At 40.8% G+C, this 57671-nt stretch carries 56 protein-coding genes and 3 tRNA genes (1 of these 59 running past the window's edge); 45 read left to right on the forward strand and 14 right to left on the reverse strand.

Translation table 11 applies throughout. From position 1 onward, the window contains the following. Together argH and T344_RS0101620 are read right to left on the reverse strand one after the other, a co-directional pair. Positions 1-1029: the 5' portion of an argininosuccinate lyase gene (gene argH / locus T344_RS0101615; RefSeq protein ID WP_027627273.1), read on the reverse strand. 351 nt of this gene lie to the left of the window's left edge; only the first 1029 of its 1380 coding nucleotides appear in the window; it begins with the start codon at positions 1027-1029; the stop codon falls past the left edge of the window. Positions 1030-1145: 116 nt separating this feature from the next. Beyond that, a complete protein-coding gene (locus tag T344_RS0101620; RefSeq protein ID WP_027627274.1) occupies positions 1146-2366 on the reverse strand; it encodes an argininosuccinate synthase in 1221 nt (406 codons plus the stop codon). Between the two features lie 253 nt (positions 2367-2619). On the opposite strand from T344_RS0101620, the gene ruvC reads away from it, so the two are divergent. From ruvC to T344_RS0101730, 20 genes are all read left to right on the forward strand, one after another. After that, on the forward strand, positions 2620-3120 hold the full coding sequence (gene ruvC / locus T344_RS0101625; protein ID WP_004629657.1) for a crossover junction endodeoxyribonuclease RuvC: 501 nt from the start codon (positions 2620-2622) through the stop codon (positions 3118-3120). A 26-nt stretch (positions 3121-3146) separates the two neighbouring features. Beyond that, positions 3147-3752, forward strand: a complete 606-nt coding sequence (ruvA, locus tag T344_RS0101630) for a Holliday junction branch migration protein RuvA (RefSeq protein ID WP_027627275.1) — start codon at positions 3147-3149, stop codon at positions 3750-3752. 285 nt (positions 3753-4037) lie between these two features. Then, a complete protein-coding gene (gene ruvB / locus T344_RS0101635; RefSeq protein WP_034860488.1) occupies positions 4038-5036 on the forward strand; it encodes a Holliday junction branch migration DNA helicase RuvB in 999 nt (332 codons plus the stop codon). Positions 5037-5149: 113 nt separating this feature from the next. Next, a complete protein-coding gene (locus T344_RS0101640; protein WP_027627277.1) occupies positions 5150-5662 on the forward strand; it encodes an epoxyqueuosine reductase QueH in 513 nt (170 codons plus the stop codon). 141 nt (positions 5663-5803) lie between these two features. Beyond that, the gene (locus T344_RS0101645; protein ID WP_027627278.1) at positions 5804-7621 is read left to right on the forward strand and encodes an N-acetylmuramoyl-L-alanine amidase; all 1818 of its coding nucleotides are present in this window, start codon (positions 5804-5806) and stop codon (positions 7619-7621) included. Between the two features lie 141 nt (positions 7622-7762). Then, complete coding sequence (locus tag T344_RS0101650; protein ID WP_027627279.1) at positions 7763-8941, forward strand: GerMN domain-containing protein; 1179 nt, start codon at positions 7763-7765, stop codon at positions 8939-8941. Positions 8942-9062: 121 nt separating this feature from the next. Then, on the forward strand, positions 9063-9785 hold the full coding sequence (rph, locus tag T344_RS0101655; protein WP_027627280.1) for a ribonuclease PH: 723 nt from the start codon (positions 9063-9065) through the stop codon (positions 9783-9785). A gap of 85 nt (positions 9786-9870) precedes the next feature. Continuing rightward, positions 9871-10464, forward strand: a complete 594-nt coding sequence (locus T344_RS0101660; RefSeq protein ID WP_027627281.1) for an XTP/dITP diphosphatase — start codon at positions 9871-9873, stop codon at positions 10462-10464. 127 nt (positions 10465-10591) lie between these two features. Then, positions 10592-11071, forward strand: a complete 480-nt coding sequence (locus tag T344_RS0101665) for a YfcE family phosphodiesterase (RefSeq protein WP_027627282.1) — start codon at positions 10592-10594, stop codon at positions 11069-11071. Positions 11072-11278: 207 nt separating this feature from the next. Continuing rightward, positions 11279-11352, forward strand: a tRNA-Gly gene (locus T344_RS0101675). 15 nt (positions 11353-11367) lie between these two features. Continuing rightward, positions 11368-11444 (forward strand) — tRNA-Arg (locus T344_RS0101680). 513 nt (positions 11445-11957) lie between these two features. Beyond that, entirely contained in the window at positions 11958-12185 is a 228-nt protein-coding gene (locus tag T344_RS0101690; protein ID WP_027627283.1) for a hypothetical protein, read from the forward strand. Between the two features lie 117 nt (positions 12186-12302). Continuing rightward, positions 12303-12671, forward strand: a complete 369-nt coding sequence (locus T344_RS0101695) for an ArsR/SmtB family transcription factor (RefSeq protein ID WP_027627284.1) — start codon at positions 12303-12305, stop codon at positions 12669-12671. Between the two features lie 13 nt (positions 12672-12684). After that, positions 12685-13461: an EFR1 family ferrodoxin gene (locus T344_RS0101700; RefSeq protein ID WP_027627285.1), complete on the forward strand. Its 777-nt coding sequence runs from the start codon at positions 12685-12687 to the stop codon at positions 13459-13461. Continuing rightward, complete coding sequence (locus T344_RS27355) at positions 13458-13928, forward strand: NAD-dependent epimerase/dehydratase family protein (protein ID WP_242842008.1); 471 nt, start codon at positions 13458-13460, stop codon at positions 13926-13928. Before T344_RS0101700 ends, T344_RS27355 begins: the two co-directional genes overlap by 4 nt. A gap of 299 nt (positions 13929-14227) precedes the next feature. Continuing rightward, entirely contained in the window at positions 14228-14926 is a 699-nt protein-coding gene (locus tag T344_RS0101710; protein ID WP_027627286.1) for a class I SAM-dependent methyltransferase, read from the forward strand. 278 nt (positions 14927-15204) lie between these two features. Continuing rightward, positions 15205-15390: a hypothetical protein gene (locus tag T344_RS0101715; RefSeq protein WP_027627287.1), complete on the forward strand. Its 186-nt coding sequence runs from the start codon at positions 15205-15207 to the stop codon at positions 15388-15390. A 14-nt stretch (positions 15391-15404) separates the two neighbouring features. Next, complete coding sequence (locus tag T344_RS0101720) at positions 15405-15659, forward strand: spore coat protein (protein ID WP_027627288.1); 255 nt, start codon at positions 15405-15407, stop codon at positions 15657-15659. A gap of 1074 nt (positions 15660-16733) precedes the next feature. Continuing rightward, positions 16734-17315: a glycoside hydrolase family 11 protein gene (locus T344_RS0101725; RefSeq protein WP_027627289.1), complete on the forward strand. Its 582-nt coding sequence runs from the start codon at positions 16734-16736 to the stop codon at positions 17313-17315. 128 nt (positions 17316-17443) lie between these two features. After that, entirely contained in the window at positions 17444-18361 is a 918-nt protein-coding gene (locus tag T344_RS0101730; RefSeq protein WP_027627290.1) for a formylglycine-generating enzyme family protein, read from the forward strand. A gap of 81 nt (positions 18362-18442) precedes the next feature. Here the strand turns inward: T344_RS0101730 and T344_RS30915 are convergent, their stop codons facing one another. The 5 genes from T344_RS30915 to T344_RS0101760 form a co-directional block, all read right to left on the reverse strand. Continuing rightward, positions 18443-18583 carry a hypothetical protein gene (locus tag T344_RS30915; protein WP_154669407.1) on the reverse strand — a complete coding sequence of 47 codons (141 nt, stop codon included), beginning with the start codon at positions 18581-18583 and terminating at the stop codon, positions 18443-18445. A gap of 638 nt (positions 18584-19221) precedes the next feature. Then, positions 19222-19662, reverse strand: coding sequence for a hypothetical protein (locus tag T344_RS0101745; protein WP_027627291.1), 441 nt, complete (start codon positions 19660-19662; stop codon positions 19222-19224). 45 nt (positions 19663-19707) lie between these two features. Continuing rightward, positions 19708-20151, reverse strand: coding sequence for a cell wall hydrolase (locus T344_RS0101750; RefSeq protein ID WP_027627292.1), 444 nt, complete (start codon positions 20149-20151; stop codon positions 19708-19710). A gap of 238 nt (positions 20152-20389) precedes the next feature. Further along, complete coding sequence (locus T344_RS0101755) at positions 20390-21151, reverse strand: 5'-methylthioadenosine/adenosylhomocysteine nucleosidase (RefSeq protein WP_027627293.1); 762 nt, start codon at positions 21149-21151, stop codon at positions 20390-20392. 96 nt (positions 21152-21247) lie between these two features. Further along, on the reverse strand, positions 21248-22036 hold the full coding sequence (locus tag T344_RS0101760) for an ATP-binding protein (RefSeq protein WP_027627294.1): 789 nt from the start codon (positions 22034-22036) through the stop codon (positions 21248-21250). Positions 22037-22227: 191 nt separating this feature from the next. Here T344_RS0101760 and T344_RS0101765 point away from each other — a divergent pair, with 191 nt between their 5' ends. From T344_RS0101765 to T344_RS0101775, 3 genes are all read left to right on the forward strand, one after another. Continuing rightward, positions 22228-22929 carry a Crp/Fnr family transcriptional regulator gene (locus tag T344_RS0101765; protein ID WP_027627295.1) on the forward strand — a complete coding sequence of 234 codons (702 nt, stop codon included), beginning with the start codon at positions 22228-22230 and terminating at the stop codon, positions 22927-22929. A gap of 132 nt (positions 22930-23061) precedes the next feature. Further along, entirely contained in the window at positions 23062-23931 is an 870-nt protein-coding gene (locus T344_RS0101770; protein WP_027627296.1) for an SPFH domain-containing protein, read from the forward strand. A gap of 18 nt (positions 23932-23949) precedes the next feature. Further along, on the forward strand, positions 23950-24147 hold the full coding sequence (locus T344_RS0101775) for a type II toxin-antitoxin system antitoxin (protein WP_004630124.1): 198 nt from the start codon (positions 23950-23952) through the stop codon (positions 24145-24147). A 122-nt stretch (positions 24148-24269) separates the two neighbouring features. On the opposite strand, the gene T344_RS0101780 is transcribed toward T344_RS0101775, so the two are convergent. After that, a complete protein-coding gene (locus T344_RS0101780; protein WP_027627297.1) occupies positions 24270-25526 on the reverse strand; it encodes a methyl-accepting chemotaxis protein in 1257 nt (418 codons plus the stop codon). Positions 25527-25905: 379 nt separating this feature from the next. Between T344_RS0101780 and T344_RS0101785 the strand changes: the two genes are divergently transcribed. From T344_RS0101785 to T344_RS0101830, 9 genes are all read left to right on the forward strand, one after another. Continuing rightward, on the forward strand, positions 25906-27285 hold the full coding sequence (locus T344_RS0101785; RefSeq protein WP_027627298.1) for a beta/alpha barrel domain-containing protein: 1380 nt from the start codon (positions 25906-25908) through the stop codon (positions 27283-27285). A 255-nt stretch (positions 27286-27540) separates the two neighbouring features. Then, positions 27541-29469, forward strand: a complete 1929-nt coding sequence (locus tag T344_RS0101790; protein WP_027627299.1) for an aconitate hydratase — start codon at positions 27541-27543, stop codon at positions 29467-29469. Between the two features lie 71 nt (positions 29470-29540). Continuing rightward, positions 29541-30212 (forward strand): GntR family transcriptional regulator, encoded by a 672-nt coding sequence (locus tag T344_RS0101795; RefSeq protein ID WP_027627300.1) that lies wholly within the window; start codon positions 29541-29543, stop codon positions 30210-30212. Between the two features lie 188 nt (positions 30213-30400). Then, positions 30401-30637: a helix-turn-helix transcriptional regulator gene (locus T344_RS0101800; RefSeq protein ID WP_004630230.1), complete on the forward strand. Its 237-nt coding sequence runs from the start codon at positions 30401-30403 to the stop codon at positions 30635-30637. Further along, the gene (def, locus tag T344_RS0101805; protein WP_027627301.1) at positions 30637-31092 is read left to right on the forward strand and encodes a peptide deformylase; all 456 of its coding nucleotides are present in this window, start codon (positions 30637-30639) and stop codon (positions 31090-31092) included. Before T344_RS0101800 ends, def begins: the two co-directional genes overlap by 1 nt. A gap of 438 nt (positions 31093-31530) precedes the next feature. Beyond that, on the forward strand, positions 31531-32277 hold the full coding sequence (locus T344_RS0101815) for a MerR family transcriptional regulator (RefSeq protein ID WP_027627302.1): 747 nt from the start codon (positions 31531-31533) through the stop codon (positions 32275-32277). Between the two features lie 76 nt (positions 32278-32353). Beyond that, entirely contained in the window at positions 32354-32680 is a 327-nt protein-coding gene (locus T344_RS27360) for a DUF3795 domain-containing protein (protein WP_051571531.1), read from the forward strand. A 548-nt stretch (positions 32681-33228) separates the two neighbouring features. Then, positions 33229-34167 carry a dockerin type I domain-containing protein gene (locus tag T344_RS0101825; RefSeq protein WP_242842009.1) on the forward strand — a complete coding sequence of 313 codons (939 nt, stop codon included), beginning with the start codon at positions 33229-33231 and terminating at the stop codon, positions 34165-34167. 662 nt (positions 34168-34829) lie between these two features. Next, the gene (locus T344_RS0101830; RefSeq protein WP_027627304.1) at positions 34830-35297 is read left to right on the forward strand and encodes a pyridoxamine 5'-phosphate oxidase family protein; all 468 of its coding nucleotides are present in this window, start codon (positions 34830-34832) and stop codon (positions 35295-35297) included. 283 nt (positions 35298-35580) lie between these two features. On the opposite strand, the gene T344_RS0101840 is transcribed toward T344_RS0101830, so the two are convergent. After that, positions 35581-35656 (reverse strand) — tRNA-Glu (locus T344_RS0101840). Positions 35657-35911: 255 nt separating this feature from the next. Between T344_RS0101840 and T344_RS0101845 the strand changes: the two genes are divergently transcribed. The 12 genes from T344_RS0101845 to T344_RS0101905 all read left to right on the forward strand — a co-directional run bounded on the left by T344_RS0101845 (position 35912) and on the right by T344_RS0101905 (position 47572). Next, positions 35912-36436 (forward strand): sigma-70 family RNA polymerase sigma factor, encoded by a 525-nt coding sequence (locus T344_RS0101845; protein ID WP_027627305.1) that lies wholly within the window; start codon positions 35912-35914, stop codon positions 36434-36436. Next, positions 36429-37802, forward strand: coding sequence for a DUF4179 domain-containing protein (locus T344_RS0101850; protein ID WP_027627306.1), 1374 nt, complete (start codon positions 36429-36431; stop codon positions 37800-37802). The genes T344_RS0101845 and T344_RS0101850 overlap by 8 nt, the downstream gene beginning before the upstream one ends. A 150-nt stretch (positions 37803-37952) precedes the next feature. Continuing rightward, a complete protein-coding gene (locus T344_RS0101855) occupies positions 37953-39371 on the forward strand; it encodes an RsmF rRNA methyltransferase first C-terminal domain-containing protein (RefSeq protein WP_027627307.1) in 1419 nt (472 codons plus the stop codon). Positions 39372-39414: 43 nt separating this feature from the next. Next, positions 39415-40149 (forward strand): pseudouridine synthase, encoded by a 735-nt coding sequence (locus tag T344_RS0101860; protein WP_027627308.1) that lies wholly within the window; start codon positions 39415-39417, stop codon positions 40147-40149. A gap of 13 nt (positions 40150-40162) precedes the next feature. Next, positions 40163-41332: a class I SAM-dependent methyltransferase gene (locus T344_RS0101865; protein ID WP_027627309.1), complete on the forward strand. Its 1170-nt coding sequence runs from the start codon at positions 40163-40165 to the stop codon at positions 41330-41332. Between the two features lie 119 nt (positions 41333-41451). Beyond that, complete coding sequence (locus T344_RS0101870; RefSeq protein ID WP_027627310.1) at positions 41452-41778, forward strand: carbohydrate-binding protein; 327 nt, start codon at positions 41452-41454, stop codon at positions 41776-41778. A 72-nt stretch (positions 41779-41850) separates the two neighbouring features. Beyond that, positions 41851-43146 carry a polysaccharide deacetylase family protein gene (locus T344_RS29545; protein ID WP_051571532.1) on the forward strand — a complete coding sequence of 432 codons (1296 nt, stop codon included), beginning with the start codon at positions 41851-41853 and terminating at the stop codon, positions 43144-43146. A 148-nt stretch (positions 43147-43294) separates the two neighbouring features. Further along, a complete protein-coding gene (locus tag T344_RS0101885) occupies positions 43295-44542 on the forward strand; it encodes an adenosylhomocysteinase (protein ID WP_027627311.1) in 1248 nt (415 codons plus the stop codon). Positions 44543-44553: 11 nt separating this feature from the next. Continuing rightward, a complete protein-coding gene (locus T344_RS0101890; RefSeq protein ID WP_084331053.1) occupies positions 44554-45861 on the forward strand; it encodes an amidohydrolase in 1308 nt (435 codons plus the stop codon). A 164-nt stretch (positions 45862-46025) separates the two neighbouring features. Continuing rightward, the gene (locus T344_RS0101895; RefSeq protein WP_027627313.1) at positions 46026-46343 is read left to right on the forward strand and encodes a hypothetical protein; all 318 of its coding nucleotides are present in this window, start codon (positions 46026-46028) and stop codon (positions 46341-46343) included. A gap of 141 nt (positions 46344-46484) precedes the next feature. Next, on the forward strand, positions 46485-46934 hold the full coding sequence (locus T344_RS27370) for a hypothetical protein (RefSeq protein ID WP_004629702.1): 450 nt from the start codon (positions 46485-46487) through the stop codon (positions 46932-46934). A 65-nt stretch (positions 46935-46999) separates the two neighbouring features. After that, entirely contained in the window at positions 47000-47572 is a 573-nt protein-coding gene (locus T344_RS0101905) for a 5-formyltetrahydrofolate cyclo-ligase (RefSeq protein ID WP_084331055.1), read from the forward strand. Positions 47573-47683: 111 nt separating this feature from the next. Here the strand turns inward: T344_RS0101905 and T344_RS0101910 are convergent, their stop codons facing one another. From T344_RS0101910 to T344_RS0101940, 5 genes are all read right to left on the reverse strand, one after another. Next, a complete protein-coding gene (locus tag T344_RS0101910) occupies positions 47684-50026 on the reverse strand; it encodes a glycoside hydrolase family 9 protein (protein ID WP_027627315.1) in 2343 nt (780 codons plus the stop codon). Positions 50027-50066: 40 nt separating this feature from the next. Then, entirely contained in the window at positions 50067-51797 is a 1731-nt protein-coding gene (locus T344_RS0101915) for a glycosyl hydrolase (RefSeq protein ID WP_027627316.1), read from the reverse strand. Positions 51798-52210: 413 nt separating this feature from the next. Further along, the gene (locus T344_RS0101925) at positions 52211-53326 is read right to left on the reverse strand and encodes a GerAB/ArcD/ProY family transporter (RefSeq protein ID WP_027627317.1); all 1116 of its coding nucleotides are present in this window, start codon (positions 53324-53326) and stop codon (positions 52211-52213) included. A gap of 253 nt (positions 53327-53579) precedes the next feature. Next, on the reverse strand, positions 53580-54740 hold the full coding sequence (locus tag T344_RS0101935; RefSeq protein WP_027627319.1) for a Ger(x)C family spore germination protein: 1161 nt from the start codon (positions 54738-54740) through the stop codon (positions 53580-53582). Further along, positions 54737-56239, reverse strand: coding sequence for a spore germination protein (locus T344_RS0101940; protein ID WP_242842010.1), 1503 nt, complete (start codon positions 56237-56239; stop codon positions 54737-54739). Before T344_RS0101940 ends, T344_RS0101935 begins: the two co-directional genes overlap by 4 nt. A 360-nt stretch (positions 56240-56599) precedes the next feature. On the opposite strand from T344_RS0101940, the gene T344_RS0101945 reads away from it, so the two are divergent. Continuing rightward, complete coding sequence (locus tag T344_RS0101945; RefSeq protein ID WP_027627321.1) at positions 56600-57505, forward strand: hypothetical protein; 906 nt, start codon at positions 56600-56602, stop codon at positions 57503-57505. The last annotated feature ends 166 nt before the right edge of the window (positions 57506-57671 follow it).

Genomic DNA, 57671 nt, shown 5'->3' on the forward strand with positions numbered 1-57671 from the left:
GTTGGAGAAAACAGGGAGGCACATTTTTACCGTATCAACTGCGTCAAAGATTGCTTCCTTATCTTCCTGCATATCCTTGTTGTAAGCCAGCGGCAGAGACTTCATGACCGTAAGCAAGGTCATAAGGCTGCCATAAACCCGTCCGGTCTTTCCACGGGCCAGCTCTGCCACATCGGGATTCTTTTTCTGCGGCATGATACTGCTGCCGGTACTGTAAGCGTCGTCAAGCTCGATAAAGCCAAATTCGTGGGAGGACCACAGAATGATTTCCTCGGAGAGTCTGCTTACGTGCATCATAAGGATGGAAAGGCAGGAGGCAAGCTCTATGGCAAAATCCCTGTCGCTTACCCCGTCAAGACTGTTCGGGGTTATGTCGTTAAAGCCCAGCTCCTCGGCTACCATGTATCTGTCCAGCGGATATGTGGTGCCGGCCAATGCACCTGAACCCAAAGGGAGTATGTTCATCCTGGAGCAGCAGTCGCCCAAACGCATAAAATCGCGCTTGAACATTTCAAAGTATGCCATCATATGATGTGCGAAGGTTATGGGCTGGGCTCTCTGCAAGTGTGTATAGCCGGGTAATATGGTAGCTGTATTTGCTTCCGATATATTTAAAATAGTGTTCTCAAGAGAAAGAAGCATTTCACTTATGACTTTGATCTCATCCCTTAAATACATCCTGATATCAAGTGCAACCTGATCGTTTCGGCTCCTTCCGGTATGCAGCTTCTTTCCCGTGTCGCCGATTCTGGAGATGAGGATTTTCTCAACATTCATATGAATATCTTCAGCATCTACTTCGAATTCTATCTTTCCGGCTTCAATGTCGTCGAGAATATCCTTCAGGGTATTTTGTATAAGGGTGCTTTCCTCCACGGAAATGATGCCGCATTTGCCGAGCATGTTGGAATGGGCTATGCTTCCCAGTATGTCCTGCCTGTACATTCTGCAGTCAAATCTTATGGAGGAATTGAAATCATCCACCAGTTTATCAGTTCCTTTTTCAAATCTTCCGCCCCAAAGTTTCATAAAAACACCTCAATTTATAATTAATATATATGATCGATCAATGTATTATCTGATAAGGGGACAGTCCGCTCCGGATTGTCCCCTTAAATGAGAAAGTATTATTAATTGCCGGGCAATTATTTATTTTCCTTGTTTTGAAGCATTTGAGCCCTGACCTTGATAGGAAGGCCAAACAAATTGATAAAGCCTTCGGCATCCTTCTGGTTGTAAACTTCGTCCTTGCTGAAAGTAGCTATTGCTTCATTGTACAGGGAATACTCCGATTTGGCACCTGCAGGCATGCAGTTTCCTTTATAGAGCTTCATTCTTACAGTACCGGTCACAGTTTCCTGTGTCTTGTCTACGAAAGCCGACAGGGATTCGCGGAGAGGAGTGTACCACTGTCCGAAGTAAACCAGCTCGGCAAATCTTTGAGCAACTATATCCTTATAATGCAGGGTATCCCTGTCAAGACAGAGCAGTTCCAATTCCCTGTGGGCAGCATAGAGAACGGTTCCGCCGGGAGTTTCATACACTCCTCTGGATTTCATTCCAACAAGCCTGTTCTCCACCATGTCCATTATTCCTACGCCGTTGGCACCGGCGACCTTGTTAAGAACATCCATCAATTGTACGGGGCTGTATTCCACACCGTTAACTTTTTTAGGAATGCCCTTTTCAAAGTAAATTTCAACATATGTGGGAGCATCGGGAGCTTTTTCAGGAGAAACCATAAGCTTGAGCAGCTTGTCATACTGCGGTTCATTCCAGGGATCCTCAAGATCGGAGCCTTCATGGCTCAGGTGCCACAGGTTCCTGTCCATGCTGTAGTTATCCTTTTTGGTAACAGGAATGGGAATATTTCTTGCTTCGGCATAGTCTATTGCGTCTTCTCTCGATTTGATATCCCAGATTCTCCAGGGGGCTATTATTTTAAGGTGGGGAGCCAGGGCTTTGACAGTCAGTTCAAATCGCACCTGGTCGTTGCCCTTGCCGGTAGCACCGTGACAGATGGCGGTACAGCCTTCCTTTAAGGCTATTTCAACCATTCTTTTGGCAATGATGGGCCTTGCAAAGGAAGTACCGAGCAGATATTTTCCCTCATAAACGGCGTTTGCCTTTAATGTCGGGTAAATAAAGTCAGTTATGAATTCTTCCTGTAAATTCTCTATGTAAAGCTTGGAGGCTCCGGTTTTTATAGCTTTTTCATGTAACGGCTCCAGCTCTTCTCCCTGTCCCACATCTCCTGCCATTGCTATAACTTCATATCCATAGTTTTCTTTCAGCCACGGAATTATTATTGAAGTATCAAGTCCACCGGAGTATGCCAGTAAAACTTTTTCCTTTTGAGTACTCATTAACCCCATCCTTTCCGCTGCCATGCAGCAATACAAAATAAAATAAAAAGCGTACAAAACTCTAATATGGAAATAAAAAAAACAAGCTTTGAAAATTATGCTAAAATATATTATGAATGCCCCCTGCTGAGATAGTATTTCTCCGCCGGGGGTAGCAGCTCGATAGATGTATTATATAACATTATGCATAAATATGCAATATGTTATATAATTATGCATAATAAAATTTGATATTGAGGACGTGGAGGGTAACATGATTATTATGGGCATTGACCCCGGGTTTGCAATTACAGGCTTTGGTGTTGTAAAATATGAAGGGAACAAATTTTCGGTTTTGGATTACGGTGCTGTTACTACCGAGGCCTCAATGAAGCTGTCCCAGAGACTTCTGGTGCTTAACAACAGGCTTGAGGAACTGATTGAAAAGTACAGTCCGGATGCAATTTCGATAGAAGAATTATTTTTTAATAAAAATATAAAGACAGCGCTTACAGTGGGACATGGCAGGGGTGTGGCAGTGCTGGCAGCCGCAAAGTCAGGAGTGGATATATTTGAATATACTCCGCTGCAGGTCAAGCAGTCGGTGGTTGGCTACGGAAGGGCTGAAAAGGCTCAGATACAGCAGATGGTAAAGGCCATATTGAATTTGCCGGCTATTCCCAAACCCGACGATGTGGCTGACGCACTGGCAGTGGCCATATGTCACGGCAACTCGCACAGAATGGGTGCGATACTTGGGAACAAGGCCTACTAAAAGAAACGTACATAACGGAGGTTAAAATGTTTGCATACATAAAAGGAACTCTTGAAGCAAAAAGCAATGACAGCATCATAGTGGAAGCCGGCGGCATCGGCTACAGGATTTTTACAGCTCTTTCGACAATAAATGGTGTCGGACAGCTTGGCTCCCAGGTTAAAATATACACACATTATTATGTCAGGGAGGATATTGCCGCCCTGTATGGCTTTCATACAATGGAGGAACTGGGGTTGTTCGACATGCTCATATCTGTTTCGGGAGTTGGCCCCAAGGCAGCAATATCCATGATTTCAACGCTTTCGCCATCAAGGTTTGCTCTGGCGGTTGTTTCGCAGGATACCAAAACTCTGTCCAAAGCCCCGGGCATCGGTCCTAAAATGGCTCAGCGTATTATTCTTGAGCTGAAGGACAAGATATCCAAGGAGCAGCTCACTGCGGGCAGCATGTCCGAGGACATTCCAGCTTTTGAGAACGGCAGTCCGACGCCGGCAGCCGAAGCAGTCAGTGGCCTTATGGTTTTGGGCTACAGCTCCTTTGAGGCTTCGGGGGCCGTCAGCAAGGCATATCAGGAAGGAATGGGCGTAGAGGAATTGATAATGAAGGCTTTAAAGTCATTGTCCAAATAGTCTGAAGGTAAATAGAGAGAAGTTATTTCATTACAATTTGCGGCCGCTATGTCGGCTCATGGAGGTTAGCTTGAAAGACTTCACTTGCGTTCGTCTTCCAAACTAACCTGTGAATTTATGGCCGTGCGAAATATTCAAAGTATTTTAGCAATACCAAAGTATTTATCAAATACTTTGAAAGCGCACATGGCCAATTAACCTCCTTTATTCGCCACATTGCGATAAGGGATATAGTTTTTCATCACTTTTTGTGCCTTGAGCACAGCGAAAGGAATGATAGTTAATATGTCCGAGGAAAGATTAATTGACAGGGAATCGCGGGTTGATGATTTTGATGAAGTCAGTTTACGCCCCAAAAAACTGGATGAATATATAGGCCAGTCCAAGGCCAAAAATAATCTGAACGTGTTTATTGAAGCAGCAAAACAAAGAAAGGAAGCACTGGACCACGTTTTGCTGTATGGCCCTCCAGGTCTGGGGAAAACCACCCTAGCCGGCATTATCTCGGCCGAGATGGGGGTCAATCTCAGAATTACTTCGGGTCCGGCCATTGAGAAAGCAGGTGACCTTGCAGCCATACTGACGAATCTCGGCACCCATGATGTTCTGTTTATTGATGAAATCCACCGTCTGAACAGGAGTGTGGAAGAGATATTGTATCCTGCAATGGAGGACTACGCTTTGGATATAATTATAGGAAAAGGACCAAGTGCCCGTTCCATTAGACTTGATCTTCCCAAGTTCACTCTCATCGGTGCAACCACCAGGGCAGGGCTGCTGACTGCTCCCCTGCGCGACAGGTTTGGTGTAATCAATAAACTTGAAATGTATACGGCTGACGAATTAAAGCAGATAGTAAAGCGGTCGGCCGGAATTCTGAACATAGAGCTGAAGGAGGACGGCGCTTATGAAATTGCCAGAAGGTCCCGCGGCACGCCGAGAATTGCAAACAGGCTTCTGAAAAGGGTCCGTGACTTTGCACAGGTCATGGGCGGAGGCGTTATAGATCTGAAGGTGGCAAAACATGCCCTGGATGCCCTTGAGGTGGATGAGATAGGACTTGACGGGGTGGACAGGAACATGCTGCTGAGCATTATAAACAAATTCAGCGGCGGGCCTGTAGGACTGGATACATTGGCAGCTTCCATCGGTGAAGACCCCGGTACTATTGAGGATGTCTACGAGCCTTATTTAATACAGCTGGGTTTTATAAACAAGACTCCAAGGGGAAGAATGGCCACAAAGAATGCTTACAGTCATTTCGGACTGGAATTTGAGGATTAGCAGCTGTGACACTTAAATGCATAATTCATATATTGCCGGCGGTTAAATTCCCCTGGGACAACAGCGCTGTAGTTATTTGAAATAAAGAGGAGAAATATTTTATGGAGAAGGATATGAAATTACTTTTACACATATGCTGCGGACCTTGTTCAACCTATCCTGTACAGGAGCTGTTAAAAGAGGGCTTTGAAATTCAGGGCCTTTTTTACAATCCAAACATACATCCCATTGAGGAACATAAGAGAAGAAAAGAAAACGTTGAAAAAATGAGCTCCATTACCAATATTCCTGTTGTATATAATGATGACTTCAGACAGTCTGAATGGGAAAACCTTGAGGACAAAGGTGCGGCCAGATGCACCGGGTGCTACAGCCTGAGAATGGAAGAGGCTGCCCGCTATGCCTCGGAGAATGGTTTTGAGGCCTTTACAACAACTCTTCTTGTCAGTCCCTATCAAAAGCATGAGCTGATAAAAGAGCTTGGAGAGTTTTATGCCGAAAAATACCGAGTTGCTTTTGCATACCGCGATTTCAGACCTGGTTTCAGGCAGGGGCAGCAAATGGCAAAAGAAATGGGGCTGTACAGGCAAAAATATTGCGGATGCATATTGTCGGTAAATGGCTAAGACTGGCAGTTTTTTTACAATTTAATTACAATTCTTTTAAAACTCCAGAAATATGTATATCACTCTGTCAACTAATAGTATAATTGATGTAGCAACAGAATTTTTAATAAAATTTGACAGAAAAGTTTGACGGGGTGACAAATGATAAAAAGAGCGGGAATGAAGAAATTTATTACGGGTATTATTTTATTCTGCATAATACTCATATCGCAAAATGTGGTTTTTGCGGCACAGCAATTAACACTGAACTATGACAACAAGTCAGTCAAGTATTCAGGAGTCTCATACAAGATAACCATCAATGACAAGGAAATAAAAACTGATTTTCCCGGAATAGTGTTCAACAAGGTGACAATGTTTCCATTAAGGTCTGTATTCGAAAGCCTGGGAGGAACTGTAATCTGGAACAGTAAAACTCAAATAATGGATATTACATATAAAGGTGAAAAATATCAGTTCGAGAATAACAGTTCAAATGCAAAAATCAACGGCAAGATCATAAAAATGACTTCACCTGCAAAGAAGATAAACGACAGGCTTATCGTTCCTGTTGATTTTCTGAAAAATGTCAGAGGTCTTGTAGCTTCAACAGATACTAAAGCCAATGTAATAAAGATTTCAACCAATTACACCGGTTCTGTAAAGGAAATAATCAGTGCCGATTCCGGGGAGAAGACCATTGTTACATTAAGAATGGACAATCATAAGGGGTATAAATATTACCGTCTTACAAATCCGGACCGTATAGCTGTTGAATTTAACAATATAAAATCAGATCAGAAAACAATAGAGACTGCTTCAGCTCACATCAGTGGCATAAGCGTTGAGGCTATCTCAGATAATTCAACCAGGGTAATAATAAACCTTAATGAAATGGCTAATTTCTCGGTGGCCGATTTGCAGGATGGCTGCAAAATAACAATAGAAAAACCGATTAATACAAATCTTTCCTATGAGAACAGTTATGACAGGGTATATTTTTCACTGAAGAATATAAGGCTGGCAGATATTAAAGAGGAAAACAACAGGAGTTATATTGCAGAGAGGTACAAGCACGAATATGATGCTGAGAACTTTAAATACACCATTACAATCGATGCTGCCTCCTCCCTGAGTTTAAAGGATGAAGTCTACAATATCGATGACTCGCTGGTAAGTACCGTTGAAATATATAGGGATAAGGAAACCCAGGACACAAAGATAACCATTAATGCCAAACAGGAGTTTGTTTACCTCACGTCCTATAATGACAAGCGCATGCAAAGTGAAATTAATTTGCTGACTCCTGCAAAAGAGGGGGAAGCCCTGGTAGTAATTGATGCCGGACACGGTGGCGAGGACCCGGGGGCCAATAATGGGAAGATACTGGAGAAGGACCTTAATCTGGCAATTGCTCTGAAACTGGAAGCACTTTTAAAGAAAAACAATGTCAAAACATTTATGTTAAGGCAGGATGACACTTTTGTAGGATTATACGACAGGCCTTACATAGCAAATGCCTTGAATGCAACTTTATTTGTAAGCATACATAACAACGCCATAGACAGTGCAAAGACCAGCGGTACCGAAACTCTGTACTATCCTGAAGCAAAAGGAGATACGGCTTTTACAGGTGAAAAATTTGCAAAGATGGTACAGGACGCTTTGATTGAAAAGCTCAAGTCTGTAAACAGAAAGACTGTGCAGAGGCCCGGACTTGTTGTGCTGAAGTATACCAAAATGCCGGCTATACTGGCCGAAATAGGTTTTTTAACCAATGCTGCCGAGGTGAAAAATCTCACCAATCCAGAGTATCAGCAAAAAGCGGCTGAGGCGTTAAACGATAGTATACTTAAAGCTCTGGATATAATAGCAAGTGAAAAAAAAACCGAAGATAAATTGGAAAATGAAAGCAATAATGAGCCCGATCCCGATGCAGAAGCAGCTCAAGACATTGCTGACGAACAAGCTGCAGAGTAGTATTGACAACATAAATCAAAACCGTTATTGAACGGCTGAAAGGTGCAGCAATAAAGAGTTTTCGGGAAATAATAAAAAATCATAATATAGTCTATAATTATTTTATGGAAATTTTTTCTAAAATAAGGAGGACTATTTTTTATGAAAAGAATTTTGAGTATGGTTTTAATCGTTATGCTTATAACAACCGGCTGCTCCTTTATAGGGCAGAAAGATAAAGGTGATGATGAGCCAATTATACCTGTGGCAATCGATTCGGCCGGCAACCAGGATATACAGGCCAATGCAGCGGCAGCTTCCGTTCCCGGAAACAGCAGTAATGAGGAGACGGCAGCTAATCCTACGGCATCCAGTTCGGCCTCAAGTGAAAATTCCGGGGATTTATTGGGCAGCGGTGTTTTGATTGATAATGGCACGGGTAAAGGTGTAGCATCCAATTCAGGCGATAAAAACAGCATACTGTTGACCTTGTACTACCGGGACAAGGATGGCCTGCTGATACCTGTCACAAGAAATGTCCTGAAACAGGAAGGTCTTGCAAAGGCTGCCGTCAGCGGATTGGTCAATGAACCGGTAACCAGGGAGCAGCTGGATTATTACGGACTTTATCCCGTACTTCCCCAGGGGACAAAAATAAAGGGCATGACTATAAAGAACGGAAGCGCAGTTATAGATTTTTCAAAGGAATTTATGGATTTTGCCACCAAAGAGGATGAAAAGCTTGGCATTACTTCGGTGGTGTATACTCTTACCTGCTTTAAGACAATTTCCGATGTGAGTATAAGGGTTGACGGCAGAACAATAAATACACTGAACAACGGTACTGATATATCGGGAATTAAAAACAGGGACAACACTTTTATAAATTCCGGGGAAACAGAGGTACAAGCCGGTTATGTCAAGTGTGACCTGTATTATATGACAACGGGCAATGAGAAGTACAATTATATGGTGCCTGTTTCAACACTGGTCCAAAAAACGGATGACAGCCAGATGCCGGCTGTAATATTTGCAGAACTCACCAAAAAACCCGATGGAGAAAAATACTATACGACTTTACCGGAAGGGACCAAGCTGCTTTCATGCAATATGCAGGATAATTTGGCTGTTCTTGATTTCTCCTCCCAGCTCACCAATTATGGAGGAAATGAAAAAGAGAACGGACTGCTGAATCAGATTTACTATACCCTGAATCAGCTCAGGGGCATTGCTAAGGCAAAAATACTTGTAGACGGAAAAGAAACCACCCTGCCCGAAGGATCGGAGATAGCATTTGCAAAAACTCTTCCCGCCACCTTTAACGCTGTGATGGATAATTGATACATGTTTTAGTTACAATATACAAAACAGATAACTTTTTTACTGTTTATTTATCTAAATAGGCCGATGATTTTTGAAGAATTTTAAGATATTATTTATACAGCATTTTAATGGAGGAATTATGTTGAGGCAGGACGGAAGAATACATTCAGAGCTAAGACCGGTAAAAATTACAAAAAATTATATAAAACATGCAGAAGGTTCGGTACTTATTGAAGTAGGAGATACAAAAGTTATATGTACCGCATCGGTTGAAGAGAGGACACCTCCTTTTAAAAAGGATTCGGGAGAAGGATGGGTTACCGCCGAATATTCAATGCTTCCAAGAGCAACCGGCGTACGGAATCCCAGGGATATTTCAAAGCTGAAGCTTAATGGAAGAGCTCAGGAGATTCAAAGACTGATTGGCCGTTCATTAAGAACCATAGTAGATTTGAAACTTTTAGGTGAAAGGACCATAACCATAGACTGTGATGTCATTCAAGCCGACGGAGGTACCAGAACTGCTTCCATTACAGGAGGATATGTGGCCTTGGTGGATGCGTGCCGGAAGCTGAAGGAAAACGGTTTGATTTCAAAAATGCCTGTAACCGGCTATGTAGCTGCTACCAGCGTAGGCGTGGTAAATGAACAGGAACTGCTTGATTTGTGCTATGTGGAAGATAGTGCGGCAGAGGTTGATATGAATGTCATCATGTCAGACAAAGGTGAATTTATTGAAATTCAGGCAACAGGAGAAAAAAGCAGTTTCAGCAAAAAACAGCTGGATATTCTGCTCATAATTGCACAAAAAGGAATAGAGCAGTTGATACAGATTCAGAAGGAAGTACTTGGGCAGAATTGAATGTCCATGGCTGCTGTTGGTATAGAAGAATGAAAGAGATATAGAAAAAAGAAATGAGTAGTCGGATACTTCAGGGGAGTAAATGATGGAGAAATTGGTTGTAGCAACAAAAAATAAAGGTAAGATTGCAGAAATTAAAAAAGTATTGCAGACAATGCCTTTTGAAGTATTATCCATGGGTGATATCGGTATAACGGTAGATGTCGTAGAGGATGGAAAGACCTTTGAAGAGAATTCTCTTAAGAAGGCTGTGGAAATATGCAGCATATGTAAAACAATTGTAATAGCTGATGACTCAGGGATCGAGGTTGACTATCTGGACGGCGCCCCAGGAATTTATTCCGCAAGGTTTGGCGGTCCGGAAGCTACCGATGGGGACAGAAATGAAAAGCTGTTGCATATGCTCAAGGAGGTACCATTTGAGAAAAGGACCGCCAGGTTTGTATGTGCAATAGCTGTGGCCTTTCCCGACGGAAGGTCTTTTGTGGTAAAAGATAACTGTGAGGGCTTTGTGGATTTCAAGTGCAAGGGTGACAATGGTTTTGGATATGATCCGCTTTTTTATGTCCGGGAATATGATAAAACGATGGCTGAGCTAAGTATGGATATTAAGAATAAAATAAGCCACCGCGCCAAGGCTCTGGAAAAGATGGCAGATAAGATCAAGGATTATTTGTAGAATATTCGCAGTTAAATTATATTTTGTTATTTATATATTTATATTTATTTAAAGTTGATTAAGAGTTGATTAAGAATTTATTTGAAGATATTTTAATGTTATTTTGACTCTATGGGGGAAGGACATAATGAAAGTGCTTGTAATGAGTGATACTCACGGTTACATATTCAATGCAAAGGAGGCTCTGGCCAGACATCCCGAGGTTGAGATGGTCTTGCATCTAGGAGATTATTGCAGAGATGCATCACAATTGAGCCAATTGTATCCCGATAAAAAATTTGAGTATGTATACGGCAACTGTGATATCGGAGTAGGAACCATCAGTGCCGATAAGACAATTGAAATTGACGGTGTTACCATATTTATGACCCACGGGCATAAATACAGCGTAAAGTGGGATTATAACCGTATATTATCAAAGGCGAAAGCTGAGAATGCTTCGGTTATCCTGTTCGGTCATACACATGTGGCTGTTATTGACAATGTTGATAACAAGCTTGTAATAAATCCGGGAAGCATGAGTGAATCCAGGAGCAGCAAATCCGAATCCTATGTGATTATGGAGGTTGCCGGGGGAAAGGTTAATGCGGATATTTATTACGTTTAAGGTTATCCAAAGGTCTGAGGAAGGCTTGAACATGCCCAAAAATGCGTTGAAAAAGGCGATTCTGGAGCCGTTTAATAATGGGTTGAGAAATACTTAAATTTAGTAAAAAATATAGTTTTATGTGTTGACAAACTAAAAAGTACCCTGTATAATATCAAGAGTCGGCTGGCGATAAACACTCTCAAATGCTGATGTACCAGGGTTAATGCGGGTGTAGTTCAATGGTAGAACATCAGCCTTCCAAGCTGATTGCGTGGGTCCGATTCCCATCACCCGCTCCAATCAAAATTTAATATGTGCCCATAGCTCAGCTGGATAGAGCAACGGCCTTCTAAGCCGTAGGTCTTGGGTTCGAATCCCCATGGGCACGCCAATTAGGAAAGCATCTACATTTATGTAGATGCTTTTTGTATATAGTTGATTGGGGATTCGAACCTGGAAGGGCGCGAGCGTGAAGCAAAACGACCTGAACGGTCGTTTTGTAGTGAGCGTAGGAGCCCGGCATCGTAAGCGAAGCGACTTACGGGTGGGACCAGTCTCCCCATAGGCCCCTCTGGCCTTCCGGCGGGGATTTAAATAATAGATGGATTCGAACCTGAGAGAATATGGAGTGTTAATTTTATGCTCAAACCCTTTATTTATAATTGATATAATATTTTCTTTTTACTTAATTTCTATGAAAAGCAAAATTAAATACATGGGATAGCATCAGTAGAGGCATAATGTGTGACAAAAAGATAAATATTATTGGTATAGAAATATTCATTACTACCATCAATGAATTCATAATCTGCCTGATAAAAGAATTTTAGCGGCTTAAAAATGAGTTAATGCTATCGACCAGATGAAGCTCTATCGGAAACTATTTAGGAGGGAGATGCATAATATGGAACGTTATAAGGGTAGTGACGGCGAATCTGGCATCATTGCGTATGAATCTGGGAATGATTATATAAGAGTTCAGTTTTCCACCGGGACAATATATCGCTATACCTATAAAAGTGCTGGTTCCTATAATATAGAACGTATGAAAGTTCTTGCACGAAGCGGCGGAGGGCTTAATACATATATAAATACAAATATCAGGAAAATGTATGAAAGAAAAGAACGATGATTATTCTAATGTTTTCTTTCGTCTCGATTTTCTTTCCCAATGTTGTACTGCGGTGGACAATGTTCTATACTAAAAATGGTTCAAATATTTGGACCATTTAACCGAGAGGAGTACGCTATGGATTTTGATAAACAGATAGATATCATCAAATCTGATTTTGAAGAAAGTCGTCGACTGCTTCTCGCCATCGGGGATGAGACCCGGCAGTCCATTATCATTACGCTAATGAGTGCTGGATGCGACGGAATGCGAGTAGGCGAAATTACAGCAAAGACACACCTTTCCCGCCCGGCAGTGTCCCATCATTTGAAAATCTTGTTGGACGCAGGATTGGTAGATGTATGGCATGAGGGCACTATGAATTTTTACACGGGTAACTTTGGAACCGAATTTCAGCATTTGTGCAATTTAGTGCATCACATCGAGGAGTTTCGCACAGCGGTGACCGAAACCTTTGGCAGTGACACCTGTTACAGCGTTAAATAAGGAGCGTATAATCATGACAATCTTCTATTTTACATCCACCGGCAACTGCCTTGCAGTGGCTAAGAAAATCGGCGGTAATCTTGTTTCTATTCCACAGGTTATTGATTTACCCGATCTTCATTTTAAGGATAATGTCATTGGCCTGATTTTCCCTGTTTATGGCTTCGGAATGCCCAAAATGGTCCGTAAATTCCTGGAAAGAGCCACATGGGAGGCCGACTATTCCTTTGCCATCGGTACCTATGGAAATTTGCCCGGTGCGGCCATGGTGGATGTGCAAAAATTTGCGAAGAAATATGGACAGTACTTCGATTATGCCGAAAGCCTGTTGATGGTAGACAATTATCTGCCTGGCTTTGATATGAATGACCAAATAGCCAAGCTGCCGGAAAAGCATATTGATGAGAACCTTTCCCGGATTATTGCGGATATTCAAAACTGCAGAACTTTTGATGCAGTGGCAGGACCTGCCTGGAAAGCCCTTACCGCAATGATAAGAAGCGGTGAGAATCTTTTTATGAACGGCAAACAGGGGCAGCGTTACATGATAAGTCAAGATTGTACCAAATGCGGTATCTGTGCTAAAAGCTGCCCTGCCGGAAACATTGCCGTCACTGATCAAGTAGTATTCAAAAGTCAATGTGAGGGGTGCCTTGGATGCGTCCACATATGCCCCCAAAATGCGATACATATGAAAAATGAAAAGAGCATTGCACGGTGGCGTAACCCCGATGTTTCACTGAATGAAATTATCACTGCAAACAACAGGCAGAAAGGAAACACAAAATGAACAAAACAATTGCAGTCACCGGTGGCACAGGCTATATTGCCGGATTTGTCATTGCCGAATTTTTAAATCACGGCTATATGGTACGAACAAGCGTGCGCAGCTTATCAAAAATCGAATACTTAAAAAAAGAGCTATCCACTTTTGTGAATGAAGAAGTCTTATCACGTCTTTCGGCGTTTGAGGCTGATTTAACTTCGACAGAGGGCTGGGCAGATGGTTTTTCCGGTGTAGACGGTATTATTCACGTTGCTTCTCCTTTGGGACACGGTACAGAGTCAGCAGAAGAATTGCGGCATGTTGCTGAGGGCGGCACGCTGAATGTCCTGCAAGGCGCGTTGGATGCCCGAATAAAGCGGGTTGTCATGACGTCCTCCCAAGCGGCTTCTACCCCAAAAATATCCGCAGGGAAAGTTGTGCTGGATGAAAGATTCTGGAGTGATGTCAATAATCCTGAACCTAGTAATTGAATTTGACTTCTTGGGTTATATATTTAAAATAGTTTATTTAAGGTGGAAAAGATGGAGTGAGGAGGCTGGATTAGTTACTTTAGTAAATTCATAGAATGATGGAAGGCAGCAGCAATATATGATATGATAACGATAAACAAGAATTTGCCGAGTAGCCCAGAGCTATGGATTATTTATATTTGACAAAGGAGCTATCAATGGATTTCCATTTACTTGACATGGAGAATTGGGAGCGAAGAGAATACTATACGCATTATATTAATGAAAGGTTATTAATATAACACAGGAAGGATAAATCAATGAAAAAAGATAATGGACTATCTGCATGGGAAACCAATGCTGAGTTTTGGGATGATTTTATGGGGGAAGAGTCAAATCATTTCCACAGGGATTTGGTCAGACCTTTTACTGAAAAATTGCTGGACGTAAAGGCGGGTGACTTGATATTGGATATTGCCTGTGGAAACGGAAATTTTTCACGGAGACTTGCAGAAAACGGTGCTAATGTTGTTGCGTTTGATTACAGTCCAAAGATGATTGAGCTTGCCAAAAGGAGACGTGCCAATTTTCTCGATAAGATAAATTTCAATGTATGTGATGCAACCAACTATGACGAGTTGCTGACTTTAAAACAGGACAGGCCGTTTGATAAAGCGGTTGCCAACATGGCGATTATGGATATTTCTGAAATAAGTCCTCTTATGAAGGCAATTTATGAGATGTTGATTCCAAATGGTGTCTTTGTTTTTGCAACGCATCATCCATGCTTTACGTATCCTAACAAGGATTATTTCACCTCCTGTATCGACGAGGGTGAAGCAATTGCCGGTCAGCCGGTTCTTCAAAACTACTATCACCGTTCCATGGAAGATATTTTTCGTGAAGCTTTTGATGCAGGTTTTTTAATAGATGGATTTTATGAAGTGCCCTTTAAAGACCAGAAAACCCCTATTATTATGATTGTTCGCCTTAGGAAATTATTGAATATAATATTATAATATGACCCTGACAAATTTGTCGAGCAGGCTGACTCCTTGTGAAAAGAGTCAGCCTGCTTTTTTTGCCTGCATCCCAAGTGCCTGCCGGCTGATACTCGCAAAGTAATGGCGGAATTCAAAAAATGTCCAATCAACGGAACAGAAATTGGCATGGGACAGCTGCGCTGACGGATATTGAAGGCAATTAACTTTTACTACATGTGAATATTCTATTCATATTCTGGAATACTAAATGTTGGAATACTAAATACAAGAATATAATTGAAAGGAGTTTTTTGATGTCACAATTAAATCAAACTGAATTGCAGAACTTGCGCCATCTTATTGGTGCTCACGACACCGCTTATCAAAAATTACAGGCTTATGCCCAGCAAGCAACCGATCCTGAAATTAAGAAGTTTTTTGAGGATGGAGCACAGGGTGCCATGAAAACTAAACAACAGCTATTAGGCTTTTTAAGCTAAAGGAGGAAGTAAGAATGATACAGGAGAAAATAATGGTAAACGATGTTCTTTCCTCTGTAAAGAGCAGTCTGACGTTCTATGCCAACACCATTTCCGAATGTGCGAACCCCACGCTGCGTGCTGCCATTCAACAGATTCGTAACAATGATGAAGTATCCCAGTATAAGCTGTTCCAGATGGCACAGGCTAAAGGATATTATAAGCCCGCCCTCATGGCTAAGGATGACGAAGTACAGCAAACCAAGTCCCAGCTCACTGAACAGCAATAAAAAACCTTTAACCGGTTTCGGTCAGAATTCAATAAGTAAGTAAAGCCAGCTGTATGCTTTTATATAGCAAAAAGAATATGGCTATAAACAAAGACCCTGTAGGACAGTACTATAAATGCCCATCCTGCGGGGTCTTTGCTTTTTGAACAGAAATTACTTGCCTGGCGGCTTTACAGCTCCAGCATGCTTTAGTATAAGGCTTGCATGACCCCGCTTGGCGCTATTCCAAGCACGATTCTGTGTAATTGTTTCATCACATTATAATGAATTGTTGGCTATAAAGAGGGTATTATTCGAAAGAGTATAAAATCAGCCGCAAATTTTACAGGAAATTAGTATGTTATATTAAAAATTAAGATTCGGTTTATTGAGAAAGTTACAGAAAGTATTACAACAAAATACATCGATATTCAACAAACTGTAACATTTTTAAATATTTTTATAAAACTGACAACATTTTACAAAAATACATATTTACAAAAATAAACTTAAATGGTATCATTAGGTTAAGATAATTTCCATAAATTTACATCTTGGGGAGGCGGGAAAGAATTTTATTGAATTCACTTTTTCTTATGAAAGTTTGCTTTATATGTTATCTTGCTAAAGTTCCATTATTTCATTTACACCTAAAGTAATTGTCAGAGATGTGTTTCTATGAGATTTTCCACAATTCAATCAAACAGAAATTTACTAATTCTAAGTAACAAAAATATTCTATGTTTATTTATGAATCCAATCAATAATCTACTTAAAAAGTGAAGTGGTTTATAGCAGTATGCTAATTTTACAATAATTTTATGTAAATTTTATTGTGAGTGTATTCAGTTTACTATTTTTACCGGTTTCGTTCTATTTGGTATTTTAATTTTGTTGTTTCAAGTAAGAGTATCTTCTCAGAAAGGAGGTGAAGTCAAATGTTAACCGAATACGACACGGGATAAGTAATGTACGGTAAAGTGCACAACCGTCAAAAACATGAAAGGGAGTGATTCCTGGAAAAAAATATTTGATTTGTATACAGGTAAGTAGTAACTAATAACTAGTAAAATTAAATTTAAGGAGGCTTATATTATGTTAAAGATTAAAAGATTAATGTTATGTTTGGCAATTGTAATGAGTTGTTCTATGTTTTTTGCATTAATTGGAAATGCGGCAACAAACTATTCACAAAGCTGGACTAATGGTCAGGGAACAGTAAATTACCAAAATTTATCCGGTGGACAATACAAAGTTAACTGGAGTAATGTCGGGAATTTTGTTGCCGGTAAAGGCTATAATCCATCGGGAAGCAGAACTATGAGCTGGTCCGGTTATGCCAGCGGTGCTCAATATTTTGGTGTCTATGGGTGGCTTACAGGACCGTTGGTTGAGTATTACATCGGTCGTGGCGGCGGTAGCAGCAAAGGCTCCTATAGTACCAGCAAGGGTACATACACCTTATATACACAATCGGTAACAGGTCCTTCAATTCAAGGAAATACGACTTTTACACAGTACAATTGCAGCGGTAGCGGCAGTAGCGGCATAAATCTTGCAGAACACTTCGCAGGCTGGAGAACATTGGGGCAACCTGTAGGCAGTACAAATTACTGTATAGTAGCGGTAGAAGGATGGGGAGGCAGCAGCGGCAGTGCTGATGTAACAGTTAACTAAGTCCTTTGCCAAGGGTAATTAAGTCAACTTTATTAACCAGAGGCCGTCTGGTGGATTCCACGAGGCGGCCTTAATCGTACCTTTTCAGGTTTAATTTGTTAGCCATAACTTTTAAAGGAGATATATTAATGAAAAAACTATTAATTATTCTTTTTTTATCAATACTAGTTGCTGGCAGTGCATGTTCTCAAGCAGGACCAAATAACCAAGAAAAGCTTGAAGATCAAGAAAGACTTGGTAATTTTGTATTAGTCAAAGGTGGAACTTTTAAAAATACAAAGTCAAAATACTATGGAAAAAGTTTAAATATATCTGACTTTTTTATCTGTAGATATGAGGTAACTCAAAAAGAGTGGTTTGATGTAATGAAGAATAATCCCTCGGAATTCAAAGACAAAAATTGGCAGGTAGAAGTTGAAAGTAATCCCTCAGGATTTAAGGGCAATAATTTACCGGTAGAAATGGTAAGCTGGTATGACTGTGTAGAATACTGTAATAAAAGAAGTATAAAAGAAGGGTTAAAACCATATTACAATATTAACACGGATAAAAAAGATTTAAAAAATAAGAATGATAATGATAATGTAAAATGGACCGTAACCACCAATATAAAAGCTAATGGCTACCGGCTGCCGACGGAAGCGGAGTGGGAATATGCTGCACGTGGAGGTCAAATGGGCAAGAGTTATAAATACAGTGGAAGCGATGATGTTAATAAAGTAGCATGGTACTGGGTAAATTCAGGAGATAGAAACTTAACAGGCTTTTGGTCCTATTCTGTAATAAAAAGCAACAATAATAGGGCAAAACCTGTTGGTACAAAAATACCTAACGAGTTAGGCATATATGATATGTCAGGTAATATAAGGGAATGGTGCTGGGACTGGTATGAAGACCTGGATAGTAATAGCGAATCTGTACGGGTTATAAGAGGCGGCGGTTGGCTTGGTGACGGTTTCTGCTGCGAGCTGTCTTTCCGGGACAAGTGGAATGCAAATAGCAGGGGTAACGATACGGGCTTGCGTGTGTGCCGTGGTGAGGCTTAAGCATAGCTGAATATCTTTTACCACAAACAATATAACTAATGCTGCATGGGTTCACTGGGATTGTGATAAAAGGAAGGAATATTATAATATATCCCTTCCTTCAGAGGTCAGCAGAACAGGTGAATCTTTCAGCTCTTTAAGAAGTTGGTCTATTGCCCTTGAGTTTTCGGCAATTTGTCTTTTCAGTTCATCTTCACTCAGATGCGAAAATAGTTTTTCCATAAAATCACCACCTTTTAGTGTCATTTTACATTTTGAGTTTTAAGGAAGGATTTTATTAATGTTAAATCTTTATTAAAAGTTAATTCGATAAGATGGTAACTATGGGAGATTTTGCTTCCATACCGTATTTTTAATAAATAAAAGTGCGGTATTTTTTTCTGTCCGGTTTTAAAAAGCACTGTTTATTTTACTTATTTATTATAGGGTATTTTCCCTAAATAAAACTGAATATTCAAAGGGACTAAAGGCAAGAGGGGGTAGACGGATACTATCTCCTTTTTGCCGCTTTACCGGAATTATGCTGGAGATTGGCCCATTGTGCGAATATATATTTAAGCTGCCTTTAATTGAAAAATGAGGATTTACGGAATAAAAATTTCAGGAAAGCATACATTATGGAAAATAAACTGGTTAAGATGATCGGAAGACAGACGAAGGTATTGTTTAAAAATATACAGATTACCTTGGATGAAATAGAAAATGGCCGGCTTTTAAAGGTTTGTCGGAGCTGATTGATTCCGGGAACGAAATTTAAGTCACCTATTCGAAAACAACCTCTGCACGGTGAGGCAGAGGTTGTTTTTGTTCAGGAGAGAGATTCAATTATTTTTAGTATCAGACAAGTATCATAGCAAGTATTATAATAAGAAAGTAATAAATTTAATGGAAAAGAAATCAGCAGTCATTACATCGTCACTTTCTATAAGTCTTAAATTGATATAGTTTGCCCCAACGCCAACTAATGTTCCGGTTCTGTCCAATAGAGTCCCGGTTCCTATCAGGAATTCCACCCTCACTCTTCTTCCTAATTGAGTACGTAAAAAACCATTTAAATATTCTGTACTGGTTAATGTCAACGGCTCTGGCTGCGTCAAGGGAGTAATGGGTGCAAAATCCTGCGGTCCTCCTGTGATGGCTTGTGTGGGCTGACCTTGAGGCAGCATTGGCTGTCCCTGGGGAAATGCCGGTTGACCTTGAGGTGTGGTCGGCTGACTTTGAGGTACCATCTGTGTAGTGCCATCCGGTCTTTCTTCATAGCAGCAGGGCAGAGTATAATATGGAATCGGTCGGTTTGTCATAAAATTCGAACTTCCTTTCATGATTAGAATTTATTATGGTCGGTATTATGTCTGAGCGTATTTTTGAGTCGGGGTGTAAAAACAATGCTGGGCTATTCGTGTAAATATTACACCGGTATTACCGGGCGGAAAAAATGAGCCGCAGGTTGGCCTGAAGGGATTATAGTACCACAGGCAATCCGCCACCGCTCCCAGTATACCTCCCGTCAGTGCCCAATCAGCTATATCATAATGAAGTTGCTGCGGATTCATGTTATATATATTCTGAGGATTATATTGACCGCCTACGACTTCCTTCACACATGTAAACTGACCTGCCTGAAGGATTGCTGCCCGTACGTCGCCGTGAAGTTCCCTGAAAAACTGGCCATATGGTACTGTAGTTCTGTTCATGATTACCGACGCTACAGCCCTCATACCGTTATCACCTTCGCCTTCGGCTTCACATTGTATTATTCTGGCCATTAATTCCCTATTTGTGTATGGCATTCATTATCACCTTAAAGCAAATATTTATCACTATTTATTCTAATAGCAGTATATTAAAGGGTATTTGATAATGTTACATAATTGAAGAATTATGTAAATTAGCCGGATTTTCGGACTTCTATCAACCAATATACTTCGCAGAGGATATTTTCACATAAAAATACCCGGTACAAGAACCATGTATGATAATTGTTGAGAAAGCAGTCAAAACTTGTATATTCTTGATCTCCAATAAAAATTAATCAATTTCTGAAATGAATTGACGTACTATACCACGTGTGAAATGGCTGGCTGTTTTTTCAATAAACAATGGAAAATTAATGCTTGCATGCTCATCGGCCTTGTCGGATATTACTCTGAAAACAATATAATCAATTCCATGCTCGTAGCAGACCTGGGCTACCGCGGCTCCCTCCATTTCAATACACTTGAGGTCAGGTATATCCTCTGTCAGACTTCTGACTTTACTGCTGTCGGCAATGAATTGGTCGCCGCTTGCAACAGTGCCCACGACAACTTTTGGTGTTGTAATGCGGAACTCTGTCAGGGCTTCCTGTGACACATCTTCTGCCATATAATGTGATACATAATGCCTGGCGGATTTCGCCCCAAGAGCTGTAAGCCTGCTGTCGGCCTTGAATATGTCAACTCCCAGCAGAGGTATCTCGAACTTTTTACATCCCGGCAGCATGCTGGCGTCCATATCATGCTGTACAAGCCTGTCGGCAACTACTATATCGCCGATATTCAATGCTCTGTCTGCTCCGCCGGCAACTCCTGTGAATATGACCAGATCAACCTTAAACACCTCAATAAGACAAGTAACCGCAGATGCCGCAGCAACCTTGCCGCATTTTGAAAATACCAGGACTGCGTCCTTTCCGAAAAGTTTTCCTGTATAATAGTCTCTCATACCGATGGTTTTAGTTTCAGTGATCTCCATGCTTTTTGTGAGCAGCTTGATTTCCTGCTCCATAGCTCCAATTATACCAATTAACATAGGTTTCTCCATTTCATAAAAATAATAGGTCTGTGAAGCGTAGTGCCCACAGACCTATTATAATTGAAAAATTCCATATTTTAAAGAGGACTTGAATCAGTTTTGTCTGATTTCCCCATCCGTTCCAATTATTACAATACTCCAGGGAATTATTTTACCCGATTCCATGAGTGCTGTCTTTACTGCATTTACTATGCCGCCGCAGCAGGGAACTTCCATTCTCAGGATCTTAACGCTGTTAATATTGTTATTGGAAAGAATGGCTGTAAGCTTTTCGGAATAATCCCCTTCATCAAGCTTGGGGCAGCCGATGAGAGTTATCCTGTTCTTTATGAAGTCCTTGTGAATATTGGCATAGGCAAAGGCTGTGCAATCGGCTGCAATCAGCAGATCGCAGTTGTCAAAGTACGGTGCATTCACAGGAACCAGCTTTATCTGGCAAGGCCACTGCATAAGTTCGGAAGTGAGAGGCTGGGCCGAAACAGGAGCAGACACATTGCTTTCTGCTGATCTCTTTATTGCCATTGCCCTTGAACCGGGACAGCCGCCGTGCATTGGAGGGTGTGCATGCGGTACATGTGTTGCATGTGGTGCATGTGGTGCATGTGGTGCGTGTGCTCCATGAGATATATGCGCTGCAGCGGCTCTTTTCTCCATGTTCTCTTTAACAAGTTCTTCATCGTAGGCATCGGCCTCGCGTTCTTCAATTGTGATTGCATTTGTAGGACACTCTGGCAGGCAATTTCCCAGTCCGTCGCAGTAACTGTCGGATATCAGCCTGGCTTTGCCGTTTTCTATAACAAGTGCCCCCTCGTGGCAGGCATTTACACAAAGGCCGCAGCCGTTACATTTTTCCTCATCAATCCTTATAATATTTCTTTTCATAATATCCTCCTCTTGAGCTTGTGCTCCCTTAAAATTTATAGTTGGGTAATTGTATACTTATTAACATTTATGACTTACATTTGTGATTTATATATTTGGTATTGTTTTTTAGCTTATGGGATGATTATAAGGTATAATTGTATATAAATCGGTATCCTGAGATACAAAAAATAAATTTGGAGGAAAACGAGTTGAGTAAATATGAGATTCTTGCCAGGACCTTGTTAAAATGTGAACTGTTTGAGGGTTTTAACCATTTTCAGCTCAATACCATGTTGGAATGCTTCAGTCCAAAGCTGCATTCTTATAACAAGGGTGATTTTATTGTTATGGCGGGCAGCAGGTACCACGGTCTGGGAATCATGGTAGAAGGGAGTGCCGTCATTACAAAGGAAAACGCTGCAGGCAGCAGGGTTATGCTGGGTGTGGTCACAGCCGGAGAACTTTTCGGTGAAGTAATTGCATTTTCGGGAAAAGAGCAGTGGCCGGCGAATGTGCAGGCTCAAACCGACTGCGTGACAATATTTCTTGAAAATAATGCAATTATAAATCAGTGCAGTGAGGCCTGCAGCTTTCACTCACAGCTGATAAAAAATCTGCTCAAGACAGTGTCAAACAGGGCAATCATGCTCAACAGAAGGGTGGAGTACCTGTCCATGAAAAGCATCAACTCAAAAATAGCCTGCCTGCTGCTGGAGCATATGGAGAAGTCGGGCAGCCACACCTTCAGATTGCCCATGAACAGAAATGAAATGGCAGATTTTTTGAATATATCGAGGCCCTCCATGTCTAGAGAGATGGGAGTAATGCGGGATAGGGGGATAATTGAATTTCAGAAGGAGGCAATACGGATTTTAAAGCCGGATAAACTAAAGGATATGATCAATGAATAATTTAAAGTAATGAATAGATTTATATAACGAGTGAATCCATATAACGAGTAAATTCAAGTAATTGACTTCTTCATATTAATATGATATCATTTAGATATCATATTAATATTGTTCTTATATGGAGGGATCGATATGAAAGAAATAATTGGAAAGACCAGATCGGGAGGATTTATTCTATTATTATCATTTTTGATTTTGATACTTAGCGTTGTCATTTTTGTAGAGGCTATAATAATAGGACCTGAGTTTTTGGCAGCATTAGGTATCTTGCTGTTTATTGTATTTATTTTCATGCTGCCGGGCTTCTTTACCATACAGCCCAATGAAGCAATGGTACTGATTCTGTTCGGTAAATATTCCGGCACCATAAAGAAAGCCGGATGGCATTGGGCAAATCCGTTTTATACAAAGAGAAAGATCTCACTGAGATCCAGAAATATCAACGGAGATAAAATAAAAGTCAATGATGAAATGGGCAATCCCATCGAAATCGCTGCTGTTATAGTGTGGAGGGTGGAAAATACCGCTGAAGCCGTTTTTGATGTAGATAACTATGTTGATTACGTAAATGTACAGAGTGAATCGGCCTTGAGACATCTGGCAGGCATGTATCCATACGATAATACCGAGGACAGTCATACAATATCGTTAAGAGGAAGCGCGGATGAGGTTGCGGAAGCTCTGAAAAACGAGCTGCAGCAGCGTTTGGGAAAAGCAGGTGTGGTAGTTGAGGAAGCAAGACTTTCACATTTGGCATATGCACCGGAAATTGCAGCAGCCATGCTCCAGAGGCAGCAGGCGGCGGCAATCATAGCAGCAAGACAAAAGATAGTTGAAGGTGCGGTCGGTATGGTTCAGATGGCATTAAATAAGCTCAGTGAAAATGAGATTGTGGAACTGGATGAAGAAAGAAAAGCTGCCATGGTCAGTAATCTGCTTGTAGTACTTTGCGGCGAAAAGAATACGCAGCCGGTCATTAATACCGGAACTTTGCACAACTAATATAAAGGCGCTGATATTATGGCAGAAAAAAAATCAATACTATTGAGGCTGAGCCCTAAAATGTGGGAAGAAATATCAAAATGGGCCGATGATGAATTCAGATCGGTAAACGGTCAGATAGAATATCTTATAAGTGAAGCACTCCGCAAGCGGAACAAAAAACTGCCCGGTGAAGAGACTGATGAGAGCAGCCCGGACGGGAATACTGATAGTTAGCTTTAATACTGAGTTTTAGAAAGGTATAAGTTCTATATAACTATATCGAAAAAAGCAACCTGCAGCTTCGATGCTGCAGGTTGCTTTTTTATAATTTTGTAATCTTAAAGTCGGTTCATGATTTATCTTAACTTGTATTTCTTCAATTTCAGATCGAGCTGTTTAACCAGCTGATTAAGGCTTTCCGACGCAATCTTCATATCGTCAAGAGTCTTGAGCTGATTTTCAGTGGTTGCAGCAACTTCTTCGCTGGAGGCTGCAGTTTGCTGGGAAACAGAGGAGATGTTTTCAATTGCACTGATAACTTCACCCTTATCTTCCTGCATTTTAATAACAGCCTTATTTACATCATTTATCTTGGCAACTATGTAATCAATGGCATTTGCTATGTCTGAGAAGGAACTGTTTGTCCTGTCAACTGCAAGGTTCTGTTCCTGAGATACTTTTTTCATTATTTCCATTGAGGAGATGGCTAAAGCAGACTCTTCCTGAATACTCTGCATCATATTATTGATTTCTTCAGTGGACTTTCTGCTCTGATCGGCCAGCTTGCGGACTTCGTCGGCAACAACTGCGAAACCTTTTCCGGCTTCACCGGCTCTTGCTGCTTCAATTGCTGCATTGAGTGCCAGCAGGTTTGTCTGTTCTGCAATGTTTTCAATAGATTCAACAAATAAACCTATATCTTTTGTTGTATTGGTAAGATTTTCAACAACGGCGAAAATCTTTTCAGAGGTTTCGTAGGTTTCTTTGGATTTGTCTCTCAAGGTGGTTACCGCCTTAAGACCCACAGTGTTAAGATCAATTATCTTGTTTGTCTCATTTGTGATACCACTGTAGCTTTCATATACGAAATTTATCTGATCTGAAAGCTTGTCTACTACCTGAACACCCATCTGCGCTTCTTCAGCCTGTGAAGATGCACCCTTAGCTATTTCATCAATAGTCTTTGCAATCTCTTCAATTGCATTGGAAGCATTTTCGGAAGTCGAGGTCACTTTTCTGGAAGCCTGCGAGATGGAAAGTGAGAGATTAAAGAAGCTTTCTATCAGTGAACGCACATCACTGATAACCAGGTTGACGATAGAGGCCATATGACCCATTATTCCATAAGCCTTTGGTTCGATCATGTGTGAAAAATCGCCTGACTTAAAACCATCCAAATCTTTAGAGAACTGCGTGATAGTTTTTTTGTACTGAAGCCCTGTAAGAATTATAAAAACAACACAGCTCGCCAAACTTGCAAACAGCGTGTAAAAGGCAAACTGTACTTTACCGCTTATAATACCTCCAATGATACATAAAACAACACTGATTACAGCACCAATAACATAAAGATTACTGGGCTTTTTACCATTTGTCTCTTCTGTTTTTTTCATAATACTCCCCCCGAAAAATAGAAATGTTGAAAATGAAAACCGTGCAATCTATTTCATTCCTCAAATATAATAACATTATACATTGGAATATACTACTATTCTACAGATATTCTACAAAAAGAAATAAAATCCTTCTTTATTTACCATAGTTAGGCAGTTATTTTTAATGAAAAAGCACTGAAATCTAAAATCAATTATGAAAAAATTGGAGTAATTTGAGGATTTATAAATTATTGACACGGTGTGTATAATTGTATACAATTATACACATATACATAAATACGATTCTAAAGAGGTTCTGAAGCTAATCAGAACCTATCTTTATAAATTTTTATTCAGCATTTGTGTGGCTGCGCAGCAGCAGAATGGAGAGGTCAATATGATAGAATTTAACAGGAAATCCAACACCCTGGAGCAAACACAGTACAGGTATGCGTTGCAGGACATTGCCGAACCCAATCTCTACAGAGAGATATATAATTATGACGAGGTGCCCAAATGTGCTTTTAACCACCGCCGGGTACCGATGAACCCGGCAGACGAAATATGGATAACGGATACCACCTTCAGGGATGGACAACAATCAAGAGCTCCATATACGGCGGAACAGATAGTAACTTTATATGACTATTTACATAAGCTGGGCGGCCCGAAAGGTATCATCCGTCAGACCGAATTCTTCCTTTACAGCGACAAGGACAAGGAAGCGGTATATAAATGTTTGGAGAGAGGCTATCAATTCCCTGAGGTAACAAGCTGGATACGTGCGTCCAAGAGTGATTTCCAGCTTGCCAAACAGATGGGCATGAAGGAAACCGGCTTCCTGGTAAGCTGCTCCGATTATCATATATTCAACAAGCTCAAAATGACAAGGAAGCAGGCCCTGGACAGCTATCTCAGTGTAATTAAGGAAGCTATCAGTGTGGGTATCAAACCGAGATGCCACCTGGAGGACATTACAAGGGCAGATTTTTACGGTTTTGTGGTTCCCTTTGCACTTGAACTCAGAAAGCTTATGGATGAAAGCGGAGTGCCAATAAAGCTGAGAGCCTGTGATACCATGGGTTATGGCGTCTCCTATCCGGGTGCGGCGCTTCCGAGAAGTGTGGGAGGAATAATTTACGGTTTGAGACATCACGCCGGCTTCCCCAGCGAATTGATCGAATGGCACGGACATAACGATTTTTACAAGGCTGTCTGTAACTCAGCCACTGCATGGATGTACGGCTGTTCCTCGGTAAACTGTTCACTTTTGGGAATAGGGGAACGTACCGGAAATACACCTCTTGAAGCTATGGTGTTTGAATATGCGTCGCTCAGGGGAACCACCGACGGCATGGATACTACGGTTATTACCGAAATAGCAGAGTACTATGAAAAGGAACTTGACTATGAGATCCCGCCAAGGACACCGTTTGTCGGCAGGCACTTCAATGTGACACAGGCCGGAATACATGCAGACGGACTCTTAAAGGATGAAGAAATATACAATATATTCAATACAGGCAAGCTGCTGAACAGACCTATAGGGGTGGCCATAACACAGACCTCCGGCCTGGCTGGGATTGCATTGTGGATCAACAACTATTTCCGCCTTTCAGGGGACAGCCTTATAGATAAAAAAGATGACAGGGTAGCTGTAGTAAAGGAATGGATCGACGCACAGTACAAGAGCGGAAGAAATACCTCCATCAGTGACAAGGAAATGCTGAAGTGTATAAGGGAACTGGCTCCTGACTTGCTTCCGGAAGGCAGATAGTGTCTGTTTGTCTGTTGACTTTTATTTCAGCTCGACCGGCGTATATTAGTAGACTTAGTAAACTTAATAGAATTAATATAATTGATACTTCTATTATAAGTGAAAAAGGTATGGCTTTTATATTGAAAAATAGTTATTAAATAGATATTATTATATAGGTTTTATATTATTTTATTAATTATTTATTATATGAAACCGGTCAAATTGATATCATTGATTATGAATATGTATATTTTTTAAGGGGGCTTTATAAAAATGGGTTTGAATTTAGCACAAAAAATAATAAAAAATCACCTGGTAAGCGGTGAAATGGTCACAGGCAGTGAAATATCCATCAGAATTGACCAGACACTCACGCAGGATTCCACCGGTACAATGGCATACCTTCAATTTGAGGCAATAGGTATACCTAGAGTAAAGACAAAAAAATCAGTGGCATATATTGACCATAATACTTTACAGGCCGGTTTTGAAAATGCCGACGACCATAAATACATCCAGACTGTGGCTTCAAAGCACGGTGTATACTTTTCAAAGCCCGGAAACGGCATATGTCACCAGGTACAGCTTGAACGCTTTGGTGTTCCCGGAATGACATTACTTGGCTCGGACAGCCACACTCCGACAGGCGGAGGAATCGGTATGCTCGCCATTGGTGCCGGCGGCCTTGACGTAGCTGTTGCAATGGGAGGCGGACCGTACTACCTGACAATGCCAAAAGTCTGTAAGGTGGAACTTAAAGGAAAACTCAATCCGTGGTCGGCTGCAAAGGATATAATACTGGAAGTTTTAAGAGTATTGTCTGTAAAGGGCGGTGTCGGCAAAGTTATCGAATATGCAGGAGAGGGAATCAAAACTCTTACCGTTCCCGAAAGAGCAACCATCACAAACATGGGAGCAGAATTGGGTGCTACCACTTCAATATTCCCAAGTGACGATGTGACTCACGAATTTCTCAGGGCACAGGGCAGAGCTGCCGATTGGGTGGAATTATTGCCTGACGCCGATGCAAATTACGATGAACATATAGTTATTGATCTGGCAACCCTTGAGCCAATGGCTGCCAAACCTCACAGCCCGGATAATGTCGAGAAGATCTCAACAATAGGCAAAATCAAGGTTGACCAGGTTGCAATCGGAAGCTGCACAAACTCATCATACATGGATATGATGAAGGTAGCCGCCATTTTAAAAGGAAAGACAGTCAATCCCAATGTAAGCCTTGTAATAGCACCCGGTTCGAAGCAGGTCCTTACCATGCTGGCACAGAACGGTGCTCTGGCCGATATGGTTTCGGCAGGGGCAAGAATCCTTGAATCTGCCTGCGGTCCATGTATAGGTATGGGGCAGGCTCCATGTACAGATGCGGTATCCTTGAGAACCTTCAACAGAAACTTTGAAGGCAGAAGCGGAACAACCTCTGCCAGGGTGTACCTTGTAAGCCCTGAAGTTGCAGCAGCAAGCGCGCTTACCGGAGTACTGACAGACCCCAGAGAGCTGGGAGAGGCTCCTAAAATAGAAATGCCTGAGGAATTTGTCATAAATGACAACCTTGTGGTGGCTCCTGCACCTGAAGGAAATGATGTGGAGGTAGTAAGGGGGCCTAATATAAAGCCCTTCCCTGTTAATAAGGCATTGTCCGATAAGATTTCAGGAAAAGCTTTGATAAAGGTTGGAGACAATATCACCACCGACCACATAATGCCTTCAAATGCAAAACTGCTGCCATTCAGGTCAAATGTACCTTATCTTGCTGAATTCTGTCTGACTCCATGTGATCCTGAATTCCCTGCAAGAGCAAAGGAAAACGGCGGAGGTTTCATAATCGGAGGTTCAAACTATGGTCAGGGTTCAAGCAGGGAACATGCTGCATTGGCACCGCTTCAGCTAGGGATCAAAGGTGTTATAGCCAAATCCTTTGCCAGAATCCATATGGCAAATCTGATCAACTCCGGAATAGTTCCGATGACCTTTGAAAACGAAGCGGATTATGATACCATAGATATGAATGATGAACTTACTATTGAGAATGCCATAGATCAGGTAAAAAAGGCCGGTACTGTCATAGTAAGAAATCTTACTAAAAACAGAGAGATAAAGGTCAGGGTATCTTTGTCGGACAGACAGGTACAGATGATACTTGCCGGAGGTTTGCTGAATTTTACAAAGGTAAATAACGGCTGACATATATAATTATTTAATTAAAAGCGTGTGGGATACCCCGGCATTTTTACACGCAGATGGGATATCAAAAAATGGCTAGGCTGGAATATGACGAAAGTGAAAACCTGGTGAATTCTCTTCGAGGGAAGGTTTTTAATCAGCTTCGGAAGCAAATCCTGACCGGGGTTTACAAGCCCGGTGAGAGTCTGATTGAGTTGAGACTGTCGGAGGAGCTTGGAGTGAGCAGAACCCCCATACGGGAGGCTATAAGACAACTTGAGCTGGAAGGACTGGTTCAATCCATACCCAACAAGGGAGTTATAGTTAAGGGAGTATCCGAACAGGATGTTGAGGATATATTCATCATACGGACAATGATTGAAGGACTGGCGGCCAGATGGGCGGCAGAGAAGATTACCGATGAAGAGATCAAGGAACTGCAGGAGGCTCTTGAGCTTGAGGAGTTCTATACCATTAAGAACGATGCCCGGCATCTGATGACTTATGACTCCAAATTTCATGATATTATTTTCAAGGCAAGTAAAAGCAGGCCTCTGATGCATATGCTAAGCACCTTCCACTTTTATATCCAGAGTGCGAGGAATAACTCTTTTGAGACTCCGGGAAGACCTGTAAAAGCGCTTGATGAGCATAGAGCCATATTTGAAGCCATCAAAAACAAGGATGCGGATACTGCCGAGAAACTAACAATCCAGCATATAACCAATGCCAGCATGAATTTTAATAAGACACATCAAAAATAGGTTTTTATTAGATCATTATTTATCTGTAAAAGACACAAAGTTGAATGATTAGCTTTGTGTCTTTTTGTGACTGATTTAGTAAGGTAGACTTGACATTAACCTCTAAACTGATATACAATTAATGTAAGGTAAACATGACAGTGCGATAAAGGCAATACGAAGAAAATGCAGGGCACACGGAGGTAAAGATGAAAAATAAAATCAGGGAACTGCGTGAAGTAATGGGCTTGACCCAGGAACAGCTGGGGGAACTGGTGGGTGTATCCAGACAGGCAATAAATGCTATTGAAACGGAAAAGTTTGAACCTTCAATATGGCTGGCCTATGATATTTGCAAAGTATTTGGCAGCACAATTGAAGATGTATTCAACTTTGAGGAAAGTGAAAGAAAATCAAGAGCTCAAAAAAGCAGAGGTGTTGTTTAATGGCAATAAGGCAGATCAGAACGGTGGAAGATGAGGTATTAAGAAAAAAATGCAGGCCTGTGGAAAAAGTAAATGACCAGATAAGACAGCTATTGGATGATATGGCCGAAACAATGTACCACACCGAAAATGGGGCAGGTCTGGCAGCTCCGCAGGTGGGAATTTTAAAGAGACTTGTTGTATTGGATATGGGGGATGGTCTGATTAAACTGGTTAATCCTGTAATAATCAGTCAGGAGGGAAGCCAGGAGGTTATTGAGGGCTGTTTGAGCATTCCAGGTGTTGCCGGCAGATTAATACGCCCGGCAAAGGTTACAGTTGAGGCACTGAATGAAAAAGGTGAGAAAGTCAGGTATATTGGGACAGGAGAGCTGGCCAAGTGCTTCTGCCATGAACTTGACCATCTGGATGGGGTATTGTTTACAGATAAAGTGACCGAATATATACACCTTTAATGAAATATAGATATGTCCTGTTAGACAGGACATATACCCGAATATATAAAAACAACTTTGCAACGGCAAAGCTGTTTTTATATATTCATTCAAATCCTTCAAAATATTAATTTTTAATCAAGTCATGAAATCAGCTTGTATATAAGTATTATTGGAAAGGAATATTGTAAAAAAGTGCAGATCGTGTGACGCTTTGCCAAAGTTATATACATATTGTGCTTAACCGATCTCTTCATACAGTTTTCCTCCTTGATGTATTTATTTTATCTAATCATATAATAAATTCCAAATACTGTAGATACCTGGTACTTAAATTTGCTGTTGGATAGCTTGATTATAAACAAATATTAAAAAAATGTTGACAGTTACGCTACGTAATCATTTACACTTAATGTAAAAAGTACTTCTTAATAATTTTTGGAGGAAGGAGATCGTACAATGATGGCAGCACTTATTAAGATAAGTGACGTATCAAAAAAATACAATATAACAAAAAGAACTCTCAGGTTTTATGAAGAAATCGGGCTGTTAAAAAGTATTAAAGATGAGGCATCACATGCCAGATATTATGACGAAGAGGGAATTAACAGATTGGAACAAATTCTTCTCCTCAGGAATATTAAATTAACCATGAATGAAATTTCCAGGGTGTTGCTGTCCGATAATGGCAGGCAACTATCCCATATTCTCCTTAGCAGGCTGGATGAAATAGAAAATAAAATATATGAACTAAAATACAGCAAGTCTATTATTCAGTCGGTTTTAAAAATGAGTGAAGATATTGGAATCAGCAATGTTAATATTTATCAGTTCCTGCGAGAGCAAATATTATTGCATAGTACTGATGAAAGGATGATAAGCATGGAAAAGAGCTACAAAGGCGATACAGTCAGGCTCGAATTTGGAACAGGAATTATTCCTTATATAAATACCATTGGGCAAGAGAATTTTATTGATTTGTTTAAAGGCATGAGAAAAAAGCTTGAGCTGGAACTGAAGAAAGGGATTCCCTTAATCAGGCTTGTGGATAATGAAGGACTGGATGAATTCCAAATCAGAATAAGTGTAAAGGATAATGTCTTGATTGATACAAACCTTCAGGCAATTTCCGATGAGGACAAGCTAAAAGAAATGGTACATTATCTTGAAGGTATTGTAAGAGCTAATATTGATGAAATTTCTTAATTTGCTAAACTAAGATTATAACTAAGATAAGTGTTTCTGATAATATGATTTCGAATATGGTTGGGAGGAAAGGGCGTTGGATAAATTGATTGCGTATTGTGGTATAAACTGTTTTACATGTCCATTATTTATTGCTACATCAACTGAGAATATTTCGTTGAAACAGGAACTTGCAGACAAATGGGGAGAGATTTACAAACGTACATTTGATATTGAAGAAATGAAATGTTATGGCTGTAAATCCGGCAGGAAGTTTTTTCTGTCCGACAAATGTAATATTACGCAGTGTAATACAAGCAAAGGCATACATACATGCAAACAATGCAGTAACAGCCCCTGTAAAAGGATTAATGAATTTTATGAATGGCAGAAAAACAACAAAACAGGGGTTGAATTTATATAGATAACAATACTTATTTATAGGTCAAATCTGAAATGCCACAATAGATATTATTGATAATAGGGTTGAAATGGATTTGGAATTTTATATATTACTGATTAGATAGATTGAACATTGCCGCTACATTCAGGTAAATTGGATAGCGGCTTTTTTGCGTACAATCCTTTATTGAAAGTCTGAGCGATCTAAACTTGAGATGGGGTGACTCAGGAGCTTAATCCTGTCGAAGGGAGGAGTAGTCCCCAAAGGAGTCCGAAGAACTCCTGATATTAATATTGCAAAAAGTTGTATTATATACAAAATTACTGTTGAAAATATGGGAAATATTATATATAATTGAAATAAATGTAAATAGTCACAATGGTTATTGAGTGAAATTGGACACATAAATGTTTATGTCCAGAATAATATCCTTAAATTTTAAGGAATAAATTCTATATGCAAAATAGTCTGAGCAGTTTTATGTATTTTTTCATAGCAGTGTTTCCACTTCTAAATTAATACATATGCTTTTGCATTTGTATATAAATATTTTATAGGAGGTTGTTGTTGTGAAAAAAAGGGTTATTTTTTATCGGATTATCACATTAGTAGTTATTAGTGCATTTCTAAGTTTCAATTTAGTGCCTAATGTTGCAAAAGCCACATCTGATGAAGCTTCAAACGATGCTCAGAGTGCTGCTGCAAGCAAAATTAAAGGAAGTGAAGTTCTTGTTATCGGGGATTCATTCCTAGCTTTGTCACGTGATATAGTAACAAGGCTGCAGCAAAATGCTAAAAATGAAGGAGTCCTGGATTCAAGCGACAAATTCAGGGACAACTCGGTAAGTGGAACCATGTTAAGCGGCGGAATATCGCCGGACATTCCCACCCAATATCAAAATGGTGTAAATGCAGGTACTGTAAAGTATGTTATAATGGACGGTGGAGGAAACGACTGCCTTGCAGGTAATGTTGACAACGCAGTCGCGGCGGCAAGAACACTGTTTGGACAAATGGGAAGAAGCGGAACCGTCAAGGTTTTCTACCTGTTTTATCCTGATCCTGTGGGGGGGTTGGCCGGTTCGTTAAAACCGAAACTGGATACAATGAGACCGCAGATAAGTAGTATTGTAACTAGTTCTGCTGCGCCTAAAGGATACTTTCTTGATTTAAGGCCTACTTTTGAAGGAAAATATTCTTCATACATTTTGTCCGATGGCATACATCCTACACAAGCAGGAAGTTACGCGGCAGCCGATGCCATATGGGCTGAAATGAAAAGGGTCAATTTCTTTGAAAGTACCGCACCGGTAAAATACGGAGATTTCAACGATGACGGAAATATAGATTCGCTGGATTTTGCTCTATTTAAGCAGTATTTGATGGATTCCCAAAATAAATATAATATAGTTCTGGATTTGAACGTTGATAATACTGTAGATTCTGTTGATTATGCTATTATGAAACAATACCTGCTGGGGATCGTTAAAACACTGCCAGTTAAATAATGCTGCCTGAGTATAAATATAGCAGATAAAATAAAGTTAGTTTTGTTCAACTCTACAAATGTACAAAGCGAAGGAGTGCCGTAGAATGAAAGTACATTCATTCTATGACACTCCTTCTTCTTTTAAGTTTATTTTTCTTCAAATATCTCGAGTTATCTTAGTTTTTTACATACTATGCAGAGAACCTAGTGCATACATATCCCAAATCAACATAAAAATGTAAGTCCATCGTCGACCTAATAAAAGATGCATCATTTTTACAGTAAGAGTTATATACCATCTTGAAAAAACAAGACAGGCTTATATCAAAGCAGCTTAGTACTTTTTCATTGGTACTTTTTTCTTGAGCACCTTAACAGATGATCTACTCGTCATGCAGTTTTCAAAGTTCATAAATATCTAACATCATCTCTGCACTTTATTCTAAAAATACTAGTTTAAGACTTGACTTTTAATAGTTAGTCTTTTTGGGCGTATAGGAACTTATAACTTTTTATTGGAAGTCTAAGCGCAGTTAAACCTGGAATAATAATTTTAAATGCTGATTTGCATATTTTGGTTGACTGTTTCAGTATGACAAGATACTATTTACTAATAATGGATATTTATAATGATTATTGTGAGTGACTAAAAAATAAATGGTATTGGATGGGTAAGGTTATATGGAGCTTGATTTTGGTACTGTCTTAAATTTATTGGAAAAAGAAAAATTATTATACTTGGCGACTACAAACAAAATTTATCCGGATAATTCCGCTGTTTGTTTTGCATATGATCAAGACTTGCACTTATATTTTGGAAGCTATTCAGATACATTAAAATGCAGAAATCTGGCTGAAAATCCGCATGTTGCGGTATGTTCCGGAACATTACAGATTCATGGAATTACCAGGTTAATACCCTATGGCAGTGAAGCTTATAAATATAAAAGAGAAATTTATGACAGGCGATTTCCTCAATATGCATCAGTGTTTGAGAGGATTAATAATGAATTATATGAAATTACTCCTTTGGTAATATGGCGGTATAATCCCTCTCTCGGTGAAATGAACAGGGATGAGTTAATATTGGAGCCTGGATATTATAATTCAATTGCACCTTATAAATTTCACATATATGAGCAGCGATAGAATATATTACTGATAATTATATTTATATTTGGTTCGAATCCCAAAATAAAAAAATTAAAAGCACCTGCATAAATGCAGATGCTTTTTGGTGACCCATAGGGGATTCGCCGCATGCTGTGCATGCTAATGACGTCGCCCACCGCGCACCTCTGGCTTGCGGTGCCGGGCTCCTACGCTCGCTGCAAAACAGCCATTAAGGCTCTTTTGCTTACGCTCGCGCCCTCCCGGGTTCGAATCCCAAAACAAAAAAATTAAAAGCACCTGCATAAATGCAAATGCTTTTTGGTGACCCATAGGGGATTCGAACCCCTGTTACCGCCGTGAGAGGGCGGTGTCTTAGGCCACTTGACCAATGGGCCATTAACATGTTTTCAAGTTTAATGACAAAAGCTATTATAGCATGGGTAATATTGACTGTCAAGGAGTGTGTGGAGGCAACATTGTTATGTGTGGCAGCAATATTGTCATGTGTAATAGCAATATTGTAATGGGGGATACTGCGTTATTATAAATATTTTTAAATATTTGAATCCGGAATGAGTTGTTTATGGTCTAATATATAGAATTAAAGAATAAAGGGCTAATGAAAATCAAGGAGATACTTATAAAAAGCTATGGAAGAATTGGTAAGAAAGGCTCAGCACGGGGACCGCGATGCCTTCTACGAAATAATATCCGCGTCCAGGGAAAAATTATATAGAACAGCATATTCGTATCTGAAGGATGAACATGCCGCACTGGAGGCTGTGGCAGAGACTACCTGCAGAGCCTATATTTCCATAAACAGGCTCAGGGATTCCAGGTACTTTACAACCTGGCTGACAAGAATACTCATAAATTATTGCATTAATGAGTTAAAATATCTTTCAAAGCACACTTCGGAGGATATGGCATCCATTAAGCATATTTGCATAATGGATGCGGACGGCGGAATAGAGGAACGGCTTGACCTGACCGACGGTCTCACAAAAATTAAACCCAAATACAGAGATGTATTAATCTTGAAGTACTTCGAGGATTTTTCCACAGAAGACATAGCAAAAGCATTAAACAAACCTGTCGGTACTGTTAAGACCTGGATAAACAGAGGTCTCAAACAGCTGAGGGATAACATGAAGGGGAGTGAACACTGTGTTTGACAATATTAAAATTCCTGAGGATATAGATAAATATATAAATAAAGGCATTGACCGGGGACGGAGGAAAATGGCCGCAAAAAGGATAAAAATGTTTTCTGCGGTTATGGGCAGCCTGCTGCTGGCCATGTTTATTACCGGTATTAGAGTCTCTCCTGTTTTTGCTTCCAATGTAGCCAGGATTCCGGGGTTAAATTATATTGTTGAACTTGTAGGTTTGGATAAAGGACTCTCGGCAGCAGTTGAAAATGAATATATCCAGCATATAGATAAATCCGTCGAGTATGAAAATATCAAATTCACAATAAAGGATATTATTGCCGACAACAGCGGAATTATTGTGTTTTATTCGCTGGAAAATAAAGGCAGTCATGTTATGCCCCGTATCAGAGACGTTAAGTTAACTGATTCCAGGGGCTCGGATTTGAAGATGAGTATAGGCTACGACGCGGCACGGTATGAAGGTAAAAAATTTGAGGGAAAAATAGAGTTTTATTCAAATGAAAATCAGGGTGAAGTAATACCTGACAATCTGGTTTTAAAAGTAAGTTTGGAAGAACAAAAAAAGCTAAAAGAAAGTGAAATATCCGCAAAGGACAATATTTTGGAACAGGATATGGGCATACCTGGCGAACCTGAAGTTATAAGCGGAAGCTGGCAGATTCCGTTCACCATAGACAGGGAGAAATTATCGGGTGCTGAAAAGATATACAGTATCAATCAAACTGTCGAGGTTGAGGGACAAAAGATAAAATTCGAGGATATAAGGATTTACCCAATAAAAAGTATTCTGTCGGTCAGCTTGGACCCAGCCAATACAAAAAAACTATTTACTTTTGAAGATTTGAAGCTGATGGATGAAAACGGAGAAGAGTGGGGGAGGATAGTAAATGGGTTATCGGGCTCCAATCCGGGAGGCGATCGTCAGACCTTGAATTTCCAGAGCAACTATTTTACAAAACCGAAGGAACTGTACATCACAGGTAATTACATCAGAGCCCTGGATAAGGACAAGTGCTATTTTACCGTGGATACTGCAAACGGGAAAATATTGTATTCACCATTTAATTTATTGAGTTTAATGGATATAACTGTCGGCAAAGATCAAATGTTTTTAAGTGCTGAAATGAAAAGAAATGCTCCATATTCAGATAAAAATTTTTCTATAACCAATGAAGCGTTTGATTCCAATGGACATCCTCTTACTATAATAAGTGAAGGGATGGAAGGCGGAGACAAAGTATGTTATTACCATTATAATTTGAAAATTGGATCAGGCTTTAAAGGGCCTGTAACCTTTAAATTATGTGATTATCCCAGCAGGATAAGCGGCCGCTTTACGGTAAAGATACCTCTGGACGGCAAATAGTATTTATTTGGCAATAAGGACAAAATAAGTGATATGGAAGCTTTAAAGTGCCATATTTTGTGGTATAATAACTCCTGTATTAAGAGGGCTTTGCAAAAGATCTCTTTATTCAGGAGTTTATTCTAATTTACAGGAGTTTATTTTTAATATATGAAGCTGCCCGAAGAGTTTGTGAACAAAATGCAGGTACTGCTGGGTGAGGAATTCAACAGTTACCTTGAATCCTATAATAAGCCGAGATTTTACGGCTTGAGAGTAAATACGCTGAAAATTTCAGTGGACGAATTTCTAAAAATATCACCCTTTCACCTGGAACCCGTTCCATGGACCACCGATGGCTTTTATTACAGAGAAGGTGACAACCCGGGAAGACATCCGTATTATTATGCGGGACTGTATTATATACAGGAGCCCAGTGCCATGCTTCCGGGGGCTGTTATAGGTGTCAGACCCGGGGACAGGGTTTTGGATCTGTGTGCAGCGCCCGGCGGGAAATCGGTACAGATGGCTGCACAAATGAAAGGTCAGGGTCTGCTGGTTTCAAATGATATCAATGCCGAGAGAGTCAAGGCACTGGTAAAAAACATCGAACTTTGCGGAGTCAGGAATGCCGTTGTACTCAATGATACTCCCGACAAGCTTGCCAGAAACTTTGAAAGCTTCTTTGACAGGATCATGGTAGATGCTCCCTGCTCGGGTGAGGGTATGTTCCGGAAGGACGAGGATGCCGTTAAAAGCTGGGAAAAGTTCAAATGTGAAAAATGCAGCTGCATGCAGTGGGATATATTGCAGCAGGTGGACAAAATGCTGAAGCCGGGAGGAGTGATATTATATTCCACCTGTACCTTCTCCCCGGAAGAGGATGAGATAATGATAGAAAGGTTCATGGACCAACACCCGGGAGGCTATGAATTGCTGGAAATACCTAAAACCGGCGGCATAGAAGGCGGCCGCAGGGAGTGGTCGGCCGGGAAATACGATTTTTCAAAAGCTGCCAGGCTGTGGCCCCACAAGCTGAACGGAGAAGGTCATTTTGCCGCCATTATAAGGAAACTTGAGCACGGCATTAATGGAGACAATGATATTAATTCCCCGGCCCTCCAAAGGGATGGAAGCTGGGAAAAGGCATACCCCGTCAACAGCTTTGAGGGCTTGGGAAACTTTAACAGGGAACTGGCGGAGTTTATAAATAACAGTACAACCTTGAGCCTGAAAGGCCATGTGTTTCAGAAAGGGAACAATTTTTACCACCTGCCCCAAGCCTGTCCCGACCTGTCAGGCCTGAAGGTGGCTAAATTCGGGTGGTATCTTGGAGAGAACAGTCCGAAGGGTTTTGTTCCTTCACATTCTCTCGCAGTATCCATGAAAAGTGAGGAAATGAAAAGAAAAATCAACTTTGCTGCCGGGGACAGGGAGACAAACAGCTACCTGAAGGGCGAAACTTTAATTGATTCGGGTGAAAAGGGCTATACCGGTATTTGTGTTGACGGCTACACTCTGGGCTGGGCAAAGCAGACCGGGGACATGCTGAAAAACTTGTATCCCAAAGGCTGGAGAAAGATGGCGTGATAAAACATCATATGAGATATGTTATTTCAAGGAGGTTTGACTTTTGAAACAAAAGCAGAGACTGGACAAGGTGTTATCCAATTTTGGGTTTGGCTCACGTACTGAAATCAAGAGTGCCGTAAAAAACGGCCTGGTCAAGGTTGACGGTACTGTAGTCAAGGACAGCGGTTTGCATGTGGACCCTGCTGAGAGCACCATCCTGATGAACGGTGTAAAACTCCAGTACCGTAAATACATTTATCTCATGATGAACAAGCCCCGCGGAGTTATTTCTGCAACCACAGATACCAGGCAGAAAACAGTATTTGATATCCTGCCGGAGGAATACAAGTGCTTTGACTTGTTTCCAGCAGGCAGGCTGGATATAGACACGGAAGGGCTTGTTCTCATGACCAATGACGGTCAGCTTGCACACGAAATTCTGTCTCCCAAAAAACATGTTACAAAGCAGTACTATGCTCATGTACAGGGGCGGGTGGAGCAAGCCGACATTGAAGCCTTTGAAAGAGGAGTCACACTTGATGACGGATACAAAACCCTTCCGGCAAGGCTGGAAATACTCAGGTCGGATGAGATATCGGAAATCAGGCTGTCCATAGTGGAAGGTAAATTTCATCAGGTAAAGAGAATGTTTGAAGCTGTGGGAAAAAAAGTAATTTACCTGAAAAGGCTCAGCATGGGAAAGCTCAGGCTGGATGAAAATCTTGGCCTGGGGGAATGCAGGGAATTGACCGAAGAAGACGTTGAATTGCTGAGAACTCCTGTTCAAAAGCACTAATAGTGGAGGTAACATGAATAAACAAAGCATCTCAAAGCTGAGTCTGTTTTTAACGGGACTTGAGCAAAGAATAACCGAAAATGCGGATTTTTTTAAAAAGATAACAATCAGATTCAAGTCGGGAACAAAATTTTATGAGGCAGTCGTGACTTTAAAGGAAAACAGATTGTTTTTACAGTATAACGGCCGAAATGACAGGATGGAGATTTCCTGGCTGGGGGCCAGAATTGCAAAAATAGCCGAGCAGTACGAAGCAATGAATCTGATATATGAAGAGCGGGGCACGGCAATCCATATTGATGCCGATGACAGGGGCGTTAAGATGAAGACAAGGGACCAGGACGCTGCCGATGCCGGCAAAGGTCATAATGAAACCTCCCAGATAACCAACAGGGATTATTATATAAAGGTGGGACATGCCGATGCTGTTCTGAAGGCAATAGGCATACTTGGAGAAAATGGGAAGATAAAAAATGATATGATCAGGAAATACAACCAGATCGACCATTATATTGAACTGGTGGATGATATGCTTAGAAACCTGTGCGCCAGGTACGGAAAAATAAATGTTGTCGACTGCGGCTGCGGAAAATCCTATCTGTCCTTTGTATTAAACTACTATATAAAAGAAGTGCTGAAAAAGAACTGCCATTTTATCGGTCTTGATATTTCCAAAACAGTTATTGATGCTTCAAAAAAGATTGCAGAGCAGTTGGACTATAAGAATATGGATTTTAGAGTAACCGATATCCGAAACTATACCGCCGGAGAAGATATACATCTGGCAATAAGCCTGCATGCCTGTGATACTGCAACGGATGAGGCAATAGCTCTGGCTGTTAACAACAATGCGAAAGCAATTGTAATGGTTCCCTGCTGCCAGAAGGAGATACTGAGCCAATATTCTTTTGATATTCTTCAGAGTATAACCAGGCATGGGGTTTTAAAAGCAAGGCTGGCAGATGTGCTCACCGACGGAATCAGGCTGATGCTCCTTGAGGCAATGGGCTATAAGGTGTCCATCGTAGAATACGTATCCCCTCTCGAAACACCGAAAAATCTGATGATCAGAGCTGAAAAGACAGGCGGTGTGAACAAAGCCGTGATAGAAGAATACAAGCAATTGAAAAAACTTTTAGGGATCAGCCCCACTCTGGAAAAATTGATAATGCCCTATTTGTAATAAAATTACATTAATGTAAAATTGACCAAGTGCATTGTCCGTGGTATAATGTTAAAAATTTCATTCCAATGTGAAATTGCAATTATAACGGGTATAACATAAAGTACGGAGGTGGCAAAATGGCAATAAAATCATATGAGGAAAGTGGAGTAAGTCTATCGAAGAAAACCATATACGGCGGAGACAGGATTAAGATAACCTATAAGGGGTTACTTGCAGAGGCAGGGGCTGAAAGCATATACCTTCATTCCGGTTATGGCAGTGAATGGTCAGGCAGTACATATACTCCCATGCAAAAGGGAACTGACGGGTTTTCAACGGAAATACAAATTCTAGAGGGAAAAAGTCTGCAATTATGTTTTAAGGACCCGGCTGATAACTGGGATAACAACTCGGGAGAAAACTATGTATTCAAAATATCGGCCAGGCGTTCAAAAAAGGCTTAAAAGCAAAAAGGAGGTGCTTTTCCGGTATATCGTAGTATAATAGATATATAATTCTTTCCAAAGGGTACATACATGCTAAAAAAAATATTGCATAGACTCAACATATACGAGAAATATAACAGGCTGATTACAGAGGAAGGCAAAAGAATATTTATCCGTACCGTCTATACTTTATCCATATGCACTGTGGCTATAATACTGATATGGTACTGCGGCATTGTCAATATGGCTTCAAAGAACCAGATTGGGTTTATTCATGATGGATTTCTAAAAAATACCGTTCAGAGCTCAAATCAAAAAATAACCTTTTCTGCCAAAACAACGGGAGAGGAAGCTGCGGAAAACGGCTTACAGGCATCAGCCGATGATTTATCACCGGATACGGGTAAAAATACATCTGATGGCAATAAGACAGAAGCCCCACCTGTAAAAGAATCCGAAAACAAACAGGAGAATAAGCCTGAAAGCAAACCGGAAGACAAACAGGAGAGCAAGTCTGAAAACAAGCCCGGAAATAAACCAGCGGATAAGCCGGAGAACAAAACCGAAAGTAAGCCGGAAACAGGTAAGAATGATAAAAATACTCAAGTACAGCCTGAAAAAAACAAGGATACAGATAAAAACAGCAGCAACAAACAAGCTGAAAAAAAGCCCGATAAAAAGCCTGAGGTAAAGAACGATGATAAGGCTCAAACCGCAAAGAAAGCCAAGGTGGTGCAAAAAACCATCTTCAAGGGTGCAAAGACATCTTACGTGGCACTTACCTTTGATGACGGCTACAACGAAAAGACAATAATAAAAACTCTGGATGTTCTCAAAAAAAATAATATAAAGGCAACGTTTTTCATAATCGGAAGTGTGCTGGACGATTATCCCCAGGTGTGGAAAAGGGCCATAAATGAAGGACACCAGATATGCAACCACACTCTGAATCATGCCACACTGACAAAACTGTCCGATCAGCAGGTAAAAAACGAGATATTGGGCTGGGAGACCTGTGTGAAGAAGGTGCTGGGAGAAGAGTATTTGAATAGGATGAAAAGTGAATTCCCATACCTGAGACTGCCCGGCGGGAACGGAAACAAGGAGGACAGGATACTTTCCATCGCCCAGGACTGCGGCTATCAGGTAATCGGATGGAATCTTGAAACCTATAACAGTGTCATAAGCCGCATGAGGAAGAATTATTCTACAAATGAAATAGCAAAAAAGATCCAGCAGCACGTAGTTAATAATTGTACCGGCGGTTCCATCATACTTCTTCATTTTAACCAATATGACATAGCCAACATCGAGGAGATAGTTGCAGGCATCAAGAACAGAGGATACAGCATAGTGACAGTTACTGAATTATTGAGCAAGAAGTAGGATTTAAAGCTTACATACATACCCTATGCTAACAATGTACATTTTTAATAGAGGGTAAGAAAAATGAATAAAAATAAAATGTTGAAACAGGCTATAATGTGTCATATAATTTTAGTGGTAAACCAAACACAGATGGGGGATATTTATAATGAAAAGTGTTATACGTGATATTTCTTTGGCTGATAAGGGAAAACAAAAAATAGAATGGGTCAGAAGAAACATGCCCATCCTTAGAAGCCTGGAGGATGAATTCAGAGCAACAACACCGTTTAAAGGTGTCAGAGTAGTTGTATCTGTGCATCTTGAAGCTAAAACTGCGTACCTGGCAAAATTATTTGCAATTGGAGGCGGAGAAGTTTCTGTCACCGGAAGCAATCCCCTCTCAACACAGGACGACGTGGCTGCAGGTCTTGTGGCCGACGGATTGGATGTATACGCCTGGTATAACTCAACCAGGGAAGAGTATGAGGAACATCTCAATCTGGCACTTGGCTACAAGCCCAATATAATAATAGATGACGGCGGAGATCTTGTTAATCTCCTGCACACAACAAGAAAAGAACTTATACCTCATATTATGGGAGGCTGTGAAGAAACCACAACCGGTGTCCTGCGACTGAAAGCGATGGAAAAAGAGGGAGTGCTCAAATTCCCCATGATTGCGGTAAATAATGCAAACTGCAAATATCTTTTTGACAACAGATACGGTACCGGTCAATCTGTATGGGATGGTATCAACAGAACCACCAATCTCATAGTTGCCGGTAAAAATATAGTAGTTGCAGGCTATGGCTGGTGCGGCAAAGGTATTGCCATGAGGGCAAAGGGCTTCGGTGCAAATGTGATTGTTACCGAGATCGATCCTGTAAAAGCGGCAGAGGCCATAATGGATGGCTACAAAGTGATGAAAATGTCGGAAGCGGCCAAGGTCGGAGACCTGTTCATAACCGTTACCGGCTGCCGCGACGTAATAACGGAAGAACACTTCAAGAGCATGAAGGACGGGGCTATTCTATGCAATGCAGGCCACTTCGATGTGGAAGTATCGGTAGAACAGCTGGAGAAGATAGCTGTTGAAAAGCAGGAGCAGAGAAAAAACATAATGGGTTACAAATTGGACAACGGCAGGTGGATAAACCTTCTTGCCGAGGGAAGGCTTGTAAATCTTGCGGCAGGAGACGGGCATCCCGCTGAAATAATGGATATGAGCTTTGCTTTGCAGGCACTTTCCGCAAAATATATGCTTCACAACTTCCGTAAGCTGGGAAATAAGGTTATCGACGTGCCTGCTGAAATCGATAAGGCAGTGGCCGAAATGAAGCTGAAATCCTGGGGAGTTAAGATCGACAGGCTTTCGAAGGATCAGAAGAAATATCTTAACAGCTGGGCGGAATAAGCGAGGGAATGATGAATCTGGATTTATTAATAAAAAATGTTGATATAATTACCATGGATGACCAAAATTCGGTCATCCATAATGGTTTTATCGGAGTTTCAGACAGGAAGATCTGTTTTGCAGGCGAAAAACTCCCTGAAAATACTGGCTTCAAGAAGGAAATAGACGGAAAGGGCGGGCTTGCAATGCCCGGTCTGGTGAATGCCCACAGCCACAGTGCAATGACCCTGATGAGGAATTATGCGGATGATATTGCATTGGAGAGCTGGCTTTTCGATAATATCTTCCCTATAGAGGCAAAGCTTACGGACAGGGATGTATACTGGGGAACCATGCTGGGCATAGCTGAAATGCTGAAGTCGGGAGTTACTGCTTTTGCAGACATGTATATGTTTATGGATGAAGTGGCCCGGGCTGTGACCGAGACAGGAATAAAGGCAAATCTTTGCAAAAGTCCGGTTCAGTTCTTTGAAGGCGGAGAATTGAAACGCCTGGATAAGAGCCAGGGAACGGTGGATTACTACAATCGGTACCACAACAGTGCCGAGGGTCGTATAAAAGTATTTGTTGAAATTCATTCTACATACATGTTTAATGAACAAACTCTGAGAAATGCGGCTTCGCTTGCCAGACAGCTCAATACAGGCATCCATATCCACCTTTTGGAAACCACCGCGGAGGTTGAATCCAGCAAAAAAGACTATGGAATGACCTCAATAGAAATATGCGAAAAGACAGGAGTGCTGGATGTACCTGTTTTAGCGGCACACTGTGTGCACATGACCGACAGCGATCTGGAGATAATGAAAAGAAAGGGCTGCAGTATAGCCCATAATCCTTCCAGCAATCTGAAGCTGGGAAGCGGTATTGCAAGAGTTCCCGAGATGATCGGCATGGGTATTAACGTTTGCCTGGGTACCGACGGTGCTGCCAGCAACAATAACCTGAATATGTTTGAGGAAATAAATCTGGCGGCACTGCTTCACAAAGGTGTTGCCATGAACCCGCAGCTGATGAAGGCCGATACTGTGTTAAAAATGGGGACTTATAATGGCGCCCGGGCTATTGGCTTTGACGATACCGGAAAAATTTCAGAAGGTATGAAAGCGGATATAATACTTATAGATACCGACAAGCCTCATTTCTATCCCAAAAACAATCCGCTGTCAACTGCAGTTTATTCAGCCCAGGCATCGGATGTGGATACTGTCATAATTGATGGAAATATTATAATGCAGAATAGAGTATTCACCGGTATAGATGAGGAGAAAATCAAGTATGAAGTGCACTCCCTATCCAAAAGGTTATTGGGAAGGTAATCATTGATAGGTGACATAACGTATAAAAAATTATATAATTAAACCCTGACACCTGCGATTGTCGGGGTCTTTTTGTACTGTAACAATTTACATAAAGGGTTTTTAATCTCAACGTCAAATAGTATAATAGTTGGACAATTTTAAATGAGCATGGGGGAAATATAATGTCGGTAACATTGAGTTTGTGGTCAACCAAACAGGGGGAAATAAGAAGGTTTTTACATAGTTTTTATCAAAAGGATTATATAATGGAAGAGGATTCACGCCGATGGGTCAAAAAATTTTTTAACCCGATGGATTCAATAGATATGATAAGTGCCTTGATGGACAATTATGAATCCTTTGGTGTCACACTGTACATACATATGGAAAATGGTTATTTACATAAAATTACTGAAGAAAATTACGATGATGTTATAAAGGGCCTGATTGGGATTTATTATCTGCCTGTGAATTGTGAGTCGGGCCTGGAGATTTCGTAGCGGTCTGTAACATCTGAAATCAAATATTCCATCCATAAGCCGGATATGGTTAAAAATAGATAAATAGTCTTATTTCTATTTTGTCACATTATGGTATAATATCACTGATAAAGAGGATGATGGCTCATGGAGGTTAATCGGATGGAGCAGGAACATATACAGGAAGAATTGAGCGAAGTTAACGAAATTAACGTTAAAGATGTTAATGAAGTGAATGAACACCAAAAAATGCAAAATGTTTCAACTGTTTCACAGTCATATAATAACAGCCAGCAACAGCTTCTATGGGCGGACAGACAGGTGACGTCTCTCGAGAGACAGCTGCTTTTGAACAATTGTGCACCAGCTGCCGGCGGAAAGCTTATGAGTAATTGGGCAAAAGTATTTCTTTGCGCATTAGCTGTAATAATTCCAGGTATCGGTCAGATAATAGGTATAATAGCCGGCTTGATCATGGTTTCCAACGACAGTGATTCTGATAGAAGATCCTATGGAGCTGCATTGTTGACAGTCTCTTTGATAATCTTTGTAATGCAGTTAATCTTCTGGTTCATATTTGCATTGGCTGTGGGACCTGATTTTTATTATTAAAGCACGGGAGAAGCCGTTTCTGTTATATTTTTCGTTACCGGCAGGTATTTCAGGGGGGAGTTATTATGACAAAGAGTCAATTGAGAAAACAATACCTTGAATATAGAAACAATATGGACAAACAGGAATTGCCTGGCTGGTCCCGGTGTATAGCAGAAAAACTGAATGGGCTGCAGGCTGTAATTGAGGCTGAAAACATTATGTGTTTTGTCAGCTTTGGAAGTGAGGTTGACACCCATGGCTTGATAAAGGAATGGATTTTGCAGGGTAAAAATGTAAGTGTACCCCGTATAGAAAAATTCCCTGCCGGGGATAGTGTCATGCATGCTGTTAAAATTAAGGATTTTAGTGATCTGAAGACAAAAGGCAGCTATGGCATTATGGAACCTGAACTGAAAATTGACAGTATTGTTGCTCCGGCAGAGCTTGATGTGATAATAGTGCCGGGCAGCGCTTTTGATATTCAAAAAAACCGCATGGGCTATGGAGGCGGCTTCTATGACAGATATCTGGTGCGGACGTCATGCAATTGCAAAAAGATTGGGGTGTGTTATGACTTCCAGCTGCTGGAGCAAATACCTCACGAGGCTTACGACATACCGGTGGATTTGGTTGTCACTGAGAAGAGAACGGTATGACCGGACTAATTTTGCAAAAATGAAAATGAGAGCCGCCTCTCAATAGAATTTCAATTTCTATTTTAAGGCAGCTCTTTTCTTTGATTGACAATTTTGGATTGACAATACAATTTACAATTCAGACAGTCCTAACAGGTAGCTTCTCAGCCTGAGCAGATCCAATGCATCCACCGAACCGCTGGAATCCATATCCGCGGCCTTGAGGGCATCTCCCGTCAGGAGCTGGCTTCCCAGAAGGTGCATCTTTAGAAGTGTAAGATCCAGTGCGTTTACTTCCTTATCACCGTTCAAGTCACCTCTCATGATTGTTGCCGGCCCGGCAGGTTTGGTTCCGTCAGGCTCGGTACCGCCAGCCAGAACGCCGGAATCATAGACACAGATATTATCTGTTTTGACAGGGGTGCCTGTCCAGTTGCTGTCTTCAATTTTCAAGCCCTGATAGCTCCAGTCATCGGACGGATTCCAATAGTTCTGCCATGCATAGGTACCCAGTGCGAACTGGTACTTTTTGTTGGAGTTGGCTATGGAAAAACCATCCCAGGTCACTTCCACATAGTATATTTTATTTTCTCCCAGTTTGCTGCTGGTGTATTTATGGGGTCCCGAAAGTATGGCATTATAATTTGTTTCTGCAGCCGTCTGGTCGTATAACTCCCTCATTTCAATACTGTTTGGATCAAGGGAGGTCATTCCGGTTGCGTCAAAATAGTATCTTACCGAGATGTTTTTTGAAGTCTTTGGAGCATTGGAACGGACATAGAAGGTTACTTCGGTGGCTTTTGGGCCGTCGGACTGCACTATGTTCACACCGAAGGCTTCAACCCAGTATGAGGTTTCCTCCTCTTCACCGCCTGTTTCCTCAGGAGGGAAGTTGGGGGTTATCTGCATTGAAGAATCCCCGAAGAAGCGGTAAAGACCGGCACAGGCACCCACAAATGCCGCATTGTAGTCAATTGTTACTTCATTGTATACATAGTCCGATGTAACATCCTTGTGCTCATCCTTTGAACCGGGACCGCCCACCAATGCACCGTAAAGCACATGCTTGTGGGGCGCGGGATCTTCAGCCATGGAGGTGCCCGAAGCCGCCCTGTGATGGGGGTATTTCACCGATATATCGCTGTAGCCTACTATATAACAGCGGTTTAAAGGATTGTTGCCCATCAGGTAATCCATTTGTGATTTTGCCCACTGGCCGTATTTTGAGGGGGTATTGCCATGATGCTTGTCGTAAACCACGGCCAGCAGCTGGGTGGCAGTGTTGTATCTGGCAGAACCCCATTGATTGAGAAATGCATATCCGCCGGGGGTTATGGTTACGGTTTTGCCTGTCATCCAGCTGTCAAGAGTTTTGGCAATCTGTCCCCAGAAATTTATCTCCTCATAAGGACTCTTGTTTGTTGCGGTCCTATACCTATCTTCAAACACCTGACCGTTTTTGTCATATAAGTCGTCTATTTCGGCAATGATACATGCGGTGCCGGCCCAGACATCGTTCCAGCAGTGCGTCCAGGAGGGAGGGGCATAATAATCAAAATATTTGAAAACTTCGCTTAGATAATGATCTTCCTGTGTTGCCAGGTAAAGCCATGACCCTGCCCAGCAATAATCATCCTGCCACTTTGAAGAGGTGTAATAACCCTTGGGGCCGTCGGCATTACATGATTTGGTGGGGCATCTCTCGGCAAATTCAAACAGGGCCTTTGCATATTTAAGGCTTTTAGCCGCATATTGAGGGTCTTCATCCTTGAAATTCATATAGTTGACTGCAAGTGAAGCCGCTGCGGCAGACACACAGTCTGTGGAAGGCAGTTCTTCAGTGGCAAACCAGCCTCTTCTGAACATTTCGTCGTTCTCAGGCGCATTCCAGTAAGCGTGGTCTACGTCACCGTCCCCAACTTGGTAGCAGAAGGCTATTGCCTTGCCCGAATTATCCAGGTATGTACACTTCATGAAGTAATCATTAAAATATCTCAGGATTGTTTTGGCATGGGCGTCCTGGCCGGTGGCTTCATATTGCTCCCTGAATTCATAAAAGCCCCAGCCCAATGTAGAACCTGAATATGCCTCGGGCATACCGAATTTTACATGGTCGCCCGCATCGTGAAAGCCTCCTGATACATCAAGCTTTCCATCTCCGTCAGGATCAAGAATGCTTTTATTTTTGGTGATAAAGCTCTGTGACATATTTGTGTTGGTGGTATCAAGGGGAAGCTGTTCGTCATAGATATGGCAATCATCTCTCCATTTGTATTGGCTGTTTTCGCCGACGCCGGTGCCGCACATGTTTGCATCATAGAAATATTGGGAATACTGCAGTGCTTTTGCATAATTGTACTCCGCACCGGCAGCACTGACATTCATATTTGCGGCAGGGAAGACCAATGCTGTCAGAATTACGGCACTTATGGCCGAACAGCCTGCTCTCCTTAAGAAATTAAGTTTCTTATTCATAATGGTTATTCCTTTCGAAATCAACTTATTTTATGATTTATCAGATTACCTGCTTGTTTACTGGAAATACCGATATTTGCCCGAGCAAATACTGCTTGATGAGGGCGAGATCCAATGCATCGGTTGAGCCGTTGCCGTCCAGGTCAGCAGCTTTGATCCCCTGGTTGTTATCCAGGATGCATTTCTTCATCAAAGCCAGATCCAATGAATCAATTGACTTGTCTGAGTTCAGGTCGCCGTATAAAATATCCTGGCCGTCAGGTACCGGATATGTTTTCAGGTCGGGAAGCTCATCGAGGGTAATGCAGTATTCGCTTTTATATATTTCGGTAAGCCAGCTGACAGGATTGTTCTGCTCTCCTGTGAGATACCAGCCGTACCATGGACAGAAATACAGCCAGGCGGCTTTTTCATTTATTAAGTTTGAGACCTGCGGGATGGTATCATTTTCGCTCATTGTAACCAGCTTTTTACCGCCTGTGGACTTTACGAGATTGTAGAAGGTTGAGGTTATGGCACTTCCGTTGGGCAGTCCGTCCTTGGCATTGTACTTGTCATAGCCCACCATGTCTACCACATCATCGCCTGGATACCATTGGGGTGACGTTTCATAGGTATAGGAGGTCCACACCCATATGAGATTATTCAGCCCGTATTCGTTTGTGAATTTATCATATAGAAGTCTGTAGAGCTTTACACAATTCTGGGGACCTTCGGCACCCCACCAGAACCATGCGCCCTCTGCTTCATGGAGAGGTCTGAAAAGTACGGGAACTCCCGCGTCCTGAAGCTGCTTGAATTTTCCTGCCATGACTTTTATATCATCCAGCAGCGCAGTATTTTCTGCAGTTCCCGGAGTCAGGGCTTTTGATATGCTGAAAGTGGTACTGTCGGTATAAAAGCTGTTGTCGGCTTTCTTCCCGATATTCCCCGGTGAGAACCAATGCCAGCAGACAGTTGGGATTCCGCCCTTGTTGTTGTACCAGTCAATAACCCGTTCGGCGCAGAGATCATCCCAGAGCAAGCCGTTTCCGCGGTAGTTCATGAAATCAAAACCCCTTACAGCGGGCAGCTTTCCGGTTTTCTCCCTTATGTAGGTGAATTCGGCCTCGGAACCGTCGTAGTTGTGAGAACCGCACAGTTCCTGCTGGCCTGAGAGGATATGTTTACCATAAACATCAACAAGATAGCTCATGAGAGCTTTGGCTTCCTTGGTAGCTTTGGGATTTACCAGTTTTTTTTCAACCTTGAGGCCGGTGATGCTTTCATCGGCGGGTTTTACCACAAGGTAATCAAAGAAGGTATAACCCCAATAGCTTTCAAATTCAATATTGTTGGTACCCTGATTAAGTTTGACAATTCCTGCCGACATCTCCTTCCAGGTGAGTGTGTAAGGAAAACTTACCTCACCCTGGTTGGAGTGGTTAACATTGAGATATTGTACCTTTTTGGTCTTGTCATAGGGCTGGGCATAGCGGACAATCAATTCATACAGCCCGGCCTTGTCAATCTCAACATTGACAGAAGTACTTGTACCCTTCTGGGCGATAAAGGTGCAGGTTGCCCCGGTAAGATCGATTGTCTGGCCGTCTTCGGTTTTTCCCACATAGTCGGTATGAATTTCGGCATTGTTTTGAATACCGTTTTCAAATTCATACCTGACACCCTCCGGAGGTATGGAAACTGCCGCGACTTTGATGAATGGCACCGCAGGTATCAATAACGCTAGTGCCAATACTAAGAAAACATATTTCACTGTTTTCCTACCCATAAAAACGCCTCCTTTTTAAAATTAAAGTAGTATGCCGCAGTATTTATTCATTTTACATAAATGTAATAAAATACTTATAAATACATAATATTACATTCTATTCCAAAATACAATTGATTTATTATCACATTATATTTATTAAATGTATTTATTAAAGGATATTTAAGGGACAAATTTTAATATCTTGATACAGCGAATATAATTTATATAGATTGATGCAGGTAGTGAAAAGAGGTTATGTACATGCCAAAAGTTAAACCAAAACGCATCATAAGTGTTTATAAGGGAAAAATTGAAGTAAAAGACCTGATATTCAAAATAATATCGCTGACAGCAAGGAGATAGCCGACAGAAACAAAAGCAAGCCGGTAAAAACATTCTTTACCGGCTTGAAAAAACCAACTCAAGTATAATTAGGAATCCTCTGCGGGATCAGGTAAACTTTTTCTTTTTATAAAAAACTTTTTTATTTCAAAAAATAGTAAGGTAATAACGGGTAAAATGACCTCGAATGGAAAAGCGTAATATTTATAGATATTGTTGGCCCAATCGAACATTTCAGACGTATTTCTGTAGAATATGACTGATAAAAGCAGCATGGAGAGCCCGAGTATCCCCACTACCTGTCTGTAATTCTTAAGCCCGAACAGATTTGCTACTCCAAGGCAGGAACTGTATAAACATACATTAATTTTAATGAAGCCCGCAAAAAGGAAAACCATTGCAACCGTTATTTCAATTCTCTCCAGGAAGTCGCCGATATTAACCAGCCGTACTGAAGAATAGGTCGGAAAGAACTCAATTGATATATTCGGCACTCCCAATGAGAGAAGTGTCCGCACAGATACCAGCACTATGAACAGGCCGCTTATCAGCAGATTTAAAAAGTAAACCTTATAAACACTGGCTTTAGAATTAAGTTGATTAAAAAAGGCCAGAAAAATTACAGTCTCTGAAAGAGGAAATGCGAATACTGAAAATGCACTGGCTATTACAGGCTTAATTCCATAAAAAAGTATGGGTTTGAAGTTTTCAAAATTCAATATGGGTGCGAAGAGGAAGGTAACCGCCAAAATTACGATAATAGTGATTGGAAATATAATGGCGGTCCACCTGCAGATGACTTCAATACCTGCCTTTACGGCCCAGATGCACAAAAAAATCATAAATAAACCGACAATGCTCTGCGGAGTTTGAGGCAATGAAACACTTACAATGAACTCGGTAAAATTTCTAATTACAAGTGACCCAAGGTGAAAAGAGTACCAGATAAAAAGAACTGACAGGAGTTTTCCTGCCACTTTTCCAAATACCGTCTCAAAAATTTCATATATGTTCTTAGCTGGGTAGAGCTTTTGAATCTTGCAACAAATCAATATTATAGGAACTTCCAAAAGCATTGAAATTAAAATTGCTATCCAGACATCATTTTTTGCAGTTCCTCCTGCTCCAAGCACAAGCGTACTGCCCAGTGTAAACATGATCATTACAGCTAATCCCTGTTTTTGAGTAATCAGTTCTTTTTCCATATTACCATTCCTTTCTTTACAACTTAAAGGATAAATCATCCCAGGCTCCATATAAGACTGATTAATTTCTTCAAGGGCTCAGAGGGACTGGGGATACTTATTCCAATTGCAATCAACAGAAACATAATAAATATAAGTATCGTCAATGAGGAAAAAAGCGAAAAAAGCAGCCACCTCTTTTCCCTGTACATCTGGACAAGGTCTCTTATATAGAAAGCAAGAACAATTGTGAACAATAGTAAAAAAGTCAAGTTCAGTCCCCCATCATAATCGGGTTTGAAAGCAATCCGGCATGTTTGATTCTAACCTCTGCATTTGCCTTCACCTGTACATTTTTAAAAAGATCATCCCAATCAGGCTTAATTTTCTTCCACAATTCCGGCATATCCTGCTTTACTTTCAGTCCGAAGCCAAATATGTCGATATCATACCCGGATTGTACTGCCTTTATAACTCTTTCAACATTCTGCTTTAACACAGTCTGGGCTTGTTTTTCCAATTTCTCAATTTCAGATTGGCTGGTAAATTTGATTTTATTGTCATCAATTTCACCCAAAGTAGTTTTGGTTTTGATACTGATCTCAAAAGAAAGTTTACCCTTTGAATATACAGGTTTTACATACGTTTTATTACTGTCTATATCCAGGGTAAAATTACCGGCATTACTACTGTTTTGTGTTTTATTAACAACTAAAAGGCCGCCTTTAATTTTGTCCATTACAAAAAGATAATATTTAGTATCATCTTCATCGAACATGTATTGAAGCTTATCCTGTTTGAAAACTGCGGTCCCTGCCAATTGGGATGTCGCTTCCCCGGAATTCTGAGTCAGGCCTACAACCGGGAGCACTGCAGAAATACCTTCATCTCCCAGAGCATTTATAAACTGATAAATCTCAACCTTTGGCGATTTGGACAGTTTTTTTTGATCATCAAGCATCTTATTTATTTCATAAGTACGAATCTCGGTGGAAATGCTCTGTGAATCAAGTATCTTCTCAGCCGTATCTTCATTGGAAATCAGAATATCTATCGATAATCTGGGTTCGGCATCCCTGCTTAAGAAATCAATAATCGGCAATATGCCTTCCTTTGCAACATCCTTGCTTATTATAATGATCTCAGCATGTCCCCAATATAATTTCTGAGAGCTGATCTTGATTGAGTTGCGTATGGCATCGAAAACTGAGTCACCATAGCTTTCCAATTTCTTTGAGTGAACAGGTGCTTCTTTTCCTCCGCCTTTCAGGTCAATAATTTCAATACTTAATTTGTATTTGCCGTCAGGGGTTTTATCAACTGCCGCTCCCGACACTATGGACATCAGGTTGATTTCCCTGTAGTCCCAGCATCCGGTGCAAAAAATTGAAAGTACAGTAATGACTAATAGAGAACCTAATAATCTTCTTATCATTTTTTCTCTTTTCCTTTTGATTGTCGTAGCTTGTTATTTTGTGACAGCAATTTAGGTCTGTAATTCATATACCATAATGGTGCCCTTATTAAAGTATCCTTCAGGTCTTTCGGCTCCATTGAGGTCAAATATAGTAAATATGGTACTCCAAAGGATCGGATTTCACAAAGGTGTAACATGGCACCTGTAATTCCAAAAATAAGACCATAAAAACCCATAAATGCGGACAAAGCTAAAAATACAACTCTTAAAATCAACGCCGGCCCTTGTATTTTCGGAATCATAAGACTGGTGATTCCGGAGATGGCAACTACAATGACAATCGGAGCACTTACTATTTTTGCCTCAACAGATGCCTGGCCCAACACCAATGCGCCGACTATGCTCAGAGCCTGACCGATATTTGTTGGCATTCGGGTACCGGTTTCTATCAATATTTCGAAAACCATTAGAAGAAGAAATGTCTCAACAATAGTGGGAAAAGGCACACCCTGCCTGGCAGCGGATATACTGATGAGCAAAGGGGTAGGTATCATCTCCTGGTGGAATGTCATAAGTGCTACATAAACTGCCGGTACACATATGGTAAGAATAAAACCAAGTATCCGGAGCATCCTGCTGACTGAGGAGAAGTAAAAATTAATATAATAATCTTCATTTGCCTGAAAATATTCAAGAAACAGGTATGGAACAGTAAGAGCAACAGGAGTTCCGTCTACTATTACAGCTATTCTGCCCTCCAATATTTTTCCCACTACAATATCGGGCCTTTCTGTGCTTCCTACAGTTCTGAACGGAGATAACGGTGCATCTTTCATTAAATCAGAAATATATCCGGAGGCTAATATGCTGTCTATTTTAATGCTGTTTATTCTGTCTTCCAATTCTTTAAGAATTTTCGGATTGACAATACTGTTCATATAACAGAGACAAATCCTTGTCCTGGATTTGACACCCACAGTCATAAACCTGAATTTGAGATCAGTGGTTTCCAGTCTTTTGCGCAACAGGGACAAGTTGGTCATTATTTGTTCCGTAAATCCTTCCCTGGGACCTCTTACTACCTTTTCAGCCTCCGGTTCCTCAATGGCTCTGCCTTTGACTCCAATAGAACCGATAATCAACGCCTCTGATGAACCCTCCAGTAATAATACCGTATTCCCTTTGAGTATCGAATGTGTTAAAGTGTTTATATCAGGACTTTTCTGTATATGACCGGCATTTATTACCATATTTTGTAATTGCACTATAGTATCACCGCTGCTTTTCAAACTGTCATTCTGTAAAACAGGGCGGAGTATATTATCATTAATAATTGAGGTATCAACCATTTCTTCCATAAATAACACGCTGCATTTTATTGATTTGTTATACTGACTTTCGATATTTCTGACAATGAAGGTATCTTCATCACAGAAAATACTCATAAAAAGTTCAATGTTTTTTGAAAGCGATGAGTTGATATTACCTTCTACGGATTGATGGTCCGGGTATGTCAAACACTCACTCTTACTCTTGTTTTTATCCTTATGTTTATTCCAGAATACCAATTTGATCACCGCTGATAATAATTTTTTATTATTGTGTGCAACTTATTTTAGCTTATGCAGGCATGCTGATTCTGACCTGAATATTAGCATTACTAACTATCTTCTTTTCATTCCCATCTTATTTACTTATATTTTAATCGAGCATATCAATCTCAAGAACACTTTTTACAAATACATGATTTTATATTTTTTACCATTATTGTATAATTTTTGTTTAAGATATGGTATAATTTTGACAAATAGTTTGACAATTACCATTTGGGTTTTAAACATTTTTGTAAAATAAAAATTGAAAAGGAGGCTCTTAAAATGAAAATTGTAACAAAAAGATTATGGGTTTTTGCAATTTTATTTGCAATAATGTGTAATTTAAGTTTTGCTGCTTCGGCAGCAGCGTATCAGTCAACATCAGCTACATATGATATCTATGATCTGGTCCGCAGCGCGGCTAAGTCTGGAGGATGTTCTCAAATGGTCCCGCAAGGAATTACTTTTGCAAGTGATTACCTGTTGATTTCTGCGTATTGCGGAGACGAAACCGGTACTCATAATTCGGTTATATATGTATTTAATGAGAGTGATAAATCTTATTATGGTACAATCAAGTTACCCGGTACCGCGCATGTAGGCGGAGTTGCTTATGACTGCAGTACAAGTGGCAACATATGGGTTTCAAATGGGAATTCTGTCGGATGTTTTAAATATTCAAAACTGGCAGATTGCAAAGGTAAAGTTTTAAGTGTTACATATAATAGAGTAGCAGATTTGAGCTATTCTGCTTCAACAATGTGTTATGATGCTGTGAATGATTATCTTTGGATTGCACAATTCAGCGAAACTGACTCTGAAAAATCATTTGCACGCTGCTATGCGGTAAACAACAAGACAACAACCAGCCCGACACTGCCGTATCAGTTTCAGATTTCAGTTCCACTGAAAACACAGGGTATTTCAGTCAGAGGAAATAGAATGATGATTTCATCGTCTTATGGAAGGACAAAGGATTCCCAGTTGTACTCATATACCTGGGATCAGAGTAAAAAGGTAAATACTCTTAAAAGTACCACAACACTTCCTCCCTTATCGGAAGGTGTTGTAATGGGTACGACTTACGCATATGTTGTATATGAATCTGTATCACCTGTGTACTACGATACTTGTACCAGCCCTGTGCGATATTTTGCAGCTTATGATATAACAAAATTTGGGATATGATTTTTTTAAATGACAAAATGAATTTGAAAAGCAAGAGGGGCATTATCTCAACAATAATGCCCCTTATTTTATTCTCTCATATTATATCTTTTTATATCTTTAGTACTTGGTTATTCAAACAACAATGAATTGGCATTTAGGGTATTTGATTTTGCCACTTTTTTTC

Source organism: Ruminiclostridium cellobioparum DSM 1351 = ATCC 15832, assembly GCF_000621505.1.
Taxonomy (GTDB): Bacteria; Bacillota; Clostridia; order Acetivibrionales; family DSM-1351; genus Ruminiclostridium; species Ruminiclostridium cellobioparum.

What these genes read in the sequence shown, in the direction of transcription:
- T344_RS0101725 (WP_027627289.1), top strand. Translation starts at nt 16,734, where the DNA reads ATGTTAAAGATTAAAAGATTAATGTTATGTTTGGCAATTGTAATGAGT.
- T344_RS0101755 (WP_027627293.1), bottom strand. Translation starts at nt 21,151, where the DNA reads ATGTTAATTGGTATAATTGGAGCTATGGAGCAGGAAATCAAGCTGCTC.
- T344_RS0101730 (WP_027627290.1), top strand. Translation starts at nt 17,444, where the DNA reads ATGAAAAAACTATTAATTATTCTTTTTTTATCAATACTAGTTGCTGGC.
- T344_RS0101785 (WP_027627298.1), top strand. Translation starts at nt 25,906, where the DNA reads ATGATAGAATTTAACAGGAAATCCAACACCCTGGAGCAAACACAGTAC.
- ruvA (WP_027627275.1), top strand. Translation starts at nt 3,147, where the DNA reads ATGTTTGCATACATAAAAGGAACTCTTGAAGCAAAAAGCAATGACAGC.
- T344_RS0101775 (WP_004630124.1), top strand. Translation starts at nt 23,950, where the DNA reads ATGGCAGAAAAAAAATCAATACTATTGAGGCTGAGCCCTAAAATGTGG.
- T344_RS0101640 (WP_027627277.1), top strand. Translation starts at nt 5,150, where the DNA reads ATGAAATTACTTTTACACATATGCTGCGGACCTTGTTCAACCTATCCT.
- T344_RS0101695 (WP_027627284.1), top strand. Translation starts at nt 12,303, where the DNA reads ATGGATTTTGATAAACAGATAGATATCATCAAATCTGATTTTGAAGAA.
- T344_RS0101800 (WP_004630230.1), top strand. Translation starts at nt 30,401, where the DNA reads ATGAAAAATAAAATCAGGGAACTGCGTGAAGTAATGGGCTTGACCCAG.
- T344_RS0101650 (WP_027627279.1), top strand. Translation starts at nt 7,763, where the DNA reads ATGAAAAGAATTTTGAGTATGGTTTTAATCGTTATGCTTATAACAACC.
- T344_RS0101720 (WP_027627288.1), top strand. Translation starts at nt 15,405, where the DNA reads ATGATACAGGAGAAAATAATGGTAAACGATGTTCTTTCCTCTGTAAAG.
- T344_RS0101945 (WP_027627321.1), top strand. Translation starts at nt 56,600, where the DNA reads ATGAAAATTGTAACAAAAAGATTATGGGTTTTTGCAATTTTATTTGCA.
- T344_RS0101690 (WP_027627283.1), top strand. Translation starts at nt 11,958, where the DNA reads ATGGAACGTTATAAGGGTAGTGACGGCGAATCTGGCATCATTGCGTAT.
- T344_RS0101855 (WP_027627307.1), top strand. Translation starts at nt 37,953, where the DNA reads ATGAAGCTGCCCGAAGAGTTTGTGAACAAAATGCAGGTACTGCTGGGT.
- T344_RS0101780 (WP_027627297.1), bottom strand. Translation starts at nt 25,526, where the DNA reads ATGAAAAAAACAGAAGAGACAAATGGTAAAAAGCCCAGTAATCTTTAT.
- T344_RS0101665 (WP_027627282.1), top strand. Translation starts at nt 10,592, where the DNA reads ATGAAAGTGCTTGTAATGAGTGATACTCACGGTTACATATTCAATGCA.
- T344_RS0101935 (WP_027627319.1), bottom strand. Translation starts at nt 54,740, where the DNA reads ATGATAAGAAGATTATTAGGTTCTCTATTAGTCATTACTGTACTTTCA.
- T344_RS0101710 (WP_027627286.1), top strand. Translation starts at nt 14,228, where the DNA reads ATGAAAAAAGATAATGGACTATCTGCATGGGAAACCAATGCTGAGTTT.
- T344_RS0101845 (WP_027627305.1), top strand. Translation starts at nt 35,912, where the DNA reads ATGGAAGAATTGGTAAGAAAGGCTCAGCACGGGGACCGCGATGCCTTC.
- T344_RS0101790 (WP_027627299.1), top strand. Translation starts at nt 27,541, where the DNA reads ATGGGTTTGAATTTAGCACAAAAAATAATAAAAAATCACCTGGTAAGC.
- T344_RS0101700 (WP_027627285.1), top strand. Translation starts at nt 12,685, where the DNA reads ATGACAATCTTCTATTTTACATCCACCGGCAACTGCCTTGCAGTGGCT.
- T344_RS0101890 (WP_084331053.1), top strand. Translation starts at nt 44,554, where the DNA reads ATGAATCTGGATTTATTAATAAAAAATGTTGATATAATTACCATGGAT.
- T344_RS27370 (WP_004629702.1), top strand. Translation starts at nt 46,485, where the DNA reads ATGGAGCAGGAACATATACAGGAAGAATTGAGCGAAGTTAACGAAATT.
- rph (WP_027627280.1), top strand. Translation starts at nt 9,063, where the DNA reads ATGTTGAGGCAGGACGGAAGAATACATTCAGAGCTAAGACCGGTAAAA.
- T344_RS0101895 (WP_027627313.1), top strand. Translation starts at nt 46,026, where the DNA reads ATGTCGGTAACATTGAGTTTGTGGTCAACCAAACAGGGGGAAATAAGA.
- T344_RS0101865 (WP_027627309.1), top strand. Translation starts at nt 40,163, where the DNA reads ATGAATAAACAAAGCATCTCAAAGCTGAGTCTGTTTTTAACGGGACTT.
- def (WP_027627301.1), top strand. Translation starts at nt 30,637, where the DNA reads ATGGCAATAAGGCAGATCAGAACGGTGGAAGATGAGGTATTAAGAAAA.
- ruvC (WP_004629657.1), top strand. Translation starts at nt 2,620, where the DNA reads ATGATTATTATGGGCATTGACCCCGGGTTTGCAATTACAGGCTTTGGT.
- T344_RS0101750 (WP_027627292.1), bottom strand. Translation starts at nt 20,151, where the DNA reads ATGCCATACACAAATAGGGAATTAATGGCCAGAATAATACAATGTGAA.
- ruvB (WP_034860488.1), top strand. Translation starts at nt 4,038, where the DNA reads ATGTCCGAGGAAAGATTAATTGACAGGGAATCGCGGGTTGATGATTTT.
- T344_RS0101815 (WP_027627302.1), top strand. Translation starts at nt 31,531, where the DNA reads ATGATGGCAGCACTTATTAAGATAAGTGACGTATCAAAAAAATACAAT.
- T344_RS0101745 (WP_027627291.1), bottom strand. Translation starts at nt 19,662, where the DNA reads ATGACAAACCGACCGATTCCATATTATACTCTGCCCTGCTGCTATGAA.
- T344_RS0101905 (WP_084331055.1), top strand. Translation starts at nt 47,000, where the DNA reads ATGACAAAGAGTCAATTGAGAAAACAATACCTTGAATATAGAAACAAT.
- T344_RS0101915 (WP_027627316.1), bottom strand. Translation starts at nt 51,797, where the DNA reads ATGGGTAGGAAAACAGTGAAATATGTTTTCTTAGTATTGGCACTAGCG.
- T344_RS29545 (WP_051571532.1), top strand. Translation starts at nt 41,851, where the DNA reads ATGCTAAAAAAAATATTGCATAGACTCAACATATACGAGAAATATAAC.
- T344_RS0101770 (WP_027627296.1), top strand. Translation starts at nt 23,062, where the DNA reads ATGAAAGAAATAATTGGAAAGACCAGATCGGGAGGATTTATTCTATTA.
- T344_RS27355 (WP_242842008.1), top strand. Translation starts at nt 13,458, where the DNA reads ATGAACAAAACAATTGCAGTCACCGGTGGCACAGGCTATATTGCCGGA.
- T344_RS0101870 (WP_027627310.1), top strand. Translation starts at nt 41,452, where the DNA reads ATGGCAATAAAATCATATGAGGAAAGTGGAGTAAGTCTATCGAAGAAA.
- T344_RS0101910 (WP_027627315.1), bottom strand. Translation starts at nt 50,026, where the DNA reads ATGAATAAGAAACTTAATTTCTTAAGGAGAGCAGGCTGTTCGGCCATA.
- T344_RS0101795 (WP_027627300.1), top strand. Translation starts at nt 29,541, where the DNA reads ATGGCTAGGCTGGAATATGACGAAAGTGAAAACCTGGTGAATTCTCTT.
- T344_RS0101620 (WP_027627274.1), bottom strand. Translation starts at nt 2,366, where the DNA reads ATGAGTACTCAAAAGGAAAAAGTTTTACTGGCATACTCCGGTGGACTT.
- T344_RS0101660 (WP_027627281.1), top strand. Translation starts at nt 9,871, where the DNA reads ATGGAGAAATTGGTTGTAGCAACAAAAAATAAAGGTAAGATTGCAGAA.
- T344_RS0101760 (WP_027627294.1), bottom strand. Translation starts at nt 22,036, where the DNA reads ATGAAAAGAAATATTATAAGGATTGATGAGGAAAAATGTAACGGCTGC.
- T344_RS0101885 (WP_027627311.1), top strand. Translation starts at nt 43,295, where the DNA reads ATGAAAAGTGTTATACGTGATATTTCTTTGGCTGATAAGGGAAAACAA.
- T344_RS30915 (WP_154669407.1), bottom strand. Translation starts at nt 18,583, where the DNA reads ATGGAAAAACTATTTTCGCATCTGAGTGAAGATGAACTGAAAAGACAA.
- T344_RS0101715 (WP_027627287.1), top strand. Translation starts at nt 15,205, where the DNA reads ATGTCACAATTAAATCAAACTGAATTGCAGAACTTGCGCCATCTTATT.
- T344_RS0101830 (WP_027627304.1), top strand. Translation starts at nt 34,830, where the DNA reads ATGGAGCTTGATTTTGGTACTGTCTTAAATTTATTGGAAAAAGAAAAA.
- T344_RS0101645 (WP_027627278.1), top strand. Translation starts at nt 5,804, where the DNA reads ATGATAAAAAGAGCGGGAATGAAGAAATTTATTACGGGTATTATTTTA.
- T344_RS0101925 (WP_027627317.1), bottom strand. Translation starts at nt 53,326, where the DNA reads ATGGAAAAAGAACTGATTACTCAAAAACAGGGATTAGCTGTAATGATC.